We start from the raw sequence: 57,671 nt of genomic DNA, 5'->3' as shown, positions 1-57,671 counted from the left end.
TCCAGACGCATTTATCAACACAAATATATTTGGCACTTATAACTTGTTGAATACCGCTAAGTCTTTTTGGATGGATTCATCATTTTCATATAAAAAAGGTTGTGAGAACAATAGATTTCACCATATCTCAACCGATGAGGTTTATGGAACTCTAGGAAAAACAGGGTTGTTTACAGAACAGACACCTTATGCTCCAAATAGCCCATATAGTGCCTCTAAAGCATCATCAGATTTTATAGTTAGAAGCTACCATCACACTTACGGAATGAATGTGGTAACCACAAACTGCAGTAATAATTATGGACCAAAGCAACATGATGAAAAATTAATACCAACAATTATAAAAAACGCTATAAATGGCGATAATATTCCTATATATGGCGATGGTAAAAACGTAAGGGACTGGTTATATGTTGAAGATCATTGTAGAGGGATTGATTTAGTTTTTCAAAATGGAAAATCAGGGGAAACTTACAATATTGGAGGCAAAAACGAAAGGAACAATCTATATATTGCTAATAAAATATGTGAAATATTAGATGAAATTAGGCCAAAGAAAAAAAACTACTCGGAACAAATAACTTTTGTTAAGGATAGACCTGGACATGATTTTAGATATGCGATAGATGCTTCAAAGGTTGAAGATGAATTAGGTTGGAGAGCTAAAGAAAATTTTGAAACAGGGATCCTAAAAACAGTAGAATGGTATCTGAATAAATACGAGAAAGCATGAAAGGAATTGTTTTAGCTGGAGGCTCTGGCACAAGATTACATCCAATAACCCTAGCTGTAAGTAAACAGTTAATGCCAATCTATGACAAACCTATGATTTATTATCCTATATCAACCCTCATGTGGGCCGGTATAAACGAGATTTTAATCATTTCTACTCCACAAGACCTACCGTTGTTTAAAAGGCTTCTAGGTGATGGTAAACAATACGGTTGTAACTTTCAATATGCTATACAAGAATCACCGAATGGATTGGCTGAGGCCTTTCTAATAGGCGAAGATTTTATAAGAGATGACAAGGTTGCCTTAATTCTTGGGGATAATATTTTTTATGGTACGGGTCTTGCAGATTTACTACAACAGAATAATGACCCTGATGGTGGAATTATTTATGCATATCATGTTCACGACCCTGAACGTTATGGTGTGGTTGAGTTTGATAAAAACGGGATAGCGGTTTCAATCGAAGAAAAACCGCTAAAGCCAAAATCTAATTATGCAGTACCTGGAATTTACTTTTACGACAATTCAGTTATAGAAATTGCTAAAAGTATAAAGCCAAGTAAAAGAGGTGAGTTAGAAATTACAGATGTTAATAAAATATATTTAAGCCAAGGTAAACTGAATGTAAGTGTATTAGATAAAGGTACAGCTTGGTTAGATACAGGTACGTTTAAATCGCTGATGCAAGCCTCGCAATTTGTTCAGGTCATAGAAGAACGCCAAGGATTGAAAATAGGAGCAATAGAAGAAGCCGCCTATAAAATGGGCTATATCAACAAGGAACAATTTAAAAAAACCATAAAATCATTAACAAAAAGTGGTTATGGTAAACATCTTTTAAGTCTATTGATTGAGTAAGAAAAATGATAATAAAAGAAACAAAATTAAAAGGGTGTTATATAATTAAACCAGAGGTTTTTAAAGATAAGAGAGGTTATTTTATAGAGAGTTTTAACAAATACAAATTTTATAAAAACACAGGATTAGACATCAATTTTGTACAAGACAATGAGTCACAATCTTCTAAGGGAGTGTTAAGAGGGTTGCATTATCAGACAGGGAAATTTGCACAGGCCAAATTAGTTAGAGTTATAAAGGGACGTGTTTTAGATGTTGTAGTTGACCTCAGACCAGACTCTAAAACTTTCGGTAAACATATATCTACAATTTTATCTGAAACCAATAAAACCCAAATCTTTATCCCTAAGGGTTTTGCACACGGTTTTTTTACTTTAGAAGACATGACAATATTTAGTTACAAATGTGATAATTACTACAATAAAAAAGCTGAGGCAGGTGTCATATACAGTGACAAGAAGTTAAACGTAGATTGGGGCTTTACAGATGTTAACGAACTAATAATTTCTGAGAAAGATTTATTACTTCCAACCTTTGAAAATGCCAAATTATGAAATATATTGCTGTTTTAGGCTCCGAGGGTCAGTTGGGTAAGACATTACAGTATTTGGTCAATCAAGAATCCTGTAAATATAAGTTCTATTCAAAGCAAGATGTAGATATAACCAATAGGCAAAGTATTGAAAGTGCTTTTGCTCAACATAGTTTTAATTTTTGTGTTAACTGTGCGGCATATACTGACGTAGAAGCTGCAGAAAAAGACAATAAAGAAGCGTTTTTAATCAATGTTGAAGGTGCAAAGAATGTCGCAGATACCTGTAGAGAAAAAAACATAAAACTTATACACATCTCTACTGACTATGTGTTTGATGGAAAAAAGAGAACACCATACACAATTAGTGATAAGACTAATCCAATCAATGAATACGGAAAGTCAAAACTAAAAGGAGAATATTGTATTAAGGAAGCTTTAAAAGAGCATTATATTATTAGAGCGTCGTGGTTGTATTCTGTCTATGGTAGAAATTTTTTTAAGACAATAGTTAAGCGTATCGGAGAGAATAATAGTTTAAAAGTAACCACTGAGGAAATAGGTACACCTACGAGTTGTATAGATCTATCTCATTTTATTTTTCATATTGTAAATGAAGATAATTTGCCATTTGGTATTTATAATTTTTCAGCTCAAGGAAGCACAACTTGGTATGGTTTTGCTAAAGAAATAGTGAAAAATCTATATCCAGACAGGCAAACAAATATTTCACCAACTGATAATTTTAAAACAATAGCAAAAAGGCCTAAATATAGTGTGTTAGATAACATTGAAACTCAAAGGGTTTACAAGAAGTTTAAAAAATGGGAGGAAAGCCTTAAGGAAGTAATAAATAAACTAATAGATTAGCATCAGTTTATAAAATACGAGACGCAAAAGTTTATTAAAAGTTTACCTTTGCAAGCTATAAGCTATATTAAATAAGATTACATATAATGAAAAAAATAGCACTTATTACAGGAGTAACAGGACAAGACGGCGCTTATTTAAGCGAATTTCTTCTAAAAAAAGGATATATAGTACATGGAGTTAAAAGAAGATCGTCGCTTTTTAATACAGATAGAATAGACCACCTATATCAAGATCCTCATGAAGAAAACCAAAACTTCTTTTTGCATTACGGTGATTTAACAGACAGTACAAATCTCATAAGAATCATTCAGGATGTAAGACCAGACGAAATCTATAACCTAGCCGCAATGAGCCATGTACACGTGTCTTTTGAAACACCAGAATACACTGCTAATGCAGATGGTATAGGAACCTTAAGAATACTAGAGGCGGTTAGAATGTTAGGATTAGAAAAAACAACCCGAATATATCAAGCCTCAACATCAGAACTTTATGGAAAAGTTCAAGAAGTACCACAAACAGAAACCACTCCATTTTACCCGAGAAGTCCTTACGCAGTAGCTAAAATGTATGCTTATTGGATAACAGTCAATTACCGAGAGGCCTATGGCATGTATGCGTGTAACGGCATATTATTCAATCACGAATCTCCTATTAGAGGAGAAACCTTTGTTACAAGAAAAATAACCAGAGCCACTTCAAGAATTGCTTTGGGAATGCAAGACAAGATTTACTTAGGAAACCTTGATGCCCAAAGAGATTGGGGACACGCTAAGGATTATATAAGAATGATGTGGATGATTCTTCAGGCCGACGAGCCAGAAGATTGGGTAATAGCAACCGGTAAAACCACTACAGTGAGAGATTTTATAAAAATGTGTTTCGCCCATGTTGGAATTGAACTAGAGTTCAAAGGAAAAGGCTCTGATGAAAAAGGCTATATAAAGTCATGCAACGGCAATTACCAAATTGAAACTGGAAAAGAAGTTGTGGCAGTTGATGAAAAATATTTTAGACCAACAGAAGTAGATCTACTAATAGGCGACGCTACAAAAGCAAAAGAAAAATTAGGATGGATACCCGAATATGATTTACCAGCACTGGTGGAAGATATGATGTCTAGTGATCTTAAATTAATGCAGAAACAGCAATACCTTCAGGACGGTGGTTATAGAATCAAAAATTATTTTGAGTAAAAATGCATAAGGATTCTAAAATATATGTTGCGGGTCACAGAGGCTTAGTAGGCAGTGCTATATTAGACAACCTCCACACAAAAGGTTACAATAACACTATTGTTAGAACCCATAAAGAACTCGATTTAACAGATTCGGAGCAAACAAGACGCTTTTTTGAAACCGAAAAGCCAGACTACGTATTTTTAGCAGCAGCTAAAGTTGGAGGTATCATTGCAAATAATGTTTATAGAGCGGATTTTATATATGAAAACTTGATGATACAGAATAACGTGATTCATCAAAGTTATAAAAACAATGTAAAGAAACTTTTGTTTTTGGGCAGTACTTGTATTTACCCAAAAAATTGTCCTCAGCCTATGAAAGAGGATTATTTATTAACAGATACTTTAGAATACACAAATGAGCCATATGCCATAGCTAAGATTGCAGGAATAAAAATGTGTGAAAGCTATAATTTACAATATGGCACCAATTTTATATCTGTAATGCCTACTAATTTATATGGGCCTAATGATAATTTTGACCTAGAAAAATCACACGTACTACCTGCTTTGGTTAGAAAAATTCATTTAGCAAAACTTTTAAGTGAAGATCGTTTTGAAGATGTTTTATCAGACACGAAACATAAAACCATAGAAGAGGCAAAAGTGTATCTATCAACATTTGGTGTATCGGCTGAAAGTGTAGAAATTTGGGGAACAGGTAAACCTAAACGCGAATTTTTATGGTCTGAGGATATGGCAGACGCTTGTGTATTTATTATGGAGAATAGAAATTTTTCAGACACCTATAATAAAAATGAAAAGGAAATTAGAAATACACATATTAATATAGGAACAGGGAAAGATGTTTCTATAGCCCAACTTGCGGAAACTGTTAAGGAAATAATTGGTTTTAATGGAAAATTAATCTTTAACTCTGATAAACCAGACGGGACTATGCGTAAACTTACAGATGTATCTAAGTTAAATGACCTCGGATGGCAACATAAAATAGAGCTTGAAGAAGGTATAAAAAAGGCTTTTAATTGGTATTTGAACAAACGACTTTAAATTATACTAATTTTGATTTATTATCAGCAAAGAAGAAATATTTATTTAAAGATGGTGTTAAAATTTAAAAACTAAAAATAATGAATAGAATAATTTTAATTCTCTTATTGGCATTATTTTCTTGCAAGAATAAAAGCAAAAAGATACCAGACAATGATGGAAATAAGTTAGACACACCTATTGAGGTGGTTACTAAAATTGAATTTGCTCCATTTCCGGCATGGGGAACTGTCGGTACAGAGATTAAAGAAACATCTGAAACATATCTTGGAGAATCAGTTTATTTAATATCAAGGAACAAGGAATTAACAGAATCATCTTATGCGCACACAAGAAGTATTTTCGTGGAATATGAAATGACCTATAGAGCGAGTGTAATTGTAAAGAAGGCAGAAAATGGTAGTTTGTTTGGGTTAAGAATTATGGGAGTTTATCCAGATAGAGTAGATGCTGTTTTTAATTTAGAAGACGGTACTGTAAAAGGCGTGCAAAAAACAAGAGATTTTGAATCAGAAAACGCAACGATAGAAGAATTAGGTGATGGATGGTATAAATGTATAGTTAGTGCGGTTGTCGTTGCTGATGATGCTAAAATATTCTTAGGGCCTACAAAAGGGAACGAAAACGTAAATGGCTGGACAATTAGAACACCTGATAATTGTGATATTTATGTATTGCCATCTAGTTTAACTTTAGAGAAAGTATCAATAGAATAATCAGGCTTAGAAAGCTACCTTTATTATATTAAACACTCACTATTTAAAAAATTATTATGCGATTAAATATACTTTTATTATTTATTTTAGTGATATTTTGTAATAGCTGCAGTGAAAAGACAGATTATTATAACTTACCCTCACTATCTTCAGATAAAAATGTTAATGCTGTGATTGAGATTCCGGCTGGTACGAATAAAAAAATTGAATACAACAAAAAAATAAGAACCTTTGAAATAGACAAGAAAAACAACAAAGATAGAGTGATAGAATTTTTACCATATTTAGGTAATTATGGATTTATTCCCTCAACATATTCAGATCCTAAAAAGGGAGGAGATGGAGATGCCTTAGATGTTTTGGTGCTCTCAGAAAATGTTGAAATAGGCACTGTAATGGAAATCACACCTATTGGGATGTTAAAATTAATAGACAAAGGCGAAATAGATTATAAAATTATCGCTGTACCTAGCGATAAAGAAAAAAAAATAATTGATATTGAGAGTTTTAATGGTTTAACAAAAGATTTTCCTGAGGTTAAAAACATGATTGAAATATGGTTTTTAAATTATAACAAAGAAGATGAAGCCATTATTAATGGATGGGAAAATGAAAAAGTAGCTTTTGAAGAAATCTATAAAAACAAACTACAATGAAGTCCTTATTAGTATTAATAATTTTAATTGTAACCTTAAGCTGTTCTGCTCCTAAAAAAGTTGATTACTCTTTCTTTGCAGCAGGCCATACGTATGGTAATCCTATGGATGAATCTCACCCATATGGTCTTTTTAAGCCTTTTAAGGAAAAAATCACATTTATTAATGAAGATAAGACGCTAAAGATGGGGTTTTTACTTGGAGATGTGGTGTGGAAACCCAGCTATTGGGATGCTGCCATAAAAGATATATCGCTATTCCAAGATTCAATTCATATTGTTAGAGGAAATCATGACGGTTCGTTAAAATCGTTTCAAAAGAGATTTAGAGAATCCTACTATTGCTTTAGTGAAGATAAAGACCTATTTATTGTTCTTGATGGAAATATAGATAGCTGGAGCATTTCTGGTGACCAATTAATTTTTTTAAAGAATACAATAAGGAATAAAGGAAAAAAAGCTAGAAACATATTTGTTTTTGTCCACCAAATAATTTGGTGGACACCAAGTGAATACTCAAAACCCTTCCCTAATTCTACATACGGAAGGGGCGAAGAAGTAAATTATTGGTCAGAAATAGAGCCTCTTCTTACAAAATCAGGAAAACCCATTTTTCTTTTCGGTGGGGATTTAGGTGCCTTTTCAAGCGAGCAAAGAAAAAAGCGTTATCCAACAGAGTATTTATATTTTAAAAAAGATAATATTACATATATTGGTACTGGTATGGGAGGAGGAATAAGAGATAATTTTGTGATTGTCGATGTTTTAAATAGTGGAGAAGTTAATTTTAGATTAATTCATTTAAATGGAGAAGATATAAATGGATTAGGGAAGTTAGAAGACTATAGTACAAATGATTCTTTTTAATTTTAATAAAATGACTAATAACAAAAATAAAACACCCTTAAAACTGTTACTGGGAATTCCAGTATTGTTATTAATATTATCGTTGTTTTTAACTAAGAATAAAGACAGTTTATTTACGTCTATTAATAGCATAAATCCATATTTTCCCAATATGCCTAATGCATATGCTCAATTACTAAGCAAGGTTGAAAAAAATGATTCTACATTTTATTGCTCTGTGTTTGAGGACCTTGCTATAAGAGAGCTTGTTATTTTTAAAACATTCCCCAGCATTGTTGATGTGAAACAAGATTTTACTGTAGAGCTCTACCCATTAGAAACTAGACACCGAAAAGAGTTTACAGATTATTTAACATTAAATTTAACAAAAGATGCAGTAGTATTTAATAGTGACAACAAAGCTTATGGTGTGTTTAAAATGGAGTTACCAATAATAGACATTAAAAAAATCGTAATTAAACAAAACGGAAATAACTCAAAAAATGAACCATGGTACACTACTATTGAAAAACCATTTAGAGATTTAGATAAGAAAGCTCTAACAGGTATTCTACAAGATGCAAACGATAAAAGCCAGCCTTATCAGCCAAACCCTTACATTTCACTATTTATAAAAACATTAAAAAACCATAATATAGATGTTTTGTCAAGTTTTTATTCAGAGAGAAATGACAGCCTTTTCAAGACAAACGAAGATATTAACGACTATTGCAATTCCAGTGGTAAGACAATTGGAAAAATCACCCAACACGAAACCTTTTGGAATGGAATTAATAATAGAGAGCAAGGATTATTAAAGCAAATTAAATTTGTAGGAGTTCATAGCGATCAGGCAAAACAATTATTAATGGGTTTTATTAACGAATCTTCAGCTTTTGAGGAGGTGTTTAATGTTGAAAAACTTGCTCTATTCAATGCGCTAAAGAATGTGTTTGTTGACAATTGTAATGAAGAAATTTATTTAGCCTATAATACCGAAGAAAACATATTAGAACCATTTTATGTAGACTCGAATTGTTCATGGACTGTACAGAAGTTTGTTAGAAAACCGAATATTAAAAACCATAATTATTTGGTATCCTTAGTTAAGGCTTTAGACCAAGTCTCTAATATGGATTTTTATAGCACATTAATTAAGGATAATGTTTCTTTTAAATATGAGCTGGCATTAATTAACAATTATAATACTAATATAGTATTTAACAAAGATGTAATAAAGGCAAACCAAAATGCAATAAAAAAGAGTTTAAATCCTTCCTCTGCCTTAAAAGTTGAATTGATTTCTGTTAACCCTAAAAAAATGATTGTTAGTGCTTTTAATCTTTCCAACTATCCTATTGAAGTGCTTGGGTTGAATCATCTAGACAAAAAGGAAATAACAAGTTTAAACCCTGTAAGAGAAATTTCAAGTGGTCAAAGAGATACAATAACTATTAATCTGCCTCGAAGTTTCGAAAATTTATTTGTTAGTAAAAAGAAAAAAGTGACAGGTTTTGTTTTGCCAAAGCACATATATGATTTAAATATTCAATATCATATTGTTGGAGTCAATAAAAACTACGCCACATCAATTATACCATATCAAAAAAGCAATAATGTTAAGGATGATTTATTTAGAACATCTACCTATACAAATAATCATCAAGATATTGTTATTGAAGAAGAAAAAAAGGAAATTTCTTTTTCTAAAGATTCTGTAATGATATCAACTCCACTAGTAATTAAAAAAGGATATACCTTTAAGCTAAACCCAGGAACAATTGTAAACATTATGGAGGGCGGAAAAATAGTTTCTCACTCTCCATTAAGTTTTATAGGTTCTGAGACAAGACCTATTAAAGTTTATTCATCTGATAAGAGAGGACAAGGCATTTTAGTATTAAGTAAGCAAAAGAAATCGACATTAAAGTATGTTGTTTTTGATCAATTAAGGAATCCTACGCACGGAAGTTGGGGTGTTACGGGTGCTGTTACATTTTATGAATCTCCAGTAGAGCTTGAGCACGTTTCTGTTAAAAACAATAAATGTGAAGATGCTTTGAATATTGTAAGGACAAACTTCACGATGAATCAAGTGAGTATTTCAAACACACAGTCTGATGCTTTTGATGGTGATTTTGTAAAAGGGAGCATATTGAATTGTCAGTTTGATAATTTAGGAAATGATGCTATTGATGTTTCGGGATCTGATTTAGTAATTAAGAATGTAATTATTACTGGAGCGGGAGATAAAGGACTCAGTGCAGGTGAGGATAGCATAATGACTGTAGATGGTGCTGATATACACAAGAGCGCAATTGCCATTGCGGGAAAAGATTTATCAATAATAAACGCTAAAAATTTAAAAATTTCAGAAACTAAACTTGGTTTTACTGCATTTCAGAAGAAACCAGAATTTGGACCGTCACAAATTACTGTCAACGGGGTTTCAATGAAGGGTATAGAAACAAAGTACTTAATAGAGAGTTCTTCATCACTTTTTGTTGATAATAAAAAAATTGAAACCACACAAAATGTAAAAGACAGAATGTACGGTGTTGAGTTTGGAAGAAGTAGTGATGAAACCAGAAATACACCACAATAATGATAGTAGATGATTTTCTAGAACAGGTTAAAAATTTCACTAAAAGTGAGAGTTTTCACTTACTTGATATAACGCACAATTATAGATACGAACGTAAATTTACAGTTCCTAATGAGTTTTCATTAAATTCTATCGAGCAAATTATTAAGAGAAATAAAGCATTATTTAGAGAAGTGTTTCACATGCGCCAAGTAAATAATATTTACTTTGACACAGTAGCCCACAATGATTATTTTGATAATGTTCTTGGTGTTTCAAATAGAAAAAAAATAAGAATCCGCTGGTATGGAGATACTTTAGGTGAGATAAAGAACCCTGTATTAGAAATAAAGATTAAAAAAGGCTTGGTTGGAGATAAGTGGTCTTACAAACTAACTCCTTTTGTTTTAAACAATAATTTTGATAACGAGGCTATCCAAAAGGTTTTTAAATCATCTAATTTACCATTACCAATATTAGAATCCATTAAAATGGTTTCACCAACCTTATTAAATTCATATCTAAGAAAATATTTTTTATCAGCAGACAATAAATTTAGGCTAACGTTAGACCATAAATTACTTTATTATAAGATTGACAAACGATTTAATAATTTTAACTTTGCACCAAATTCTGACCCAAATAAAATTATAGAATTGAAATATGGTTTATCGGATGATAAAATGGCAAATGCGATTTCAACTCAATTTCCTTTTAGATTAAATAAAAACTCAAAATACGTTAATGGCGTAAATACAATTAAACAATTTCCACAATAAAGTAACAAATACAAAACAGAATGCAAGGAGAAAATTTTTTAACTGACATAGCAAATCAATTCGGTTCAGGTGAATCATCAATAGTTGATTTTTTAATTAATATATTTATGACAATTATACTATCCTATATTATGGGATTAGTATATTCTAAGTATGGCAATTCATTATCAAATAGAAAAAAATTAATGCAAACCTTTGTATTAATATCTGTTACTGTTATGCTTGTTATTTCAATTGTAAAGTCATCACTAGCGCTCTCATTAGGGCTAGTGGGCGCCTTGTCTATCGTTAGATTTAGAACCGCGATAAAAGAACCCGAAGAGCTCGTTTATTTCTTTGTAGCAATTGCATTAGGATTAGGTATGGGTGCAAATCAAAGATTGGTAACTTTAGCTGGTGCAATAGTAATTATTTTATACATTGTTATTCAAAACATGAATACTGTTAAAAATGTAGTTCAACAAAATTTAATCGTAACCATATCTAATACATCCGATAAATCTTTAGATGAAAATAAAATAGTAGAGCTACTTAATAAATACTCTAAAAAAATAGATTTAAAAAGATTAGATGCGGTTAATAATTCTTCAGAGATATCTCTTAATATAGAATTTAATGATTTTGAAAGTATTATTAAGGCTAAAAACGACTTAAAAACTATTGGAGACATTCAGTTTAGCTTTATTGAAAATTATTAATTAGATGCAACTAAAATCCTCAAAAAAGTTTCCTTTATGGTTTGTTTTAATTTTAGTTTTTCTAGTAGTGCTTTTACTTTCGCTAAGTAGCAATAGAAAAGTTGAAAAGTACCCTAAAACGCCTGATTTTGAACAAAAAACTAGCTTTGATTTAATTCAAATAACATTTAATGAAAAGTCGTTTAAGAAAATTGAAAAAAAACGACTTGAAGCTTTAGCGACTGGCATTCTAGAGACAAGAGATAGTGATTATGTACCGGCTACTATTTCTTTTAATGGTGAAGATTTTAGGGCTGAAGTAAGACTAAAAGGGGATTGGACAGATCACCTCAAGGGTGAAAAATGGTCATTTAGAGTTAAGCTAAAAAATGATAAGACTATTTTGGGAATGCGAAAATTCTCAATTCACCACCCTCAAACTAGAGGACATCATTACCTTGCGGAATGGCTGTATTTAAAAGCGGTAAAGCGAGAAAAATTATTAGGTTTACGCTATAATTTTTTAGAAGGTGCAATACATATAAAAAGTAATAATTCATCAAAATATGTAAGTAGAGATGTAGGTTTATATGCAATGGAAGAAACCTTTGATAAGAGAACCTTAGAGAGTAACGCAGCTAAAGAAAGTGTAATACTAAAATTTTCAGAAGATGTTTGGTGGAATGAAGTTAAAAAAAGCATCAAGGCCGGATCATCGCTAGGGTACTCTTGGGAAGACTTCATGAATCATAGTATAGTAGAAAGAGCAAAGTTCCCAATATTACCATTTTCTGAAGAGAAGACTATTTTGGATAGCACCATGAATGGCTATTTTAAACTAAGCAAAGGATTACTTGAAAGTGTTTATATAGGAAATACAACGATTGACGAAGTTTTTGATGTTAAAAAACTTGCAATGCAAAATGCTATTTTAAATCTTTTTGGAGCTGTACACGGCACCTATATTATAAATTTAAGATTTTATTACAACCCTATTACTTCTTTACTAGAACCTATCGCATTTGATGGTAACTCAGGAAATAAACTTGTAAAATACACGCACTTTATGTTTGTAAATAAAGAAAAGGATTCGGTTTATTTAAAAGAATTAGCATACGCACTAGAAAAAGTATCAAATCCCGAATACCTAAGGGGTTTAATTTCCGAGTATAAAGAAGAGTCAGAGAAATTGGAAAAAACATTGATAAAAGAATTTTATAGTAAGGGTCTTTCAATTGAGAATCTAGAATTTAATCAAGAAATAATGAGAACTGAGCTAATGAGCCTTAAAAACAGATTTGGTATTGAAAATATTACATTAGAAACTAATTCAATAGCTAAAGGTATTATAGTTCAAAGCGCAGTAGTAGAACGTATAGAAGTACCAGATGCGGCTAACTGGATAAATAACAATACAATATTGTCTAAAACAAAAATAACTAGTGATAATAGAGATATTTATAATCTATCTAGAGACGATGCTTCTACAAATTCTTATACTGTTACTCCTAATATTAAAGTAAATCCAGGGAGGGTATATAAAACTAGCATACTTGTAAAAAAAGGAAGACGAGACGCCTATTTTGGGCTTAGAATTCAAGGAGATTATCCAAATAGAGTTGACGCTGTTTTCGACTTAGAAAATGGACAGGTAAAAAAGAAAAGCTTGGGAGGGAATTTTGAAAACGTAAATGCAACAATAAAATCAATAAGTAAAGATTGGTTTTTGTGTTCGCTTGAGGGTAAAATAATGACAAGTAATGTGAAGATTATTTTGGGGCCAACTACAGAACAAAAAAATAGTGAAGACTGGGAGGGGGTGACTAATAAAAATTGTGATGTGTATATTTTACCATCATCATTATTAGTAGAAGAGATTTCTAAATAAAAAGTCACCAAGAATAATGGCTTGATGTTATATTTAGAAAATTTAAGCTTAATAAAGAAAAAATATTGCTCAATTTCAGTAAAGACAATTCAATTATTTTAAAAAACCTTTCGTTTTTAACAATCCTGAGAGGTTTCAATATTGGAATAAAATTCTTTCTAGTAGCTTATTTAGTAAGGGTCTTAGGTGAAATAAACTATGGTATATATACTTGGACAGATTCTGTAATACAATATTTCCTTGTGTTTATCAATTTTGGGTTTAATGTCTATGCAGCAAAATACATTGTAGACAATAAAGAATCTAAAAGCAAACTGAATAAAATAATTTCATCCATATTTATAATTAAAATGATGTTGTTTTTTGCAAGTTTCTTTATACTTTTTTTATTATCACATCTCAATGTTTTTCTTCCTTTTAGGGAATATTTGTTTTTGCTATTGCTAATAGGAATAGGAGATGTGTTTTTTCCAATCTGGTATTTTCAGGGTATTGAGAAACTAAATATAGCAACTTATATCACGGTATTCTCAAGACTTTTACTGGTTTTAGGCACTTTTTTTTTAGTAACATCTACAAATGATTTAAACGTTTATATTTTAGTAATGGTATCCTCGAATGTTATAATGGGATTACTAGGTTATGCCACTTTAGTTAGACATTACAATTTCTCCTTTATTTGGGTTGGATTTAATATGATAAAACGATTCTTTAGAGAGGCTCATATGTTTTTTCTAGGTGGTTTTTTGTCTCTTACATTTAATTTCCTATCCATTTTTTTAATAGGTATATATTATACAATGGATTATGTCACAGGTTTTGATGTTGCATTAAAAATCGTATTAGTTTGTATAGTGCCTTTTGATATGTTGCAACAGGCCGTTTTTCCAACAATATCTAGAAATAAAAATAAAAAAGTATTAAAGAAGTTAATAATAATAAGCATTTTCGTTGGCCTAATATTTACAATTGTATTGAATGTTTTTTCACACGAATTATTGACACTGTTCGGTGGTGACGGGATGGACTCATATAACGATGTTTTAAAAACCCTATCGCCTATACCTCCTATAGTTGCTCTTTCATTTATGCTAGGCACCTGTACCCTAGTGGCATTTAACTACAATAGAGAATTTAACCAATCATTAATTATTGCTTCTCTTATATATATATTGATAATAATTATATTGCTTATAATTGATAAAATGACATTTTGGAATCTCGTATATTTAAGAGTTTTTTCGGATATTGTGTTGGTTTGTATTAGACTATATTTCACTTTAAAAAATAAAATATTAACTACCAATTAGTTTTTTTAACTTCAAATAACTATGAAACTTAAATCGGTTCTTACTTTTTTATACTTAGTTGTAAGCATACCGTTATTTCTTTTTTTTAAGGCAGAGATTGTCGTTTGGGTTTCCTTTTTTATTAATATTCTTTTAATCACTGCTATTACCTATTATCATCTAAATATGGAAAAGGTCTTTTCTCCATTTTTAACCTCTTTTTTAGTTTTTGTTTATTTGTTTTTTATTGTTGCACCAATAATACAAATATCTTCTTTTACAATAGACAACTCTACCTTTCCAAATAACTATCCTTTTGAAATTGCGGATATTATCTTCACAAACGTTTTAATATTTGTCTTTGTCTTTATTTTTTTTATTGGCTATGTTTTTTTAAAAAAGAAACAAAGAATAAACAAGAATAATAATATCAATAATTATAATAAATCGCCCATAACACCACTAACAATACTAATATTATTCGTTCTGTGTGTCATTATTTTTTGGTTAAACTACGATTATATAATTGAAGATATTACACAATCTATTTATACAGCACAAGAGGAACCTGTATCTAGTTTATTAATAAAAAGGAAGGTATTATTTTTAATTCCCTTAGGAGGTATAGCAATCACATTTATTTATTTAAAACAGAAAAAAAAGTTAACCACAAATGCGCTTGTAGCATTCTTCGTTCTTATTGTACTTATTGGAATATTATTTTTTTTTAAAAATCCTTTGGCCGAGAAGAGGAATGCACTAGGGCCAATCTACATAACATTAATTTATATTTTTAAACCAAAGCTCATTAACAGTAATTCGAAGTTTTTTCTTTTTATGTTTTTGTCAATGGTGGTAATATTTCCCATTATGTCTACATTCACTCATATTGATGCTAGTCTTAAAGAAATGATTACAAGACCAAAGTTAATTATTGACTCATTTATTAGATTTGGCGGTATATCTACTGCATTTAGTTCATTACACTATGACGCCTACGCAAATATTATGGCAACGGTAGATTATGTTAGTGCCAATGGTTTTTCTTACGGATATCAATTACTCAGTACGTTGCTTTTTTTTGTACCACGAAGTTTATGGGGCGCTAAACCAACCTCGTCAGGTGAATTAATTGGTAACTATTTAATTGATGAATATAATTTTGGTTATAGTAACTTGTCAAACCCATTAGTGTCAGAGGGTTATGTAGATTTTGGTTTTTTTGGATTAATTTTTATGGCATTAGTTTTGGCATACTTCATTATCAGATTATTATTGTGGTTACAGAGCACAGACCCGCTTAAAAAACACATTGCTTTCTATTTTGCTATTCACCTTATGTTTTTACTTCGAGGTGACCTTACAAATGGCTTTTCATATTATGTAGGTACATTTTTAGGGGTTTATACTGTCCCGAAGCTAGTCAATTATTTTGCAAAATTTTTAATAAAATCTAGTGTAAGGAAGTGAAGACTATCAGCAACATAAATTTTTATAATCAACTATTGTTGTTTTTAATTTATATGAATAGCGCAACTATTTTAGTACCTGATAAGTTTAAAGCATGGCCTATTGCCTTGTTAGTGCTAACAGTTATTATTAGGTATTTAAAGATGGATACCAAACCTGTTTTAGATATTAAAAAATTTATAATATGCATAGGTTTCTTTATAATTTTAATATTAAGCATTGCATATTCAAGTGACATTTCTTACGCGCTCAAAAAATTGGAAACGGGCTTGTCTCTACTAGTATTTCCGTTAGTTTTCTATTTAATAGCTGGAGATAAGGCTCTATTTAATAAGAAAACAATTCATACAGTTAAGCTTACTTTTATTATTTCACTTGTATTTTTCCTTATTTCAACTTTTACATATTTTTTTTTTACCGAACCCTTTTTTACTTTTAAAGACACGTTAGAGCATTACACTAACCTAGTGGATATTAGGATTAGTGAATACAGTATTCATTCAATTTATTTGTCAATATACATTGGGGTAGCCATTATTTTCTCTTTTTCTCTTTTTAAGGGTAAAAACGAGTCTGATAATATGAATATAATTATATATTTTATACTGCTCATTCTTATTGTATTTATGGCAATATTAAATAAAAAAGGACCTATTATTTCTTTAGGTATATTGGGTGTATTCCTAGTAATTAAAAATAAATTTAGCTACCAGAGATTTATATTTATATCGCTAACAGTAATGGCTTTAGTGGGTTTAATAGTTGTCTTGCCAAGATTTAATGATGAAAATAAATTCAGAGAATTATTAGAAATAGGGGAAAATAGGGGGTCGTCAACGGGCTTAAGATTACAAATTTATGAATGTGCACTCCAACAAATAGTGAAGTCACCTATTGTTGGGCATGGCTGGGGTGATATAAAAAATGTATTAAATGATTGTTATTTAAATGATAACCGTAAGCTATTGTTAGAAAGCAATTACAACTCTCATAATCAGTATTTAAGTATTTTATTATCAATTGGTGTTTTGGGTTTTTCCGCCTTTTTATATTACCTTTTTTATATCTTTAAAATATCAAAAAAGGAAGATTCACAAATTTTGTTTTTTTTAATATTATATTTCTGCTTAAATATGTTAACCGAAAATATTTTAGAGAGAGAAGATGGTGTAATCCTATTTGCTTTCTTTGTTAATCTTTTTACATTTGAAAATTCAAAAACACAAATTCGCTGATGGTTATACAAACACTGGTTTAACTATAATTAAATTTAGTATTTGTTGTAATACGCGTTAACTAGAAAAACAAGGTGTATATTTTAATCACTTTAGCTGTTTTTTGCTAGACTAGTTTATCTTTTAATAAATTTGCTAAAAACTTGATGAGTAAAAAATATCAATGGTATAATTTTATTTTTTATAATTAAGCCCTTGTAAGCTGATTTTGTTTAAAAGATGTGACTTCATCAGCAAGGGGATTGTAGTCAAAAAACTATATTAGCAAAAAATTATATTTAAAAAAGTAATATCAAAATAAATGAAGGCAGTAATTTTAGCAGGAGGATTAGGAACTCGTTTAAGCGAAGAAACCGTTTCAAAACCAAAACCAATGGTTGAAATAGGCGGTAAACCTATTTTGTGGCATATAATGAAAACCTATTCACATTATGATATTAATGATTTTATCATCTGCTGTGGTTACAAAGGGTATGTAATAAAAGAATATTTTGCTAATTATTTTAAACATCAATCAGATATTACGTTTAAAATGAGGGACAATAAAATGATTGTGCATAAAAAAAGAGCAGAACCTTGGTCTGTAACTTTAGTAGATACAGGAGATAAATCAATGACAGGAGGTCGACTAAAAAGAGTTGAACCCTATCTAAAGGATGACGATTTATTTTGTTTTACATATGGTGATGGTGTTGCAGATATTAATATTAGAGCCCTAATAAATTATCATAAATCTCATGGAAAAGATGCTACTCTAACAGCAACATTTCCACCAGGCAGGTTTGGTGCGCTTGATATTGAAAACGGAAAGGTAAAACAGTTTCAAGAAAAACCAAGAGGAGATGGAGCATTAATTAATGGAGGTTTTTTTGTACTATCTCCAAAAGTAATTGATAGAGTCTCTGGTGATGACAGTGTTTGGGAGCAAGAGCCTTTAAAAACATTAGCAAGCGATGGTCAATTAATGGCATATAAGCATGAGGGGTTTTGGCAACCAATGGATACCTTACGAGACAAAAATTATTTAGAAAACCTTTGGAATTCTAATAATGCACCTTGGAAATTATGGAAAGATTAACCGATAGGACTAATACTACATTTTGGCAAAACAAACGCGTTTTTTTAACAGGGCACACAGGGTTTAAAGGTAGTTGGCTATCATTGTGGTTACAATCTATGGGAGCAATAGTTAAAGGGTATTCTCTCGAGCCCCCAACAAGTCCTTCATTGTTTATAGAGGCCAAAGTTGGAGAAGCCATGGAATCTGTTATAGGAGATATAAGAAATCTTGACTTTTTAAAAAAACACATGGTTTCTTTTAGTCCAGATATTCTTATCCATATGGCAGCACAACCTTTAGTTAGATTATCTTATTTAGAGCCAATTGAAACATATACAACTAACGTTATAGGCACGGTAAATGTTTTAGAGGCCGCTAAATTATGTGAAAATTTAAAAGCAATTGTCTCCGTAACAACGGATAAATGTTATGAAAACAGAGAGTGGCATTGGGGTTATAGAGAAAATGAGCCTATGGGTGGCCACGACCCCTATAGCAGTAGTAAAGGGTGTGCAGAACTTGTAACCTCTGCTTATAGGCGTTCTTATTTTTACACATCAGACACAGCTTCGGTTGCATCAGCAAGAGCAGGAAACGTTATTGGAGGAGGTGATTGGGCAAGTGACAGATTGATTCCAGACACACTAAGAGCCTTTGAAAAGCAAAAACCAGTTATTATAAGAAACCCTTTATCAACTAGACCTTGGCAACACGTATTGGAGCCTTTATCAGGCTATTTATTACTTGCTGAAAAGCTTTATACTGATGGCGATAAATTTGCAGAAGCCTGGAATTTTGGACCAAAAGAAGAATCTGTTAAGCCCGTAAGCTATATACTTGATAAAATGGTGGATAATTGGGGTAAAGGCGCTAGCTGGGAATTGGATAAAGAAAATAACCCACATGAAGCAGGGTTTTTAAAATTGGATTGCTCAAAAGCCGCTGCAGAACTTAAATGGAAACCTAAATGGGAATTAGACCATACTTTAAACTTAATAACAAATTGGCATCAGAAATGGTTAAAAAACCATTCAGTTAAAGAACAATGCTTATTAGAAATTGAAAGCTTTAATAATTAAAGCGAGATAACTTACAACGACTATAATTTCTAAAATGCCATTAGAAAAAAGGAAAATATTTATAATTGGTAGCAGAGGTAGGCTTGCAAAAGCAATAGTAAATTACTATTCAGAAAATAAATGTTATTGTCTGGAAAGAGAAATTTATGAAGATTGGTCTGATGAGAGCAAATTGCCTGAAATAAGAGATTTTTTTGAATCTACAATCGTTGATGAATCTGTTATTTTTATTACCTCTGGTGTTTTAAACTCTAAGGCCGATAAAGCACTTCTAAATAAAGTGAATTATCATTTACCTTGGAACATTATAAAGTCTCTTGAAGGATTAAAAATAAAGATTGTTACATTTGGGACTATTCATGAAAAACTAGCTGACAGCACAAATCCCTATGTAAAAAGTAAAATTAGACTATCTAGCAAGATTGACTCATTTAGCTCAAAATCAACTAAGGTTTTTCATTTTCAAATTCACACCCTTTACGGTTATGGTTACCCAAGTGACTTTATGTTTTTAGGACAACTTTATAATGCAATTAAAAAACAAGAAAAGTTCAATATGTCTTCTGGACATCAAATTAGAGAATATCACCATTTAGATGATGTTGTTAAATCTGTAGATATTATTTTATCTAAAAATACACAAGGAGTTATTGAGTTAACAAACGGAAGTGGAATTAAGTTGAGAGATTTAGCAATGGGAGTGTTCAAAGAGTTTAATCTAATGCACCTTTTAAATATTGGAAATTTAGATATTCAACATAAGGACAAGTTTATAAATGACTATACAAAAAATAAAGATATAGAATTAGTTGATTTTAGAAATCCAATTAATGGAGTTTGTGATTATCTTAGATCTATATTATAATATATAAAAAATGAGTAACCCTTTAATTACAATAGCTATACCAACTTGGAATAGAGCAACTATTCTTGACAAAGCACTAAATGCTTTATTACCACAAATAGAAAATAATAAAGATAAAATAGAGATTGTAATTTCTGATAATGGTTCGGATGATAATACAAGTGAAATTATTGAAAAACATATTTCGCTACATAACACACTAAATATTGTCCATTTTACGCAAAGGAAAAATACTGGCTATTATGGTAATTTTAAAAAATGTAGAGAATTATCAAATGGAGATTATTTTTGGCTTTTGTCAGATAATGATTATGTTGCAAATGGACTAATAAACTATTTGTTAGATATTTTAATAAATAATCAACCATCGTTTGTGTTTTTAAGAGATTGGAAACATGATGCTAAAGTTGGCGCATACTCAAGTTTTAAAAGTAGTGTTTATACTGTTAAAGAAGGTATTGAAAAATTCAATTACAAAACCACACTCATAAGCGCTGTTGTTTTTAATAATGATAAGTCAAATGATACTGTTTTGTTTGAGAAATTTAACGAGAATACCTTTCTAGGATTTGCTTACTTTCTTCAATCACTTAAAAATAAGGACAAAGCGTTTGAAATAATAGGAACGAGCCTTTTTATTAATGACGCTAAAGTGAGTTTTAATGCTTTTAAGTCTTTTGGTGTGGATTTAATGGCATGTTTTAAGTTTGCTATTGAAGAAAATATACTCTCAAAAGAAACTGTTGCAGTCTTTATCAATAAAGTAATCACAGGGTTAACAGTAAAACATTATATTTTGTATAGAATTACAGGTTCATTACATGGAAAAAAGCATAAAAAAGAAGATGTTGATAAACTGATTACTGAAGGCTTTTCTGATTACAAAGCGTATCATGAAGAACTCAAGCCGCTTCAAGAGTCTTCAGGGCTTAAATTTTATATATTAGTGTTTAAAAAGCATCTATTTAAAATAATTAAAGAACAATTATTGAAAAAGTAGCTTTAAAAACTAAAGAAAAGTACTTAGTTTAAACCTTTATTGAAAATGCAGTTAGTATATTTAAAAAATGAATCAATCAATTCAAGATTTAAGTTTATATAAAACACCAAAAGGTTTTAGAGGGAAATCTAAGTATGTCGTACAGCTTTGGTGGATAACTTATGCTTTGTTTTTTAAACCCTCTCCACAAATTTTATACGGTTGGAGGCGTTTCTTACTTAGATCTTTTGGCGCAAAAATTGGAAAAGGAGTAATTATAAGACCCTCTGCACAAATCACATATCCATGGAAGGTTTCTATTGGTGATCATAGCTGGATAGGTGATGAGGTAGTACTCTATTCCTTGGGAGAAATAGAAATAGGATCTAATACTGTAATATCTCAAAGAAGCTATATATGTACAGGGTCTCATGATTACAAGTCAGAAAGCTTCGATATTTATTCTCAAAAAATAACAATAGGTAAAAAATGTTGGTTAGCAACAGACGTTTATGTTGCCCCATCAGTGACTATAGGAGATTTCACAGTTGTAGGTGCTCGAAGCAGTGTTTTTTCAGACCTACCTCATAATAAAGTTTGCATAGGTAGTCCAGCCAAACCAATCAAAGACCGAATATTAATAAGTGAGTATTAAAAACATAACCTTCATAAGCCTCAATTACGCACCAGAAGATACCGCAATTGGTTTATATTCTACCCAATGGGTAGAATTTTTAAAAGAAGCTGGCTTCAATGTTACAGTTGTAACAGCTTTCCCTTACTACCCTAAATGGGAAATTTCTGCAGCTTATAAAAACAAAAAAAAGTTTTTAAAAGAGCAAACAGATGGCACTACAGTTTTAAGGTATAAGCAATATGTGCCAAAATCACCAACATTCCTAAAGCGAATAATTCATCTTTCAGATTTCACTTTAGGCTCGTTTATCAATCTATTTAAAATAAAAAAATGTGATTTAGTAATATCTGTTGTGCCGTTTACAACATCAGTATTCCTTGGGTATATTCAAAAGAAGAGGTTTAAGGCTAAGTTTTGGATGCACATTCAAGATTTTGAATTTGATGCAGCATTGCAAACAGGTGTTGGAAAAAAGAAAAACATAATTTTTTCGCTACTTTTTAAATTAGAAAAATGGCTATTTTCAAAGCCAGATCTTAGCAGCACCATTAGCAATAGTATGTTAAAAAGACTATCCGAGAAGAGTAAATCTGAGCAATTTTTCTTACCAAATTGGATAGATGACAAAAAAATTGATCCCGAGAAATCCAAGACACATCCATATTTATTATCTGACAAAATAAAGATTTTATACTCTGGTAATATTGGAGATAAACAAGATTGGGAGATTTTTATTCAATTCTGTAATGACATAGAAGAGAGTAAATATGAAGTAGTTATTGTTGGTGACGGATCTAAGAAGGACTGGTTAGTCAATAAAATTGAAGATTTTGATAATGTAAGTTATTACCAACCTGTGCCATTTGAAGAACTCTCAGACCTTTTATGTAGTGCAGATTTGCATATTTTGTTTCAAAAGCCGGAAGTCATAGATACTGTAATGCCCTCGAAAGTATTAGGGATGATGGCAAGTGCTAAACCATCTATTATTATCGGAAACGAAAACTCTGAAGTAAAATCTATTTTTGATGCTTCTGATGCAGGTTTTTATTTTTCCGAATATTCTCATGAGGTTATTGATTGCTTGGACAGGATAAGTCGCGACCGTATCCTTTTAACAGAAAAAGGAAAACTTTGTAGATCTTTTGTCATTGACAATTTTTCTAAAACTAAAATTCTTTCTAAAATGCTTGAAAGACTAAAAGAATTATAGAATGTAAAAATTAGTAGGTCCCACTATTTCAATTTTGAGAAACATATTCTCTTTAGCCAAACAGTTAATGTTCTAAAGTTTCAAATACACTTGCTTATATTGGGTTTTTATTCTAAATTTAAAGTAGTAAAATTCATTCACAATTAAAACCAATAAACTCAGGAAAAAAATTACTTTTGTTAACTATTTTTACGGGATTTGAGTTTATTTAAACACGGAAGATATTCAGGATATTTAAGGCCTATTTCATACTTGATAGATTTAAGTGTAATTAATGGGATAGCTATTCTTTACTTGTTAAACGGTAGGGATCCATTAATTTTTTCAATCTTTATGTCTGTGGGTTGGATACTGTTATCTATTTATTCAAGATTTTATGAAGTGTATAGATATACTAGGCCAGTAAATATATTATCACTGGTTGTAAAGCAATTAATTTTGTTTTTGTTACTTATTTTTGCTTTCTCAGGTTTATATTATGAGTTAAATATTTACCCTAAGCCAATAGTAAAGTATACCCTTCTCTGTTTTTTATTTATTACAATTTTTAAGTTTACAGTTTATTACCTTTTACAGAAGTATAGACTATCTTTTGGAGGTAATTTTAGGTCTACTGTAATTTTTGGGTTGAACAAAAAAACAATTGCATTAGAAAACTTTTTCAATAAAAACCCTGAGTACGGTTATCTGCACAAAAAAACGTACAATTTCAAAAACAAAAACCAAACACTAGAAGAATGTTTTAATTATGTGCTTAATGAGGGAATAGATGAGATATATTGCTCTATTTCAGAACTTACAAATTCACAAATAGCAGATATTGTTGATTTTGCGGACAATAATCTTAAAATCTTAAAATTTATACCAGATAGTAAAGAGATTTATTCTAAAAAATTGAGGTATGAGTATTATGATTATATACCTGTTCTAACCTTAAGGACCATTCCGCTTGAAGATTCTGCAAATATGGTTATAAAACGAGGTTTCGATATCTTGTTTTCAAGTATTGTAATAGTCTTTATTTTGTCATGGTTGACACCTTTAATTGCTTTACTTATAAAATTAGAATCCAAAGGGCCTGTATTTTTCAAGCAATCAAGAAACGGATTTAACTACAAAGAGTTTGATTGTTACAAATTCCGCTCTATGACTCCAAACAAAGATGCTAATTTGTATCAGGCTACACGAGATGATCACCGTGTAACAAAAGTGGGTAAGTTTATAAGGAAGACAAGTATAGATGAGTTACCTCAATTTTTCAATGTACTTTTTGGTGATATGTCTGTAGTTGGACCTAGACCACACATGGTAAGCCATACTAATATGTATGCCAAAAAAATCGATAAGTTTATGGTAAGACACTTTGTTAAACCTGGTATTACAGGATTAGCCCAAGTAAGTGGTTTTAGAGGTGAAGTAGAAACCGATAAGGATATAATAGGTAGAGTAAAATTCGATATTTTCTATATAGAAAACTGGTCTTTATTGTTAGACCTTAAGATAATTTCTCAAACCTTTATTAATGCAGTAAAGGGTGAGGATAAGGCCTACTAAAGTATCTCTATTAAACTAGCTAATTGTTTGTCAAAATTAAAATTTTCAAAAGCTTTATCTTGAATTTCTCTCTTTCGCTCAATACCATTAGACGATAAATCCATTAATCTAATGGTAGAATTTAGATGATTATAGTTGCCAACTTCTGCTATCCAGCCTAAATCGTATTCCTTTATTATAGTTTCACCTTCTCCGCCACCAAAATATAACATGGGCAGTCCTAATTTGGCATATTCAAAAATTTTAGAAGGTACAGAGCCGTATATTCTATTTAAAAGTGGAATTATAGCAACATCGTATTTCAGCAGTGCTTTGTGCAATTCTTTTCTATCAATTCTGCCATAAAAGAATATTGACAGGTTGCTATTGGCCTTAACAAAGGCTTTTATTTCATTTTCTTCTGCGCCAGATCCGTATATGTGTAGTTCAATAGTATCATAATTTAAGTTTTGGCATAGCTTCAAAATACCTTGAGCAACTCCCAAAAGACCAGCATACACAATTTTCAGTTTATTGTTTTCAGAAGAATTTTCAATTATTACAGGACGTTCAATATTAGGATAGTTGCGATAAAGAAATAAATCTGGTTTCTTGGTAATTTTCTCAATATGAGAAAGTATTTCGTTACTCTGCCCAAGGATGAGATCTGCATTTTTGTAATTGAAAACTTCTAGTTGTTTTAAAATCTTATAACTAAGATTTTTTTTCAGGGCACCTAATTCATAGCCAGCACTTGGCCAAAGGTCACTCACATTTAAAATCAATTTTCGTTTTTTAGACCTTAAAAAAAACATACAAGTGAAAGCCACAAGCAAAGGAGGTGATTGCACAATAACCTTATTCGGTATTTTATTCCAAATAAAAAACCAAATTAAACTGAAGCTGTAAGATAACATGGCAAACAGCCGTATAAACTTGTTTTTAGACTTACTTGCATATATCCAAATTCTATTAACTTCAATATTTTCTTCAATAGCTTTAGATGAAAAATTCCCTTTGTATTCCGAAAAAATCTTCCCTGTGGGATAATTTGGAAGAGGTGTTACAACACGAACATTGTAATGCGATGTCAATCCATTTGCCAAATGATATATTCTGTTAGATGCCGCACCAATCTCTGGAGGGAAATAACTGGTTATTATCATTAGTTCTTGCATAGATGGTTATTGGTTTAGATGAGATGTAAATTGCTTTAGCTTGCCAGATTTAGAGCGATTTAATTGTTCTACACGTTCAAAATCAATAGAAATTCCGGGCTCAAGATAACGCTCCATTTCTTGGGTAATTATGCTTTTTTTATCAGATGAAAGCATCTCTCTACTTACAAACTTAATTATAAAACGGTCTAATGCTACTTGCTCAATTATAAACTCAGAAACATTACCGTCATTCTCAATGACACTTTTAGTAATATAGTAAAAAGTAAGTCCAGCTGCTTTTTTTCCACTTGGCAAAATGGCAATATCATTCGTTCTTCCAATAAGTTGTTCTAAGAGAGGCTTCCTCAGTGTACTATGTTTAGATAGGATTCCAATATCGCCGATATCATATCTAATAAACGGATGAGCCTGGTTGTATAAGGATGTTATTACAATTCTTCCTTCTTTTCCATAGGGTAAGACATTGCTATTTTCATCTAAAATTTCCACAAAAAGCGTTTCACTATTTACCTGCCATTCGCCATTAGTGTTTTGATAAGCAATTAAATCAAGTTCCGAAGCACCATATTCATTTACCACTGGCACGCCAAATTGTTTTTCTAATAATTGTTTATCATCATCAAATAACATTTCAGAGGTAACAACACAGACTTTAAGACTTGGGCAAACCGTATTTAAAACTACGTTATTTCGTTGTAAGTATTTAGCAAATTGAACAATTGGGCTAGTATAGCCATTTATGTAATCAAATTTTGAAGTTTTAAATTTCTCGAGTGCTTTATCGAAAGCAGCATCACTCAAGTCAAAAACCGAAAACCGAAAACGATTACTAAACCAGTCTTTTAATCGTTCTTTATAATACCCTTTTTTATTTAAGGGAATACCATAAAAACGCGCTTGCTTTGAAGTGTTAAAGTCAATACCAAACCACGAGAAACGATTCATAATTTCTGCCCATGTCATAGCATGACACCATTTGTCTTTGGCAAAAATAAAAGGGTCGCCAGAACTCCCAGAAGTTTTATTTATATAAACATTAGTTATTTTAAAACCATCACTCAACCGTTGCTCTAGTGGTTGTTGCAAATGACGTTTGGTCATTATAGGTATAGAATCCCAATTATTAATATCTATCGATTTTCCAAAGGATTTGTAAAACGGATTGTTTTCTAAATGGTATAAAGTGATTTCTTTTTTCTTGTGCTCTACGTAACTATTAAATTCAGAATCGCTTAATGCTTCAATATTAGCCAAAGCCAATTTAGCCTTGTTTATGTCAAAGCCGTTAATTCTTAGAGAAAAATCGAATAGTCGCAAGATGTTTAAAGCGAAAAGGTTTCCGTAAATTAATTGTTTTTTCATCTCAAAACCAATTATTTTTGCGCAAACAAATTATAAACATGAATATTTTAGTACTTGGCTCTGGAGGAAGAGAACACACATTTGCATGGAAAATTGCTGAAAGCGACCGTTGTGATAAGCTTTTTGTTGCACCAGGAAACTCAGGAACTGGAGCTATTGCCACAAACCTAGCGATTGGCGTAACGGATTTTGAAGCTATAAAAAAAGCTGTTATTCAAAACAATATCGATTTGGTTGTTGTAGGTCCAGAAGATCCTTTGGTACAAGGAGTTCATGATTTCTTTTTAAAGGATGAAGCTATAAAGCACGTGGCCGTTATTGGTCCTCAACAAGTAGCTGCAGCATTAGAAGGCAGTAAAGAGTTTGCGAAAGAATTTATGATGCGTCACAATATACCTACTGCTGCTTACGAGAGCTTTACTAAAGATAATGTTGAAGATGGTTATAAGTTTTTAGAAACGCTGAATCCACCTTATGTATTAAAAGCTGATGGACTTGCGGCTGGTAAGGGTGTTTTAATTTTAGAAGATTTAAACGAAGCAAAAACTGAGCTAAAAAATATGTTGGTCGATGCCAAATTTGGCGAGGCTAGTACAAAAGTGGTAATTGAAGAGTTTTTAGATGGTATAGAGCTAAGTTGTTTTGTTTTAACAGATGGTAAAGACTACAAAATTTTGCCAACTGCAAAAGATTACAAACGTATTGGCGAAGGCGATACAGGATTAAATACAGGTGGAATGGGAGCTGTATCTCCAGTACCTTTTGCAACAAAAGATTTTTTAAATAAAATAGAAACTCAAATCGTTAAGCCTACGGTTGATGGTTTAAAGAAAGATAACCTTCCTTATGTAGGTTTTATTTTTATCGGCCTAATAAAGGTGGGTGACGATCCTAAAGTGATTGAGTACAACGTAAGAATGGGTGATCCTGAAACAGAAGTTGTATTACCAAGACTTAAAACAGATTTGGTAGAAATCTTCCAAGCTATGGCAAATAAAACCTTAGCTAATATTGATATAGAAATTGACGAACGTGCTGCAACAACTGTGATGTTGGTGTCTGGAGGTTATCCTGAAGCTTACGAAAAAGGGAAAGAAATTAAAGGAATAGAAAAGGTTACAGATTCAATAGTATTTCACGCAGGTGCAAAAACCGAAAATGGAACAACCATTACTTCTGGTGGACGCGTTATGGCAATTACATCTTTTGGCAATACTTATAAAGAAGCCATAAAAAAATCTTACCAAAGTATAGAAAATCTACATTTTGATAAGATGTATTATCGTAAGGATATTGGTTTTGACTTATAGATAAGAGTGTGCAGATACACTTTTATCTTCTTCGTTATTGTTATTGTATTTTGCCAATTGCATCATCCAATAAGTAAATGCTACCAAACCTATAATCATAAAGATCCATGACATAAAGTTGGCTCCAAACCAGCTTTCTAGCTCTAAAGCTCTAAGTGCATCAAATGGAGCAAATAGCACATCAACAAATAAATCTTGTATTCCGTAAAAGAAATCCTTCATAACTTTATAAATTTACAGAGCAAAAATACAAAAAGAGTTAATGATTACAAGCATTTTTAGTAAATCTAAACCGATAAACTTCATTGTTGTTGCGATTTTTATCGTTTTAATTTTTGTAATCTCTAATTTTAGCAACCTATTTAATGATTGGAATGAAACCATAAAGTCAGTAGTTAAATTGGTTTTAGCACTGTTTTTAGTTTTCTTATTTGACTTTATAATTTCAAAAAATAGTCTCACCCAAAAGAATAGTTATGCTATTATGACCTTTGGTTTATTGTTCGGGATGTTTCCTCAAGCACTAAAGCATATGGACTTATTATTGTCTAATTTGTTTGTGCTTTTTGCATTGCGAAGGTTAATAAGTCTGCATTCTAACATCAACATAAAGAAAAAATTATTTGATGCTGCCTTCTGGATAATGTTTGCCACGCTCTTTTATTTTTGGGCTGTGTTGTTTTTTGCACTTGTTATTGTAGCACTGATATACCATTCTCAAAATGACATAAAAAACGTCATTATTCCCTTTGTGGGAGTTGCAACTTTTTTTGCGCTGCTATTGGTGTATAACATCATTTTATATGATACTTATTTAAAACCATCTGATTTTGAACGCTATGCCAGTCTAGATTACACGGCATATAACAGCAAAGAAAACATTTTAAGGTTTACAGTGTTATTCACATCATTTGTATGGATACTTGTTTACTTTTTTAGGGCATTACCAGATAAAAATAAAAAACTAAGACCGTCATATTTTTTAATTGCTTGGTCATCGATTATTGCAATTTTAGCAGCTATCATAGCGCCATTAAAAAATGGAAGCGAATTTATATTTCTATTTGCACCATTTTCTATAATTATGGCAAATTATATCGAAGTTATTTCAGAACGTTGGTTTAAAGAAGTGTTTGTAGTACTACTTATAATTACTCCAATTATTGGCTTACTGCTGTAGTTTAATGCCAAAAGCCAAGTCACCAGCATCTCCTAAACCAGGAATTATATAACCCTTATCATTTAATGTGTCATCTATTGCGGCAATCCATAAATGTGTTTCTGCATTAAAAGCCTTAGCAACATAATCCACACCTTTTTGTGCACCAATAACACTAACTAAATGAATCTCCTTTGGAGTTCCAAATGGTTTCAGAGCTTCAAAAGTTGCAACCATAGATTGACCAGTCGCCAACATAGGATCAGCTAAAATTAATGTTTTTCCCTCTATACTTGGGCAAGCTAAATACTCTACAACAATTTCAAAACTTTCCGGATTATGTTTGTGCTGTCTGTAAGCCGAAATAAAAGCATTTTCCGCTGCATCAAAATAGTTTAATAATCCATTGTGAAGCGGTACACCAGCTCTTAGAATAGAACATAGAACAATATCATTTTTATGCATTGTAGTATTAGCAATGCCAAGAGGAGTAGAAACGTTGTGTGCTTCAAAGCTTAAAGATTTGCTCAATTCGTAACCCAAAATTTCACCAATACGCTCAATATTTCTTCTAAAACGCATACTGTCATTCTGTATAACCTTGTCTCTAATTTCAGAAATAAAAGTATTTAATATCGAAGGTGTTTCTGAAAGATTGTGAATCTGCATATAATGACTTTTGGTTGAGGTGCTAAGTTAATAATTCAAACTATATTTGCATATTCTTAAAAATTAATTGATTTATTTATGTTTTCAGAAAAAGCCAATTCAATATTCCAAGATGTTATTAAAACGTACAAAGTTTTAAATACTGTTGAGCAACCTTTCACTAATAAGTATGATAAGAATGACGACTTAATAGCACATTTATTATACAGAAAGTGTTGGATAGATACGGTTCAATGGGCTTATGAAGATATAATTAGAGACCCAAATATTGATCCAGTTGCAGCATTGAAGCTAAAGCGAATGATTGATGCTTCGAACCAAGACAGAACAGACACTGTAGAGTATATTGATAGTTATTTCTTAGATAAATACAATGATGTTGAGGTAAAGCCAAATGCTAAAATTAACTCAGAAAGTCCGGCTTGGGCGATAGACAGACTATCGATTTTAGCTTTAAAAATTTATCATATGCATCTTGAAACTGTAAGAGAAGATGCTTCTGAAACACATAAAGCAGCTTGCCAAAAAAAGTTAGATGTTTTGTTAGAGCAGCGTAAAGATTTAAGCACAGCAATAGACGATTTACTAAATGATATTGCTAACGGAGACAAGTACATGAAAGTTTATAAACAAATGAAAATGTACAATGACGACGAACTTAATCCTGTTTTAAGAGGACAAAAGTAATTTGTCATCCTGAACTTGTTTCAGGATCTCATTTACTGTAACAAATGCCAAAACCAACTCACATACTTGTCATTAGGTTTTCTGCCATGGGTGACGTGGCAATGACTGTACCCGTTTTAAGAGCACTTACAGAACAACATCCCGAATTAAAAATCACTGTAGTCACAAGAGCTTTTTTTAAGCCTTTTTTTCAAGATTTAAAAAATGTTGAAGTCTATTCTGCCGATTTAAAAGAAGAACATAAAGGTGTTTTAGGGCTCTATAAACTTTCTAAAGAATTAAAAGCCTTAAAGTTTGATGCCGTTGCGGATTTGCACAATGTCCTACGTAGTAAAATCTTAAAATTCTTCTTTACAGGAAAGAATGTTGTACAAATAGACAAGGGTAGAGCGGAAAAAAAGGCATTAACTTCTGGGAGACAGTTTCAGCAATTAAAAACCACACATCAACGTTATGCAGATGTCTTTGATAAACTTGGTTTTTCAGTTGAATTGTCTAATCCAAATTTTTCTATTCCTAAACCACTTACTGAAAATCTAAATTCATTTATTTCAAATAAAGATTTTAAAACCATAGGAATTGCACCTTTTGCAGCTCATAAAAGTAAAATGTATCCATTGGAGCAAATGGAACATGTAATTACAGAACTTTCTAAGAACTACAATATTATCTTATTTGGAGGTGGCAAAAGAGAGATTGAGGTTTTAAATGAGGTAGAATCTAAAAACAACAATGTGTCTTCTGTTGCAGGGAAACTGAATTTAAATGAAGAATTGATTTTGATTTCTAATTTAGACCTAATGTTATCCATGGATTCTGGAAATGCGCATTTTGCAGCAATGTTAGGTGTTAAAACCATAACAATTTGGGGTGTTACGCATCCCTATGCTGGTTTTGCTCCATTCAACCAACCAGAAGATTATGCTTTACTAGCAGATAGAAAACAATTTCCTTTGATACCGACTTCGGTTTATGGCAATAAATTTCCTGAGGGTTATGAGATTGCCGCTGGTAGTATTTCGTTTGAAAGTATTGTTGCTAAAGTGAACGAGATCTTTCAGGTTTTCAAAACCTGAAAGGTCTGAGATGAGTCTTATTTTCAAAAGCAGCTAATTCCCTTCCAACTAGGAAGGGTTAGGATGTGCTTATTTTTTATACATCATCATAATCCACAACCAGACTATCTGAAGTAGGATGTGCTTGGCAAGTTAATATCAAGCCTTCGGCAACTTCGCTATCTGTTAGGATATTATTCTGTCTCATTTTTGCTTGGCCTTCAGTTAATCTAGCAATACAACTACTGCAAATTCCACCTTGGCAAGAGTAAGGGGCATCAATGTCTTGTTTTAATGAAGCTTCAAGAATAGACTGTTCCTTAGACATTTCAAATTCAAATTCTTCATCGTCAACAAGCACTTTGATTTTTGAATTTCCAGTTAGAGTTTCAGTGTTAGACTCTGACTCATTTTCTACAGGAACTGTAAACAATTCAAATAAAATAGCTTGTTCTTTTACGCCATTTTCTGTGAGAACATCTTTAACGGTGTGAATCATTTGCTCTGGTCCACAGAGGTAAAACTTTTCAATAGTTACGTCTTTGTATTTATTTTTTACAATAAGATTGACTGTACTTTTTTCAATACGGCCAAATAAGGCATCTTCCTCACGAGTCTGACTGTAAATAAAGTGCACATGAAAACGGTTGCCATAAAAAGCTTGTAATTCTACAAGCTCTTTAAAAAACATGGTGTCTTCAGAAGATTTATTACCATAAACCAATATAAAATTACTATAAGGCTCGTCCTCTAAAAGCGTTTTTGCAATACTTAAAACAGGTGTTATACCACTACCAGCAGCAAAAGCAGCCACAGTTCTGGTCTTAGCCTCATTAGCTTCAAAAACAAAACGACCATTTGGAGCTGAAACCTCAATAGCATCACCAGCTTTTAATTGAGAATTTGCATAAACAGAAAATGTACCTCCTTCTACGGCTTTTACCGCAATAGTTACTTCTCCGCTATTTTTTGAAGAACAGATAGAATAGTCTCTTCTAATTTCTTCTCCGTTAATTTTAGTTTTAAGCGTTATGTATTGTCCAGCCTTAAAGCTGAATGTTGATTTTAAATTTTCAGGAATCTCAAATGAAATAGCTACGGATTGATTTGTAACTTTTTCTACTGATTTTATATTTAGTGTATGAAATTGCGACATTAAAAATAATTTTCTGCAAAAATAAGGAAGCCAACTTTTAAAGTTAAGTTTGTTTGTAACAAATTAACAATTAAGTTTACTTATATAAAAAACCAACCTAACTCTATGATAAAACAATTTATAAACCTAGAATGGAAAGCGTTTACACGCTCAGCTTCATTTAAAGTTAATTTGGCTCTTAAAATCTTAATGATTATCGGAGCATTTTTTATGATCCTATATGCTTTAGGTGCTGGTGTTTTTGCTTATTATGGTATTGAAAAATTTATAGATCCTAATCCTTTAAAAATCATTAACAGGTTTTTAATTTTCTATTTTATTTTCGATTTAGTTTTTAAATATTTTCTACAAAAAATGCCTATTGTAAATATTAAACCGTTGCTCTATTTACCATTAAAGAAGAATCAGGTGGTAAAATTTGGAATTAATAAAACCATGATTTCGTTTTTTAATATTTGGCATGCTTTCTTTTTTATTCCTTTTTCAATTGTATTGCTAATTGAAGGCCATGCTTTCCTAAATGTATTGGGATGGCATATCGCAATGCTTGCTCTAGTATATTGTAATAATTTCATAAATATATTCGTAAACAGCAAGGACAGTGTTTTTTACGCCGTAATAGGAACTATAGTTACGTTAGGAGCTTTACTTTATTTTGATATTTTCGACATTACACAGTTTACAGCGCCTATTTTTTCGGCACTTTATAATCAACCGTATCTGGCTATAATTCCCTTGGGTTTAGCTTTTGTATTGTACAAAATGGCATTTAAATATTTTAGAAATAATTTTTATTTAGATGCAGGTTTAGCCAAAAAAGTGGATATAGCAGAAACCGATAACATGATTTGGTTAGACCGTTTTGGAAGCGTGTCAACATTCTTAAAGAATGATATAAAACTTATTAAGCGCAATAAACGATCAAAGATGACCATCTTTATGAGCGTCCTATTTATTTTTTATGGCTTATTATTTTTTACAGGAAGCATTGAAGCCTATGACGGCCCGTTTTGGCGAATTTTTGCAGGTATTTTTGTTTCGGGTGGCTTTCTGTTTAGTTTCGGTCAATTTGTGCCAAGCTGGGACAGTGCCTATTATCCGTTGTTAATGAGCCAGAATATTAGATACAAAGAATATTTAGAATCTAAATGGTACCTAATGGTAATTGCAACTATTTTTACCACAATTCTCGCTTCGTTTTATCTCTATTTTGGTTGGCAAGCGTACGCAGCGGTTGTTGTAGGTGCAATTTATAATATTGGGGTAAATTCTCATATGGTGCTTTGGGGTGGAGCCTATATAAAAACTCCAATAGATTTAACTTCTGCCAAGAAGGCGTTTGGTGATAAAAAATCGTTTAACGTTAAAACATTACTATTAACCATTCCAAAACTTTTATTGCCAATGGTGATCTATGCTGTAGGGCATTTTGCTTATAGCGAAGTTTTAGGCTTTGCTTTAGTTGCAATAACAGGATTAGCAGGATTATTATTTAAAAACAAGGTATTTGGTATTATTGAAAAGATTTACAAATCTGAAAAATATAAAACACTAGTAGCTTACAAACAAACCAATTAAAATTATGATTATTACATCTAACTTATCAAAAACATATAACGGCAACACGGTTTTAAAAATCGATAGTTTAGACATTCCAAAGGGACAAAGCTTTGGACTTGTAGGCAACAATGGTGCAGGTAAAACCACTTATTTTAGTTTGCTATTGGATTTAATTCAACCAACCACAGGACACATAAAAAACAATAATGTTTTAGTGAACGAAAGTGAAGATTGGAAACCATTTACATCAGCCTTTATAGATGAAACTTTCTTAATTGGTTACTTAACACCAGAGGAATACTTTTATTTCATAGGTGAGCTTAGAGGACAAAACAAAGCAGATGTTGATGCTTTGCTGGCACAGTTTCAAGATTTTTTCCATGGAGAAATACTTCAACAGAAAAAATACCTCAGAGATTTAAGTAAAGGAAACCAGAAAAAAGCAGGTATTGTTGCTGCATTAATTGGTAACCCTGAAGTTATTATTCTTGATGAACCTTTTGCAAATTTGGATCCAACAACCCAAATTCGCTTAAAGCAAATTATTAAAGATTTAGCCGAAAAGAAAGGAGTTACTGTGTTGGTATCTAGCCATGATTTAATGCATGTTACAGACGTTTGCGAACGCATAGTTGTTTTAGAAAAAGGAAACATAATTAAAGACTTAGAAACCAACCCAACTACGCTAAAAGAACTCGAGGCACATTTTGCTGGTGGAGCAATAGCAACACAAGAGGAACAATAACAACCAATCAATTATATTTAGAAAGCTCGTAATCATTTTTTATTACGAGCTTTTTTTGTGCTTTGAGATATTTCAAAACCTCGAAAATCCTTGAAATAACCTCAAAAATTCAAAAAGATGCTTATTTTTACCACGTTACACACTAAAAGCCTAACATTTTAGTTATCTATTAACCAAATAGAACCAACGTTGAAGACCTATTATAAAATCATATTATCCTTATTTTGTGTGGCATTGATAGCCCAAAGTTGTTCACGCAAAAAAGATACATTCATCAATAGAAATTTTCATGCTCTAGGCACTAAGTACAACATTCTATATAATGGAGACATAGCGTTACAGAGAGGCATAGAAGGTGTAAATGATGCGTTTACCGAAAATTTTTGGGAACTACTTCCTGTAGAACGTATGGAGGTTAGTGAGGATATCTTTTTACCAGGTCAATCAAAAAATGCAGATTTTGAGCGTGCTGAAGAAAAGGCGATTAAAGCCATACAGAAGCACGGAATGAATATAGACGGTAAGGAAAAAAACTACCAAATAGACGAAGCGTATTTGCTATTGGGTAAAGCACGATATTTCGATCAGCGATTTGTGCCTGCGCTTGCAGCGTTTAACAATATTCTTAATAAATATCCAACAAGTGATAAGATCAATCAAGTAAAAATTTGGCGCGAAAAAACCAATATGCGACTAGACAATAATGAAGTTGCCATAAAGCGACTTAAGCGCTTACTTGATGAGGAGGAAATTGAGGGTCAGGATTTAGCTGATGCTTCAGCAGCTCTAGCTCAAGCATATATCAATATAAAATCTAAAGATAGTGCCCTGGCAGAGTTAGGTGTTGCGGCAGAAAACACCAAGGTTAAAAACCAAAAGGCGCGTTATCATTTTATAAGAGGTCAACTTTATAATGAATTTAAAGAAAAGGATAGTGCTAATGCAGAGTTTGATGCTATTATAGAAATGCACAGACAGATTCCAAGAGCATTTTACATTAATGCACACCTTGAAAAATCATATAATTTTGATGCTTCAAACGGAGATGAAATTGAATTTCAGGAATACCTTACAGAACTTGAGGAGAATCGTGAAAACAGGCCTTTTTTAGATAAAATTTATTATCGTATTGCAGAATATCACCGCAAAAATGCTTCAGATAGTTTAGCCGAAGCGTATTACAACAAGTCGCTTAGAAAAACTTCATCAGATAAATACCTAAGAGCGCTCAATTACGAGACACTTGGCAACATGTATTTTGATCGCAACATATATAAAACAGCAGGTGCGTATTATGATAGTACTATGACTGCGATGGTTCAAAACTCTAAAGAATTCAGAATTATTAAAAAGAAGCGTGAGAATTTAGACGATGTTATCTATTACGAAGGTATTGCAGTGACTAATGATAGCATTTTAAGAATTATAAGCCTTCCAAAAGAAGAACAATTAGCTCTTTATACAGCGCACACAGAAAAGCTAAAACAACAAGCTCTGGAAGAAGAAGAGCGCAAAGAACAAGAGCTGAAAAGGCAAGCAACGGCAAACAATAACATTGAAACTCAAAATGTAAGATCGGGAATTAATCCAAAAGGAATGCCTGGTGAATTTGCTTCAAAAAGTAAAAGCGTTGGGCCAGGTGGTATTGCTAGTAGTTTTTATTTCTATAACCCAACAACTGTGGCTTATGGTAAAAATGAATTCTTAAAACTTTGGGGTGACCGTAAACTACAAGACAATTGGAGGCTTTCTAACCAACGTGCTAGTATAGCCAACGAAACAAAAGGAGATGTTGCGACAACAACAACTGAGCAAGCGCGTTTTAACCCTGAAACTTACATAGCTTCGCTTCCTACAAGCCAAGTTGAAATCGATAGTATTGCCAAAGAAAGAAACTTTGCCTATTACCAATTAGGGATTATTTACAAGGAGAAATTTAAGGAGCTGGAATTGTCTAAATCCAGATTCGAAGATTTATTAAACAACAATCCGGAAGAGCGATTGGTTTTACCTTCAAAATATAATCTGTACAAAATATATATAGAATTAGGACTTAATAGAAAAGCGGAAGCAATGAAGGCTGATATAGTGGCAAACTATCCAGATTCACGATATGCTGAGATTTTATTAAATCCAGAATCTGAATTGGCTAAGGACGAAAATAGTCCAGAAGTAATTTATACAAACCTCTATAGACAGTTTGAAGAAGAAAATTACGCTCAGGTTATTGCCGAAGCAGAAACACAGATTAAAAGATTAGAAGGTGATGATTATGCGCCTAAGTTCGAGATTCTTAAAGCCTCGGCAAAAGGGCGTCTCTATGGGTTTGAAGCGTATAAAGAAAGCATAGACCATATTGCTTTAACCTATCCAAATACTGAAGAGGGTAAAAAAGCACAAGAGATATTGCAGAATGCAATTCCGGTATTAGCAAAAAAGGAATTTGTAGCAGATGACCAGGCTAAAAACTTCAATGTTATTTATCAATTTAATAACAATTCTGGTGAAGATATTGATGCCTTTATTAAAGTATTAAATGAGGAAGCTTCAAAAATCAAATACTTTGATTTAACGGTTTCAAAAGATTTGTATGACGAAAACACTACCTTTGTTGTAGTGCATGGCTTAAAGAGTATTCAAGGAGCAGGAGGATTTGCACAATTGCTTCAATCTGAAAATATTGATAAAAACGGCAAGCCCTTGAAACCAAAAATTACCAAAGACTATTTTGCAATTTCCTCACCAAACTATGCTATTATTCAACGACATAAAAATTTAAACAGTTATTTAAAACTAGAGTAACCTAAATCGAATCATCATGTTTTCCTCTGATAACAAAAAACCTAAACAAGTAACAACTATGGAAACAAGTACGCAACAGAATATTATAGCGCAAGGCACAAAGATTGTTGGTGATATAGCTAGCCAAGGTCCTTTTAGGATTGATGGAACTGTAGAAGGTAACGTAAAGACTTCGGGAAAAGTAGTAGTGGGTAAATCTGGCTTCATAAAAGGAACCTTACAAGGAGAAAATGCCGATTTTGAAGGTAAATTTTCAGGTAAACTTATTCTATCTGGTACATTGTCTTTAAAATCCACAGCACATATTGAAGGCGAGGTACACACAAGTAAATTGGCTGTAGAACCTGGTGCAACATTCAATGCAACCTGTAGTATGAAAGGAACAGTTAAAGCATTACCAAATGAGCCAGCAAAACCAACCCAACCACAATCACAAGCAGAAGCCATTAAAAAGCCAGAAAGACAAGCTTAATAGTTATGCGCGTTTTTCGGGTATTGTTATACAAATGGTGGCAATCATTTGTGTAGGGACATTTATTGGTGTAAAACTAGATGAGCGTTACCCAAATAAAAACAACCTCTATACACTTTTTTTTACATTAGGTTTTGTCATAGCATCGATTGTTTTTGTAATAAGACGTATTATTGCAGCTTCTAAAGATGATAACTAACCACAATGGAAGATTTTAAGAAAAGACAAATCACATTTTTACTACAATTAATAGGTGTTAGTGTTTTAATTTATGCTATACACAGTTATTTTTTACACTATTTTGCTAATGAAATAGTTTTCTTTTTCCCTGTTTGGCAGATTTACGCACTTCACTTTATCATTACTTTGGCGCTATACTCAATTATTAATTATAGATTTTCTTCAGGTAAAAAAGATATTTTTAATCTGTTTATGATCATGACATTCTTAAAGATGGTGTTGGCCATATTATTTCTGTTGCCATTATTACTTTCAGATTTTGAAAACAAACAGCCAGATGTTTTTAATTTTTTCATTCCTTATTTCTTGTTTTTGTTCTTCGAGGTTTTTGCCTTAACACGATTTCTTCAAAAGTCTTAAGAATTAGTTTTTAAATCACCTATAAATCAATGCTTTTTACCGATAAAAAGCCATTGGAAATTATAGCAAAATTATTGTTTGTCATTTCATTTAATGTACGTACATTTGCACCGAATTTAAAGCAAGGTATTTTTAAGCCCATTAGAATGAGAATAAGCACCTTTAAAAACATAATATTTTCAGCGTTATTTTTAACGGTATTTAATATTGGTTTTGCCTCTGAGACAAAAGAAGGAGGAGACGACGAAAAATTCGATCCCAAAGAGATGATCCTACATCACGTTAAGGATGCCTACGGAATGCATTTATTTGATTGGAATGGTCATGCGGTTTCAATTCCACTTCCATTAATTTTATGGACAGACAACGGTTTAACTACATTTTCGTCTTCAGAGTTTCATCACGATTATAATGGTGAGGTTATTGTTGAGAAGAACGGTCAGCGTTTTGTAAATGTACATGAGAAAGTATATGTATTAGATGAAGGAGCAACGGCTGTTACTTATGATGCTGAACATCACCCAACTAATGCGCACAGACCTAAATTAGATTTGTCTATTACCAGAAACGTGTTTATGATGTGGGTCTCTATAGCGGTATTGTTTCTAATATTCTTAAGCGCAGCACGTCGCTATAAAAAATCAGAAAACTATGTACCATCTGGTATTGCTAGTTTCGTGGAGCCTCTAATTGTATTTGTTAGAGATGAGATTGCTAAACCAATGATTGGTGAGCATAAGTATAAAAGATATATGCCTTACTTATTGACCATATTTTTCTTTATATGGATTAATAATATTTTTGGATTAATTCCAATTCTTAATGGTGCTAACTTAAGTGGTAACATTGCGTTTACATTTACATTAGCAGCTATTACATTTATCATCACAACATTTAGTGGTAACAAAAACTACTGGAAACATATCTTTTGGATGCCAGGTGTGCCAGTGCCAATGAAAATATTTTTAATGCCAATTGAGATTATAGGAATGTTTGTAAAACCTATCTCATTAATGATTCGTTTATTTGCTAACATTACAGCAGGTCACGTTATCATCTTAGCATTAATGTCATTAATATTTGTATTTAAATCGTACGCAATTGCACCTGTATCTGTAGCATTCTCATTGTTTATTACAGTTATTGAAGTTATTGTAACGGCAATACAAGCATATATATTTACAATATTGTCAGCTCTTTATTTTGGGATGGCAACAGAAGAAGAACATCATTAATTAATTTAAATTTTATATTATGACTATTACTGGAATTGCAGCTATTGGAGCTGGTTTAGCAGCTATTGGAGCTGGTGTTGGTATTGGTAAGATTGGTGGATCAGCTATGGAAGCTATGGCTCGTCAACCAGAAATGCACGGAAAGATTCAATCTTCTGCATTAATCTTAGCAGCCTTCGTAGAAGCGGTAGCACTATTTGGTGTTGTTGTTGCTTTCTTACAAGGGTAAGACATTAAGATACAGAAGTAACGGTTGGTTGCTTCTGTATTTTTAAAATTTAAGTTATTTAAAACAAAACAGAATGGATTTAATTACACCGGAATTTGGACTAGTCTTTTGGACGTTAATTACATTTTTGATTTTACTTTTTATTCTAAGAAAATTTGCTTGGAAACCTATTTTAGGTGCTGTAAGCGATAGAGAAGAAGGTATTAAAAATGCTTTGGCTTCTGCTGAAAAGGCGCGTAAAGAGATGGAAAATCTTCATGCAGATAACGAGCGTATCTTACAAGAAGCACGTGCTGAGCGCGAAGCTATGTTAAAAGATGCACGCGATATGAAGAACAAAATTGTTTCAGACGCTAAAGACGAAGCGCAAGCACAAGCAAGTAAAATGATTGAGCAAGCGCAAGCGGCAATTGAAAGTGAAAAGAAAGCAGCAATGGCAGAATTAAAAAGTCATGTTGCAGGTTTATCATTGGATATCGCTGAAAAAGTAGTACGTGAAGAACTATCTAACAAAGACAAGCAACTAAAATTGGTTGAAGATATGTTAGGTGAAGCAACTTTAAACTAATAATAAATGTCAGGATCTAGAGCAGCAATACGATATGCAAAAGCAGTTTTAAGCTTGGCTACAGATAATAAATCTGCTGAAGCGGTAAATAATGATATGAAATCTATCAGCAATGCAATCGCTCAGAGTGAAGATTTATATCAGATGCTTCAAAGTCCTGTAGTAAGATCTTCAGATAAAAAAGCGGTATTAACATCAGTATTTAAAAATGCTAATGTTGCTACAACGAATCTTATAGATACTTTAATTTCTAATAAGAGACTAGCACTTTTAAATGATGTAGCTGCTAGTTATACGCAGTTATACGATCACATGAGAGGAACGCAAGTAGCTACTGTTACTACAGCAGTGCCTCTAACAGCTGATTTAAAAACTAAAGTATTAGCTAAAGTAAAAGAACTTACAGGTAAGGAAGCAGAAGTAGAAAATATTATAGATGAAAGCATTTTAGGTGGTTTCATTTTACGAGTTGGAGATATACAGTATAACGCTAGTATCTCAAACAAACTCGATAAATTAAAAAGAGTATTTACATTAAATTAATATAGTTTTAGATTGGCTATTTTCTAAATAGCTAATGGCTAAAAGCTAAAGACTAAATAAAATGGCAGAAGTAAAACCAGCTGAAATATCAGCAATCTTAAAACAACAACTTTCAGGTTTTGAAGCAGGAGCTTCATTAGACGAAGTAGGAACAGTATTAACTGTAGGTGATGGTATTGTACGTGCTTACGGATTGGCTAACGCACAATATGGTGAATTAGTAGAATTCGATGGTGGTGCAGAAGGAATTGTACTTAACCTTGAAGAAGATAACGTAGGTATTGTACTTTTAGGTACTTCAGTAGGAGTAAAAGAAGGTTCTACAGTAAAACGTACTGAGCGTATCGCATCTGTAAAAGTAGGTGAAGGTATTGTAGGTCGTGTTGTAGATACTTTAGGAAACCCAATTGATGGTAAAGGACCTATCTCTGGTGAAACTTATGAAATGCCATTAGAGCGTAAAGCGCCAGGTGTTATCTATAGAGAGCCAGTAACAGAGCCATTACAAACAGGTATCAAGGCGATTGACGCTATGATTCCAGTTGGTAGAGGACAACGTGAGTTGGTTATTGGTGACCGTCAGACTGGTAAAACAACAGTTTGTATTGATACCATCTTAAATCAAAAAGAATTTTACGATGCAGGTAATCCTGTATATTGTATATATGTAGCAGTTGGACAAAAAGCTTCAACAGTTGCAAACATTGCAAAAACATTAGAAGAAAGAGGAGCTTTAGCTTATACTACAATTGTAGCGGCTAACGCATCAGATCCTGCAGCGATGCAAGTATATGCACCAATGACAGGAGCTTCAATTGGAGAATATTTTAGAGATACTGGTCGTCCAGCATTAATCATTTACGATGATTTATCTAAGCAAGCGGTAGCTTACCGTGAGGTATCGTTATTATTACGTCGTCCTCCAGGACGTGAGGCGTATCCAGGTGACGTTTTCTACTTACACTCTAGATTATTAGAGCGTTCTGCAAAAGTTATTAATGATGATAATATTGCAAAAGAGATGAACGATTTACCAGAGTCTCTTAAACCAATGGTAAAAGGTGGTGGTTCTTTAACGGCTTTACCTATCATTGAAACTCAAGCAGGTGACGTATCAGCATATATCCCAACAAACGTAATTTCTATTACTGATGGTCAGATATTCTTAGATGGTGATTTATTTAACTCTGGTGTACGTCCAGCAATTAACGTAGGTATTTCTGTATCTCGTGTTGGTGGTAACGCACAGATTAAATCTATGAAGAAAGTATCTGGTACATTAAAATTAGATCAAGCTCAGTTCCGTGAATTAGAAGCTTTTGCTAAGTTTGGTTCAGACTTAGATGCATCTACTTTAAATGTAATTAATAAAGGTAAGCGTAATGTTGAGATTTTAAAGCAAGCACAAAATGATCCTTTTACTGTAGAAGATCAGATTGCAATTATCTATGCTGGTTCTAAGAACTTATTAAAAGACGTTCCTGTAGAGAAAGTAAAAGAATTTGAAAGAGATTATATTGAATTCTTAAACGCTAAGCACAGAGGTGTTTTAGATACGCTTAAAGCTGGTAAATTAACTGATGAGGTTATTGATACATTAACTAGTGTAGCAAAAGACCTTTCGGGAAAGTTTAGAAACTAAATAAGTACAAAAGTAATAAGTGTAAAGTAGTAAGTTTTACTAGTTAGAGCTAAGTACTTTGCACTAAACACTTAATACTAAAATAAATGGCAAACTTAAAAGAAATACGTAACAGAATATCATCAGTTTCATCAACGATGCAGATTACCAGTGCCATGAAAATGGTATCTGCTGCAAAATTGAAGAAAGCTCAAGATGCTATTACTGCTATGCGTCCTTACTCTAATAAGTTAACTGAATTACTTCAAAGTTTAAGCGCAACATTAGACGCAGATTCTGGAAGTAAATACTCGGTTCAAAGAGAGGTTAAAAATGTTTTGATTGTTGCTATTACTTCTAATAGAGGTCTTGCAGGTGCTTTTAACTCTAACATTATTAAGGAGGTTAGTAAGTTAGCTAATGAAACCTATGCAAACCAAGAAGTGTCTTATTTAGCAATAGGAAAAAAAGCAAATGATGCTTTCAAGAAAACAAATAAAGTTATTGCTAATAAGAGTGAACTTTATGATGATTTAACCTTTGATAATGTAGCTGCAATTGCAGAATTATTGATGGATAAATTCATTGAAGGTGAATATGATAAAATCGAGATTGTTTATAATCACTTTAAGAATGCTGCAACTCAAATAGTAATGACTGAACAGTTCTTGCCTATTGTACCAGTAGAAAGTGATGCTAATGTAAACTTAGATTACATCTTTGAACCATCAAAACAAGAAATAGTTGAAGCTTTAATACCAAAAGCATTAAAAACACAACTATACAAAGGAATCAGAGATTCTTTTGCTTCAGAGCATGGTGCACGTATGACAGCAATGCATAAAGCAACGGATAACGCTACTGAGTTAAGAGATCAATTAAAGTTAACTTATAACAAAGCAAGACAAGCGGCAATTACTAACGAAATCCTTGAAATTGTTGGTGGTGCTGAGGCATTGAATAACTAATTTATGAGGTCACTTAGAGCGTAAGCTAAGACTACTTATATAAAACAAAACCCAACTCATTGAGTTGGGTTTTTTGTTGATTAAACTTACAGTAAAACTGCATTTCATCGATAAAATGCATAAATCACCGATTAAATAATTTAATTTTATATATTGTGCCTCCAAATATTAACCTACTTAACAATGATTAAACTTAAAAAGGCGATTTATGCCATTGTTTTTGCCACTGTATTTTCATTAAATTTTCAATGTGCAAGCTCTAAAGTGGCTGAACCAACTTTTGAAGCACAAGCTCCGTTTTTAGTCAAACCCGCTTCTTTTCAAGAATGGTATGCTGGCATCAAAGTTGGTGGTACAGGAATTAATATTTTCTTACCTATTTATAAAGTGACAGAAAATATTGAGTTCAAAAATGTTTACTTTAGAAATCTTAAAGGAGAACTTACATGGAAGGAAGGGAAGTATGTAGCAATTCTTAAAAATCCATCTAAGAGTTACACTTTTAGAGTGGCAGAAAAACCTGCGGATTATCCTTTTGACTTAATGGACAATGAATGTGCTATTAGCTATATAGAAAACGGACAAACTAAGTATTATAAGATTTCAGCACTAAAGGAAGTCGCTGGTACTTATTATGAAAATGGACCACCATCAATCTATGCAAGAAATAGTTCAGAACGAATGGCTTCGCTAGACGAAGAAGAAGATGACAATTAGATTATAACAAGTATAAATTTGAGCCTTACGTTTTGTGAGGCTTTTTTTATTTCAACAAACTTATATTTAATACATTTGAGTTTATTAATTACAGACTATATTGAGCGGATTCAAATCACTTTTTAAACAAACATTTATTTACGGTTTAGCTACCGTACTACCTAGAATGTTAAGTTTTTTGCTAGTACCGCTTTATACGAGCGAAGCCGTATTAGCAAATCCTGCGGAATACGGTAAGGTCTCAGTAATATTTTCATACTTCGTGTTATTCAATGTTATTTTGGCCTATGGTATGGAAACTGCTTTTTTTCGTTTTTTCAACAAAGAAGATGATAAAGACAAAGTTGTAAGTACATCTACTGTTTCATTAATCGTGTCTTCATTAGGATTTTTTATTCTGGCTTTGGTTTTTCAAAATCAAATATCAAGCTTTATAGATATTGAAGTGAAGTATATCAATTTAGTGATATGGATTTTATTGCTAGATGCTTTGGTTATTATTCCTTTTGCTTGGTTAAGAGCGAACGAAAAACCAATGCGTTATGCTATTATTAAAATACTTAATGTTGGTATTAATATTGGCTTAAACCTGTTCTTCCTTTTAGCCTTAAAGGATTTAGCACATAATGGAAATCTATTTGACAGTATTTATAAACCCAATTTTGAAATCAGTTATATTTTCATTGCTAATTTAGTTGCTAGTGCAGCTACGTTAGTACTAATGCTTTCATTTTATAATAAGCTAAGCTATACTTTTGATAAAGCGCTTTGGAAACAAATGATGAAATATGCTATTCCCGTTTTGTTAGCCGGAATTGCGTTTTCAATCAATGAGACGTTTGATAGAATTTTACTGAAAGAGTTATTACCAGTTGATGTTGCCGAAAATGACATAGGAATGTACTCAGCATGTTATAAATTAGCCTTATTTATGACATTATTTGCCACAGCTTACCGCTTAGGTATAGAACCCTATTTTTTTAGCCATGCAAAAACAAAAAATCCTCAAAAAAACTATGCTAATATTTTAGAGTTTTTTGTGGCATTTGGTTCAATAATTCTGTTAGCTGTTGTTGTATTTGCAGATGTATTAAAACCAATTATAATCAGAAGCGAAGCTTATTGGGAAGCGATGTGGATTGTTCCTATCATACTCTTAGCAAACTTTTGTTTGGGCATTTACCACAACCTTTCGGTTTGGTATAAAATAACTGACAGAACCAAGTTTGGTGCCTATATTTCTGTAATCGGTGCTTTAATAACACTACTTATTAATTTTATATTTATTGAGGCATATAGCTATAAGGCATCAGCCGTTGCAACTTTAGTAGCTTATGCTGCAATGATGCTATTATCGTACTACTTTGGAAGAAAATACTACCCAATACCATACAATCTTAAAAAAATTGGATTATACCTTTTCATTTCAATAGGCTTATCTGCATTGTCTTTCTATCAATATCGAGGTGAATATATTATAGGAATTGCAATGTTAATTGTATTTTTGGGATTAGTTATTATGTTGGAAAAGAACCGACTAAAACAGCTCTTAAAACAATAATGAATTTAGGATTCAGAGTTTTAGCGTAGAATCTCGAAAAATAAAGTATAATTAAAAAGTTTCTTTCCTTTTTGGAAAGACGGAAGGTAGGAATGAAAATTAAAATCATAAACAAATCTAGACACGACTTACCAAATTACGAAACCATAGCTTCGGCAGGTATGGATTTACGTGCAAGCTTAACGGAATCTAGAATACTTAAACCATTAGAAAGAACAATAGTTGGCACAGGTTTATTCATAGAATTACCAATTGGTACTGAAGCACAAGTAAGACCAAGAAGTGGCTTAGCGGCTAAAAAAGGAATTACAGTGCTTAATGCTCCTGGTACTATAGATGCAGATTATAGAGGTGAAATAGGTGTGATTTTGGTAAATCTTTCAAACGAAGATTTTACAATTAATAACGGCGAGCGTATAGCACAATTGGTTATAGCAAAGCATGAACGTGCTGAGTGGGAAGAAACGGAAGAATTATCTTCAACTGATAGAGGTGAAGGTGGCTTTGGAAGTACAGGAACCAAATAAACGAATCAACAAATACACAAATCAACTTTTAAAAGAATGAAAATAATAGTACCCATGGCAGGTAGAGGCTCTCGCCTTAGACCACATAGTTTAACAGTACCAAAACCATTAATTCCAGTCGCAGGTCAACCCATAGTGCATCGTTTAGTAAAGGATATTGCTAAAGTTTTAAAACAACCTATTGAGGAAATTGCATTCGTTCTTGGTGATCCAGCATTTTTTGGAGATGAAGTTGTTGCTAGCTTAACTGAGCTTGCTGAAGATTTAGGAGCCAAAGCATCAATCTATAGACAAGACCAACCTTTAGGAACTGGTCATGCCATTATGAGTGCAAAACCATCTTTATCTGGCCCAGCAGTAATTGCATATGCAGATACTTTGATAAGAGCAGAGTTTGATTTAGACCCAACAGCAGATAGTGTTATTTGGACAAAACGTGTGCAAAACCCAGAAGCTTACGGAGTTGTAAAATTAAACAGCGATGAAAATATCGTTGAGCTAGTAGAAAAGCCAGAAACTTTTGTAAGCGATCAAGCCGTAATTGGCATCTATTATTTTAAAGATGTAGCAGTTTTGAAAGCTAAATTGCAAGAAGTTTTAGACGAAAACGTAATGAATGGCGGAGAATACCAAATCAATGATGGCATTAAACGCATGATGGCAGATGGTAAAGTTTTTAAAACAGGTACTGTTGACGAATGGATGGATTGCGGAAACAAAGCTGTGACTTTAGAAACCAATGCTAAAATGTTAGGCTTTTTAGCATCAGACGGAGAAGAACAATTGGTTAATGATTCCGTGGTATTAGAAAACTCTAAAATTATTGAGCCATGTTTTATTGATAAAGGTACTATTTTACGCAATACAACAGTAGGACCATACGTTTCTATCGGTAAGAACTGCGTCATAGAAAATACAACCGTTAAAAATAGCTTAATTCAAAACCAAACGACTATCAAAAACGCTAATTTAGATGAGGCTATGATTGGTAATCATGTAAAGTATAATGGTGAGTTTACTAAAATTAGTATTGGTGATTATACGCAAATGGAATAACATTCCTTTAAATACAGGAATCTCTTTCTAGTTTGGAACAACTTTTGAAACTATAATGTCATTCAGAGCGATAGCGAAGAATCTCTTATGAAATTGAATAAGAAAATAACAAGAGTTTTTATGGTACTTTTAATAGTACCTATGTTCGCTGTGGCTCAAGTTGATTTCAACAAAAGACCAGATGACGATTTAGGTAATGTAGAAGATGAATTTCAAGAGTATTTCTTTGAAGCTCTTAAACAAAAGGGCATTGAAAATTATGATAAAGCTATAGATGCGCTTCACAAATGTTTAAATCTCGATAGTAAAAAGCCAGTTATATACTTTGAGTTGGGTAAAAATTACAACAAGCTCAAAAACTTTGGTGCTGCAGAAGATAACCTTAAAAAGGCCATCAGTATGCAACCAGACAACGAATGGTTTTTAGACGAATTATATGATGTTTATTATCAACAAGACGATATTAATAATGCCATTAAAACCATAAAGCAGTTGGTAAAATATCATCCTGATTACAAAGAAGATCTAGCTGCATTATACTTTAGAGAAAAACGCTATAAGCAAGCCTTGGAACTTTTAGATGAACTGGATGAACAATTGGGTGTAAGTGAGGCCAGAGATGCTATGCGAAACGATATTTACAGCATTACTGGCAATGCAGATGACCGTATAGAAAACTTAGAGCAACGCATTGCTAATAATCCTAATAACGAAGACAATCATTTAAAACTAATATACAGATATAGCCAAACAGGAGATAAAGATAAGGCGTATAAAGCTGCTCAAAATCTTTTAAAGGTAAAACCAGATTCAAAATTTGTGCATTTGGCTTTATATAAATTCTATTTGCAAGATGATAAAGTAGAAGACGCTATAAATTCTGTAAAAACTGTTTTAACAAGTCCTGAAATTAATGCGGATGCTAAAACCAAAGTTCTAAAGGACTTCGTTGCTTTTGTTCAAAAAAATCCAGAATACGAAGGTGATTTAATGGATATCACGGCTTTGGTCGACAACAATAAGGACGCACAAACACATAGTGACTTAGGTAGGTACTATTTGCAAGCTGGAGACAAGGTAAAGGCGCTATCTAATTTTAAAGAAGCTTTAAAACAAAACCCTAGCGACTTTAAACTTATCAAGGATGTACTATTACTTCAATTAGATATAGAAGACTTTAAAGCAGTAGTAAAGGATGGTAATGAAGCTTTAGAATTGTATCCTGCTCAGCCCATTTTATATTTAGTCAACGGAGTTGCAAATAACAAGCTTGGCAATTACAAACTAGCTATTGAAAATCTTGAAATGGGATTAGATTTCTTGATTGATAACCCTAATATGGAAGGCGATTTTTACTCAGAATTAAGTATTGCCTACAAAGCACTAAATAATATTAGTAAATCTGAAGCGTTTGCTAAAAAGGCGCAAGCTCTAAAAGCTCAACAATAATTATATTCCTGCTAAGGCAGGAATCTCATAGAAGAGAATGAAAAAAGAACAAAAACATAAAAATATTCAATTTATAAAAGTCTTTTTCACGCTTTTATTGGCTGTTTTTTTAATCAATTGCAAATCAACTAAAAGCGTTATTGCATCTGGTGAAGCAAGTGACAAGCTATCTGCTAAGCAAGTAATTAAGCAACATCAAAAGAGTGATGCCTCTTTTAAAACGTTAAGTGGTAAAGTAAAAATAGAATTAATACAGGGAGATAAAGAGCAAGGGCACACGTTTAACATAAGAATAGAAAAGGATAAAGTCATTTGGTTAAGCGCATCTTTTGGTATGGCAAGAATGATGATAACTCCAGAGCGTGTTGGGTTTTATAATAAACTAGATAATGAATATTTTGATGGTGATTACAAACTCTTAAGTGATTTTGTAGGAGTAGATTTAGATTTTACTAAAGTTCAAAACATACTTCTAGGGCAAGCAATTTTTGATTTAAAAGCAGAACCACATACTGTTTCTGTTAATGAGAACTCTTATGCGTTACAGCCTAAAGACCAAAACGCACTGTTAGAACTGTTTTATTTAATTAATCCGTCACATTTTAAGATGGACAGTTTGCAATTATTTCAGCAATTAAAAAAACGCATTCTTCAAGTGGATTATAAATCGTACCAAGAAGTTGAAAAACAAGTGCTACCAAAAAACATTAGAATTATTGCTGTAGAAGATGCAGATGAAGTTGCTATAACTATGGAATTTAAATCTTTATCGCTAAATGAAGAAGTTCGCTTTCCATTTAATATTCCTTCTGGTTATAAAGAAATTGTAATAAAATAAAATTATATTTATTTGTCTCTTTTAAAAGGGACTTTAGTGGTGCTATAAACAATGAACAAACGGTTACATATCATAATTATTTTAGGATTTCTACTATCCTCTATCTCGCTTATAGCCCAAAGTGATAAACAAAAAAAACTTGAAGCACAGCGTCAGCAAGTTTTAAAGGAGATGAAGCAGATTAATGCACTCTTGTTTACCAAAAAGAAAGAACAAAAATCTGCCATTACGCTTATTGAAGATATTAACGCTAAAGTTAATGCCAGGCAAAACCTTATCAGAATTACAAACGAGCAAGCCAATTTACTGACACGCGAAATCAATGCCAATCAGAATGAAATTACGAGCCTTAGGGCACAACTACAAGAATTGAAAGATGATTACGCTGCTATGGTCGTAAAGTCATACAAAAGTAAGTCAGAACAGAGTAAAGTCATGTTTTTATTGTCTTCAGACAACTTTAAGCAAGCCTATAAAAGACTACAGTACATTAAGCAATATGCTAATTATCAAAAAGAGCAAGGTGAAGCTATAAAAGCTAAAACCAAGGAGCTTCAGGATTTAAATATTCGGCTATCAAAACAAAAAGAAGATAAGCAAAAACTTATTGAAGAAAATAGAATTGCCAAGCGCGAACTGGAAAAGGAATTAAAACAGCGCGAAGTGCTAATGGCTTCTATAAAGTCAGATATGAGCAAATACGCAGCTCAGATAAAAGAGAAGAAACAAGAAGCAGATCGATTAGATAAAGAAATTAATCGTTTGATTAAAGAAGCTATTGCAGCTTCAAATAAAGAAGCTGGAAATAAGACATCTACAGGGAAATTTGTCCTTACACCAGAAGCTAAAAAATTAGCAGCTAGTTTTGAAGCTAATAAAGGGAAATTAGGTTGGCCTGTAAAAACAGGTGTCATAAAAGGAAAATTTGGAAATAGACGTTCCCTAACTGATAATTCGATAACTCAAAATTACAAAAGTATATATATAGCCACTGAAGAAAATTCTGATGTAAGAGCAGTCTTTAATGGTGTTGTTTCAGAAATCCATGTTATGAAACGTGGCAACCCAACAATACTGGTTAGGCATGGTAATTATTTTAGTGTTTATATGAATTTAGCTTCTGTTAATGTAAAAAAAGGGGATAAGATTTCAACCGGACAGGTAATAGGTAAAGTATTTACAAATAAAATTAAAGGTGAAACACTTCTAGGCTTCAGAATTTATAAAAACGATCAGGTACTCAATCCAGAATACTGGTTGGCTAAGTATTAAAATCACTTTTTGTCATTCTAAACTTGTTTCAGAATCTCAATGTAAAATTCTTTTAAACTCTAACAACCACATAACCATTTCTTGTTTTTCTGTAGTGTTTTCTATTAAAATAGTAATAACGTTTTCCGTTTACTCTTACAATTTTGTAGTGTCTAGGTAATTTTTTTACTACGGTTACTGAAGCAGGTTGTTTTACCACAACACGACTCGCACAAGAACTAAAACTTAATGCTATAACGATAACGAAGGTGTAAACTAAATATCTCATCATTAATAAATTTGGTTCAATGATAAGACTGGTAATGTTGGGAAAGGTTTAATTTGTTTAGTGATTGATAACTGTATAACCCATCCCTAGCCCTTCCCAGGAAGGGAATTTTCCCAATAATGTTTCTCGTTTTGATTTCCCCTCTTGGGAGGGGATTAAGGGGTGGGTTCAGAGTGAGATTCCTGCCTTTCAACTACACCAAGGTTTCGTTGAGCATAGGCGCAGGAATATGTTACTCAAAAAGCGCTTTCAACTCAGTAGCATCCGAAGGTTTCATTTTGCCAGCCAATACCAAGCTTAATTGCTTACGACGCAAGGCAGCATCAAAACGCTCTTTTTCTAATTCAGTTTCAGGGACAAGCTCAGGAACTCTTACAGGTCGTCCAGTTTCATCTACTGCAACAAAGGTGTAAATGGCTTCATTAGCCTTAATACACTCACCAGATTCTCTATCCTCTATCCAAACATCCATATAGATTTCCATAGAAGATGTAAATGCTCGCGATACTTTTGCCTCAATAGTAACCACGCTTCCTAAAGGTACCGAACGGTTAAAAGCTACGTGATTAACCGAAGCTGTAACCACAATACGACGCGAGTGACGCCTTGCAGCTATACTAGCAGCACGATCCATACGCGCTAATAATTCACCACCAAACAAATTATTTATTGGGTTGGTTTCACTAGGTAAAACTAAATCGGTAACTACAGTTTTTGACTGAAATGCGGTTCTGGCTTGCATAAATATTTTAAAATTTGTGCAAAGATAGGTTGATTTTGGATTGTGGAAGCACGTAGCACGAAAAAATGTGTTGAGTGTAAGGTTTTGGTAGATTTTCAATTGCGCTTTGTGTCACTGCACCTTAGCGAGAAAAGAAAATACGAAAGAGAAGTCTATTGAATTAATCCAATTTTTTAATCAATAACCAAGCATCACGATTGTGCTCACGACGGATTTCATAAAGTGCCTGTTGCGCTTCTGCTCTGGTTTTATAACTAGCATACACTACTTCGTGCAAGCCATAGCGGTTTTTACCAATTTTTCGCGCTTTGTAACCTTTATCTCTTAGTTGGTTAACTTTTTTATCAGAGTTAGCTTCAACTCTAAAAGCACCAGCAACAATATGATAATTTCCTGTTTGCTTTTCTAAAGAAAGCGTAGCAGCAGGTAAAGGATTGCTAATTACAAAAGTTGCTTCCTGTACTTTAGCGTCTAATTGTGCATTAGCTTCTTCTTGAGCTAACTGATTGTGGTTTTCAATAGTGTTATTATAATACTTTGCAGCACCAAAGCCACCTAACCCTAAAACGATAACTGCCGCAGCAGCATATTTTAACCAATTGTTATTAGATCGTTTTTCTGGTGTAAATGCAATAGGTGCAGTTTCCTCAATAGCTTCAACCTCATCTTTATAAACTTCGCGCTTAATATCGGTAGATGTAAAGTGAGACAACCCAAAAGCATCAGTAAGATAATTGATATGGCTAGAAGGACTAAAAACAATATTTCCTTCAGAATTTAGGATAAGCTCACCAATATTGTCGAGCTTAATGGTTTCGCCTTCAATTAAGTATGATTTTATAGCTTTGACTTGTTTAGAGATTTTATCTATTGAAGTAGAGTAAGGTATTTTCTCAATCTCTGCAATATAGTTAGCTAGTAAACCATCGTTATTTTGCAATTGTTCATTAAAAGACAACACCTTTTTTGGAGGATAAAAGGTATGGGTAGATTCATGAACCTTGGCTGAAACACGATTGGTCAAAAATGCTCCAAAACCAGGCACAGTAACACAATCGTAACGGTATAAAAGGTCGCTAATGTAAGTCTCTAACTGCATAGTAGAGCAAAGTTAAAAATTTTTAATTCTGAATAAAGTTTAGTGTGATTTAGTTATTAACATCAGAAAAATTTAGTTTCTTGTAAGTTTGAAATCAATACTTTAAAATGACAGATCAGCAACTTATTTATGCTTTAGCCTTACAACATGTGCCGAAAATTGGGTCAACTACAGCTAAAAAATTGATAAATCATTGTGGTTCAGCTGAAGCGGTTTTAAAAGAAAAAAAATCAAAGCTTTTAAAAATAGATGGTATTGGGACAATTACTATTGAAGGTTTGTTTGATAAAATCCATATTGAAGAAGCCGAACAAGAACTAAAATTCATTAAAGATAATGACATCGTATCTCATTATTTTACAGAAGACACTTATCCTGAAAAGCTTAAACATTGTATCGATGGGCCAATTTTGTTATTTCAGTCTGGAAATATCAATTTAAAGCAACAGCCTATAATTAGTATTGTTGGCGCTCGAAAAATAACAACTAACGGTATTGCATTTTGTGAAAAACTGGTGGAAATGTTGTCTCCATATAACCCAATAATCGTTTCGGGTTTTGCCTATGGAACGGATATTACAGCTCAAAAAGCAGCAATAAAGCATAATCTTCAAACTATTGGTTGTCTTGCACATGGTCTAAATCAAATTTACCCCAAAGTGCACAAAAAATATGTAGTAGATGTTGAAAGGCATGGTGGGTTTTATACGGATTTTTGGAGTACAGCTGTATTTGATAGAAATAATTTTCTAAAACGAAACAGAATCATTGCAGGATTAAGCGAAGCTACTATTGTCATAGAATCTGCTGAAAAAGGTGGTAGTTTAGTTACTGCAGACATTGCCAATTCTTATGATAGAGAGGTGTTTGCTGTGCCAGGAAGAACCACAGATAGCCAAAGTGTTGGGTGCAATAACCTGATAAAGTTTCAGAAAGCACATTTATTATCCAATCCATTAGATGTGCCTTATCTTTTGAATTGGCAATTAGAAAATGAAGAAAAACCAGTAGTACAAAAACAATTGTTTGTAGAACTAGAGCCAGATGAAAAAGTCGTTTATAATTTTCTAAAAGAGAATAATAAAGAGATGCTAGACGTCATTGCCCTAAAATGCGAAATGCCAACCTACAAGCTCGCAGGTATTTTGCTCAATATGGAATTAAAAGGAGTGGTTAGACCATTGCCAGGTAAGTTGTTTGAGGTCATATAGTTTTAATTCTGTTCTTGAAGTCTTTTAAAAAACCAACCACATAATCTAAAACTAAAATATGTCAAAAGGACACTTAGTATTACTATAAAATAAGCAATGTGCTCTATTTCAAAATGATTTTTAAGGTTTGTTTTTGCAAATAGACTTACCAGAAAATAACCATACAGGTAAACACTTAATATAAAAACAAGTGAAACAATGAATAAGGACAGAAGTCCTTTTAGATAACGTAACATAGTACCTATTAGTCTAAAAACAACAGGGTTTGTTACGTTTAAGCAATGTTATTCAAGATATCCTTTGACTATTCTAAAAACAGCAATTAATATCAATATAATTGCAGCATATCCTACCCAGCCTATCGACTTGTCATCCAATAATTGAGAAATTACCACTAAAATCATTGAGGCAGCTACGAGGAAATTACTAGTGATTTCTTTTTTCATATTTTAATATCCAACTTTTTCTCTTACTCGTTTCAACACATCATCCGCAACAACTTTAGCCTTAGCAGCACCTTTTGCCAAAGCAGCATCAATTTCTTCGAGATTATTCATATAATAACTGTAGCGTTCTCTTGGCTTTGAAAAACGCTCTAAAATTAGTTCAAACAAAGCTTGTTTTGCGTGACCATAACCATAGTTGCCACTTTCGTAGTTAGCCTTCATTTTAGCAATTTGATCTTCTGAAGCTAAAAGACTGTATATAGCGAAACAGTTACAAGTCTTCCAGTCTTTTGGTTCTTCAAGTGGAGTACTATCTGTCTCAATAGACATAATTTTTTTACGCAGTTGCTTTTCTGGCAAAAAGATATTGATAAAATTGTCTCTACTTTTACTCATTTTTTCACCATCTGTACCAGGAATAAGCATTGAGTTTTCTTGTACTTTCCCTTCAGGCAATACAAAAGTCTCTCCCATTTTAGCATGAAAACGAGATGCGACATCTCGAGTCATTTCGATATGTTGTAGCTGATCTTTTCCAACTGGAATAATTTCTGCATCATACAATAAAATATCAGCAGCCATTAGCATAGGATAGGTGAACAAACCAGAATTAACGTCTTCTAAACGATCTGCTTTATCCTTAAAACCATGTGCTAATGTTAAACGCTGGTAAGGAAAGAAACAACCTAAATACCATGAGAGTTCGGTTACTTGTGGAATATCACTTTGTCTGTAAAATACCGTTTTGTCAATATCTAAGCCAAAAGCTAACCAAGTCGCAGCAACAGAATACGTGTTGTGTCTTAGTTCTTCAGCGTCTTTTATTTGTGTTAATGTATGTAGGTTTGCAATAAATAAATACGATTCATTATCACTTTTCTCAGACAACTCAATTGCTGGTAAAATAGCACCTAATATATTGCCTAAATGTGGTGTTCCTGTACTTTGTATACCTGTTAAAATTCTTGCCATACTCACTTCCTGCGAAAGCAGAAATTTCTTTAAAATTAAACTTCAGTCTTAAATCGAAAACAAAGATAAATTTTTGAAAGAACTATTAGAAGCTATTTGAATTAAATACTTAGTTTTGACATTATGGCTATACTCAAATATCCTTTTTGGATTTTTTATCGCATTTGGTTCTACATTTTAGTGGCCATACCAATTATTGTAATGTTTCCTATTCTATTAATTTCTATTTCTAGAGAGAAATGGTATCCATTTTTCTTTAAACTAGCACGTTTATGGGCCAAATTTATATTAATTGGTATGGGCTTTAATTACAAAATTGCCAAAGAGGAAATACCAGACCCGAAAAAGAGCTATATGTTTGTTGCCAACCATACCTCTATGACTGATATTATGTTAATGTTGGCCACAGTAAAAAATCCTTTTGTGTTTGTAGGTAAAAAGGAATTGGCTAAAATTCCCCTTTTTGGCTTTTTTTATAAACGCACTTGCATTTTAGTAGACAGAAGTAGCGTAAAGAGCAGGCAAGGTGTTTTTTTAAGAGCTCAACGACGACTAAAACAAGGATTGAGTATTTGCATTTTTCCTGAAGGCGGTGTGCCAGAAGAGCATATTTTATTAGATACCTTTAAGGATGGAGCCTTTAGGTTGGCTATAAATCATCAAATACCAGTTGTACCTATTACATTCTATGACAATAAAAAGCGATTTTCATATACCTTCTTTAGTGGTAAACCTGGTAAGATGCGTGCTAAGGTTCATAAGTTTATAAAAACAGAAGGATTAACCATAGAGGACACAAAGCATCTTAACGAAAACACAAGAGCAGTAATTTTGAAT

At 32.3% G+C, this 57,671-nt stretch carries 58 protein-coding genes (2 of these 58 only partly in view); 48 read left to right on the top strand and 10 right to left on the bottom strand.

The window, feature by feature from the left end; all coding sequences use genetic code 11:
* From rfbB to ACFFGA_RS02460, 23 genes are all read left to right on the top strand, one after another.
* Positions 1-733: the 3' portion of a dTDP-glucose 4,6-dehydratase gene (gene rfbB, locus ACFFGA_RS02570; RefSeq protein ID WP_386059215.1), read on the top strand. Its footprint begins 290 nt before the window's first position; the window shows 733 of its 1,023 coding nt (coding positions 291-1,023); its start codon lies off the left edge, out of view; the stop codon is at positions 731-733.
* The gene (gene rfbA / locus ACFFGA_RS02565) at positions 730-1,593 is read left to right on the top strand and encodes a glucose-1-phosphate thymidylyltransferase RfbA (RefSeq protein WP_386059212.1); all 864 of its coding nucleotides are present in this window, start codon (positions 730-732) and stop codon (positions 1,591-1,593) included. The genes rfbB and rfbA overlap by 4 nt, the downstream gene beginning before the upstream one ends.
* A 5-nt stretch (positions 1,594-1,598) precedes the next feature.
* The gene (gene rfbC, locus ACFFGA_RS02560) at positions 1,599-2,147 is read left to right on the top strand and encodes a dTDP-4-dehydrorhamnose 3,5-epimerase (RefSeq protein WP_386059209.1); all 549 of its coding nucleotides are present in this window, start codon (positions 1,599-1,601) and stop codon (positions 2,145-2,147) included.
* A complete protein-coding gene (rfbD, locus tag ACFFGA_RS02555) occupies positions 2,144-2,995 on the top strand; it encodes a dTDP-4-dehydrorhamnose reductase (protein ID WP_386059207.1) in 852 nt (283 codons plus the stop codon). The genes rfbC and rfbD overlap by 4 nt, the downstream gene beginning before the upstream one ends.
* Before the next feature lie 86 nt (positions 2,996-3,081).
* Positions 3,082-4,194: a GDP-mannose 4,6-dehydratase gene (gmd, locus tag ACFFGA_RS02550; protein ID WP_386059204.1), complete on the top strand. Its 1,113-nt coding sequence runs from the start codon at positions 3,082-3,084 to the stop codon at positions 4,192-4,194.
* 2 nt (positions 4,195-4,196) lie between these two features.
* Positions 4,197-5,249, top strand: a complete 1,053-nt coding sequence (locus tag ACFFGA_RS02545; RefSeq protein WP_386059201.1) for a GDP-L-fucose synthase family protein — start codon at positions 4,197-4,199, stop codon at positions 5,247-5,249.
* An 80-nt stretch (positions 5,250-5,329) separates the two neighbouring features.
* The gene (locus ACFFGA_RS02540; RefSeq protein ID WP_386059199.1) at positions 5,330-5,965 is read left to right on the top strand and encodes a phage head spike fiber domain-containing protein; all 636 of its coding nucleotides are present in this window, start codon (positions 5,330-5,332) and stop codon (positions 5,963-5,965) included.
* 56 nt (positions 5,966-6,021) lie between these two features.
* Positions 6,022-6,621 (top strand): inorganic diphosphatase, encoded by a 600-nt coding sequence (locus ACFFGA_RS02535; protein WP_386059196.1) that lies wholly within the window; start codon positions 6,022-6,024, stop codon positions 6,619-6,621.
* Entirely contained in the window at positions 6,618-7,487 is an 870-nt protein-coding gene (locus ACFFGA_RS02530; protein ID WP_386059193.1) for a metallophosphoesterase family protein, read from the top strand. Before ACFFGA_RS02535 ends, ACFFGA_RS02530 begins: the two co-directional genes overlap by 4 nt.
* Positions 7,488-7,497: 10 nt before the next feature.
* Positions 7,498-10,071, top strand: coding sequence for a hypothetical protein (locus ACFFGA_RS02525; protein ID WP_386059190.1), 2,574 nt, complete (start codon positions 7,498-7,500; stop codon positions 10,069-10,071).
* Positions 10,071-10,829 (top strand): VTC domain-containing protein, encoded by a 759-nt coding sequence (locus ACFFGA_RS02520; RefSeq protein WP_386059187.1) that lies wholly within the window; start codon positions 10,071-10,073, stop codon positions 10,827-10,829. The genes ACFFGA_RS02525 and ACFFGA_RS02520 overlap by 1 nt, the downstream gene beginning before the upstream one ends.
* A gap of 20 nt (positions 10,830-10,849) precedes the next feature.
* Positions 10,850-11,527: a DUF4956 domain-containing protein gene (locus ACFFGA_RS02515; RefSeq protein WP_386059184.1), complete on the top strand. Its 678-nt coding sequence runs from the start codon at positions 10,850-10,852 to the stop codon at positions 11,525-11,527.
* 4 nt (positions 11,528-11,531) lie between these two features.
* Positions 11,532-13,394: a phage head spike fiber domain-containing protein gene (locus ACFFGA_RS02510; protein WP_386059180.1), complete on the top strand. Its 1,863-nt coding sequence runs from the start codon at positions 11,532-11,534 to the stop codon at positions 13,392-13,394.
* Positions 13,395-13,459: 65 nt separating this feature from the next.
* Positions 13,460-14,704, top strand: a complete 1,245-nt coding sequence (locus ACFFGA_RS02505) for an oligosaccharide flippase family protein (RefSeq protein ID WP_386059170.1) — start codon at positions 13,460-13,462, stop codon at positions 14,702-14,704.
* An 849-nt stretch (positions 14,705-15,553) separates the two neighbouring features.
* The gene (locus ACFFGA_RS02500) at positions 15,554-16,153 is read left to right on the top strand and encodes a hypothetical protein (RefSeq protein ID WP_386059167.1); all 600 of its coding nucleotides are present in this window, start codon (positions 15,554-15,556) and stop codon (positions 16,151-16,153) included.
* A 53-nt stretch (positions 16,154-16,206) separates the two neighbouring features.
* Positions 16,207-17,388 (top strand): O-antigen ligase family protein, encoded by a 1,182-nt coding sequence (locus ACFFGA_RS02495; RefSeq protein WP_386059164.1) that lies wholly within the window; start codon positions 16,207-16,209, stop codon positions 17,386-17,388.
* A 301-nt stretch (positions 17,389-17,689) separates the two neighbouring features.
* A complete protein-coding gene (gene rfbF, locus ACFFGA_RS02490) occupies positions 17,690-18,466 on the top strand; it encodes a glucose-1-phosphate cytidylyltransferase (RefSeq protein WP_386059162.1) in 777 nt (258 codons plus the stop codon).
* Positions 18,454-19,527: a CDP-glucose 4,6-dehydratase gene (gene rfbG, locus ACFFGA_RS02485; protein WP_386059160.1), complete on the top strand. Its 1,074-nt coding sequence runs from the start codon at positions 18,454-18,456 to the stop codon at positions 19,525-19,527. Before rfbF ends, rfbG begins: the two co-directional genes overlap by 13 nt.
* A gap of 34 nt (positions 19,528-19,561) precedes the next feature.
* On the top strand, positions 19,562-20,392 hold the full coding sequence (locus ACFFGA_RS02480) for an NAD-dependent epimerase/dehydratase family protein (RefSeq protein WP_386059158.1): 831 nt from the start codon (positions 19,562-19,564) through the stop codon (positions 20,390-20,392).
* A 10-nt stretch (positions 20,393-20,402) separates the two neighbouring features.
* Complete coding sequence (locus tag ACFFGA_RS02475) at positions 20,403-21,392, top strand: glycosyltransferase family 2 protein (protein WP_386059155.1); 990 nt, start codon at positions 20,403-20,405, stop codon at positions 21,390-21,392.
* Positions 21,393-21,459: 67 nt separating this feature from the next.
* Positions 21,460-22,026 (top strand): putative colanic acid biosynthesis acetyltransferase, encoded by a 567-nt coding sequence (locus ACFFGA_RS02470; RefSeq protein WP_386059152.1) that lies wholly within the window; start codon positions 21,460-21,462, stop codon positions 22,024-22,026.
* Entirely contained in the window at positions 22,016-23,221 is a 1,206-nt protein-coding gene (locus ACFFGA_RS02465; RefSeq protein WP_386059150.1) for a WcaI family glycosyltransferase, read from the top strand. Before ACFFGA_RS02470 ends, ACFFGA_RS02465 begins: the two co-directional genes overlap by 11 nt.
* A 255-nt stretch (positions 23,222-23,476) precedes the next feature.
* Positions 23,477-24,775: an exopolysaccharide biosynthesis polyprenyl glycosylphosphotransferase gene (locus ACFFGA_RS02460; RefSeq protein WP_386060607.1), complete on the top strand. Its 1,299-nt coding sequence runs from the start codon at positions 23,477-23,479 to the stop codon at positions 24,773-24,775.
* Here ACFFGA_RS02460 and ACFFGA_RS02455 read toward each other — a convergent pair.
* Positions 24,772-25,932, bottom strand: a complete 1,161-nt coding sequence (locus ACFFGA_RS02455) for a glycosyltransferase family 4 protein (protein WP_386059147.1) — start codon at positions 25,930-25,932, stop codon at positions 24,772-24,774. The two genes, ACFFGA_RS02460 and ACFFGA_RS02455, sit on opposite strands and share 4 nt — an antisense overlap.
* Before the next feature lie 6 nt (positions 25,933-25,938).
* Entirely contained in the window at positions 25,939-27,297 is a 1,359-nt protein-coding gene (locus ACFFGA_RS02450; RefSeq protein WP_386059145.1) for a phenylacetate--CoA ligase family protein, read from the bottom strand.
* A 38-nt stretch (positions 27,298-27,335) separates the two neighbouring features.
* On the opposite strand from ACFFGA_RS02450, the gene purD reads away from it, so the two are divergent.
* Entirely contained in the window at positions 27,336-28,607 is a 1,272-nt protein-coding gene (purD, locus tag ACFFGA_RS02445) for a phosphoribosylamine--glycine ligase (RefSeq protein WP_386059143.1), read from the top strand.
* Here purD and ACFFGA_RS02440 read toward each other — a convergent pair.
* Positions 28,602-28,829 carry a DUF6341 family protein gene (locus ACFFGA_RS02440; protein ID WP_386059140.1) on the bottom strand — a complete coding sequence of 76 codons (228 nt, stop codon included), beginning with the start codon at positions 28,827-28,829 and terminating at the stop codon, positions 28,602-28,604. The genes purD and ACFFGA_RS02440 overlap by 6 nt on opposite strands.
* Positions 28,830-28,869: 40 nt before the next feature.
* Here ACFFGA_RS02440 and ACFFGA_RS02435 point away from each other — a divergent pair, with 40 nt between their 5' ends.
* Positions 28,870-29,787 (top strand): DUF6427 family protein, encoded by a 918-nt coding sequence (locus tag ACFFGA_RS02435; RefSeq protein WP_386059137.1) that lies wholly within the window; start codon positions 28,870-28,872, stop codon positions 29,785-29,787.
* On the opposite strand, the gene upp is transcribed toward ACFFGA_RS02435, so the two are convergent.
* Positions 29,776-30,435: a uracil phosphoribosyltransferase gene (gene upp, locus ACFFGA_RS02430; protein ID WP_386059134.1), complete on the bottom strand. Its 660-nt coding sequence runs from the start codon at positions 30,433-30,435 to the stop codon at positions 29,776-29,778. The genes ACFFGA_RS02435 and upp overlap by 12 nt on opposite strands.
* Before the next feature lie 78 nt (positions 30,436-30,513).
* Between upp and ACFFGA_RS02425 the strand changes: the two genes are divergently transcribed.
* Positions 30,514-31,122 (top strand): DUF4254 domain-containing protein, encoded by a 609-nt coding sequence (locus ACFFGA_RS02425; protein WP_386059132.1) that lies wholly within the window; start codon positions 30,514-30,516, stop codon positions 31,120-31,122.
* A 44-nt stretch (positions 31,123-31,166) separates the two neighbouring features.
* A complete protein-coding gene (locus ACFFGA_RS02420) occupies positions 31,167-32,198 on the top strand; it encodes a glycosyltransferase family 9 protein (protein ID WP_386059129.1) in 1,032 nt (343 codons plus the stop codon).
* A 76-nt stretch (positions 32,199-32,274) separates the two neighbouring features.
* Here the strand turns inward: ACFFGA_RS02420 and ACFFGA_RS02415 are convergent, their stop codons facing one another.
* Entirely contained in the window at positions 32,275-33,333 is a 1,059-nt protein-coding gene (locus tag ACFFGA_RS02415; RefSeq protein ID WP_386059127.1) for an FAD-binding oxidoreductase, read from the bottom strand.
* Positions 33,334-33,438: 105 nt separating this feature from the next.
* Between ACFFGA_RS02415 and ACFFGA_RS02410 the strand changes: the two genes are divergently transcribed.
* From ACFFGA_RS02410 to ACFFGA_RS02320, 19 genes are all read left to right on the top strand, one after another.
* Positions 33,439-34,911 carry a DUF5687 family protein gene (locus ACFFGA_RS02410; protein WP_386059124.1) on the top strand — a complete coding sequence of 491 codons (1,473 nt, stop codon included), beginning with the start codon at positions 33,439-33,441 and terminating at the stop codon, positions 34,909-34,911.
* A 4-nt stretch (positions 34,912-34,915) separates the two neighbouring features.
* Positions 34,916-35,638: an ABC transporter ATP-binding protein gene (locus ACFFGA_RS02405; RefSeq protein WP_386059121.1), complete on the top strand. Its 723-nt coding sequence runs from the start codon at positions 34,916-34,918 to the stop codon at positions 35,636-35,638.
* A gap of 189 nt (positions 35,639-35,827) precedes the next feature.
* Positions 35,828-38,440, top strand: a complete 2,613-nt coding sequence (gene porW / locus ACFFGA_RS02400; RefSeq protein ID WP_386059118.1) for a type IX secretion system periplasmic lipoprotein PorW/SprE — start codon at positions 35,828-35,830, stop codon at positions 38,438-38,440.
* A 16-nt stretch (positions 38,441-38,456) separates the two neighbouring features.
* Complete coding sequence (locus ACFFGA_RS02395; RefSeq protein ID WP_386059115.1) at positions 38,457-38,912, top strand: bactofilin family protein; 456 nt, start codon at positions 38,457-38,459, stop codon at positions 38,910-38,912.
* Complete coding sequence (locus ACFFGA_RS02390; RefSeq protein ID WP_386059112.1) at positions 38,842-39,111, top strand: AtpZ/AtpI family protein; 270 nt, start codon at positions 38,842-38,844, stop codon at positions 39,109-39,111. Before ACFFGA_RS02395 ends, ACFFGA_RS02390 begins: the two co-directional genes overlap by 71 nt.
* A 5-nt stretch (positions 39,112-39,116) precedes the next feature.
* Complete coding sequence (locus tag ACFFGA_RS02385) at positions 39,117-39,512, top strand: hypothetical protein (protein ID WP_386059109.1); 396 nt, start codon at positions 39,117-39,119, stop codon at positions 39,510-39,512.
* A gap of 146 nt (positions 39,513-39,658) precedes the next feature.
* Entirely contained in the window at positions 39,659-40,747 is a 1,089-nt protein-coding gene (atpB, locus tag ACFFGA_RS02380; RefSeq protein ID WP_386060604.1) for a F0F1 ATP synthase subunit A, read from the top strand.
* 19 nt (positions 40,748-40,766) lie between these two features.
* A complete protein-coding gene (gene atpE, locus ACFFGA_RS02375) occupies positions 40,767-40,976 on the top strand; it encodes an ATP synthase F0 subunit C (protein ID WP_034042296.1) in 210 nt (69 codons plus the stop codon).
* Positions 40,977-41,049: 73 nt separating this feature from the next.
* On the top strand, positions 41,050-41,544 hold the full coding sequence (locus tag ACFFGA_RS02370) for a F0F1 ATP synthase subunit B (protein ID WP_386059106.1): 495 nt from the start codon (positions 41,050-41,052) through the stop codon (positions 41,542-41,544).
* Between the two features lie 6 nt (positions 41,545-41,550).
* Positions 41,551-42,087 carry an ATP synthase F1 subunit delta gene (gene atpH, locus ACFFGA_RS02365; RefSeq protein ID WP_386059103.1) on the top strand — a complete coding sequence of 179 codons (537 nt, stop codon included), beginning with the start codon at positions 41,551-41,553 and terminating at the stop codon, positions 42,085-42,087.
* A gap of 61 nt (positions 42,088-42,148) precedes the next feature.
* Positions 42,149-43,729 (top strand): F0F1 ATP synthase subunit alpha, encoded by a 1,581-nt coding sequence (gene atpA, locus ACFFGA_RS02360; protein ID WP_386059100.1) that lies wholly within the window; start codon positions 42,149-42,151, stop codon positions 43,727-43,729.
* Between the two features lie 86 nt (positions 43,730-43,815).
* Positions 43,816-44,676 (top strand): ATP synthase F1 subunit gamma, encoded by an 861-nt coding sequence (gene atpG, locus ACFFGA_RS02355; RefSeq protein WP_386059097.1) that lies wholly within the window; start codon positions 43,816-43,818, stop codon positions 44,674-44,676.
* Positions 44,677-44,859: 183 nt separating this feature from the next.
* Positions 44,860-45,393 carry a hypothetical protein gene (locus ACFFGA_RS02350; protein ID WP_386059094.1) on the top strand — a complete coding sequence of 178 codons (534 nt, stop codon included), beginning with the start codon at positions 44,860-44,862 and terminating at the stop codon, positions 45,391-45,393.
* A gap of 100 nt (positions 45,394-45,493) precedes the next feature.
* The gene (locus ACFFGA_RS02345; protein ID WP_386059091.1) at positions 45,494-46,954 is read left to right on the top strand and encodes an oligosaccharide flippase family protein; all 1,461 of its coding nucleotides are present in this window, start codon (positions 45,494-45,496) and stop codon (positions 46,952-46,954) included.
* A 92-nt stretch (positions 46,955-47,046) separates the two neighbouring features.
* The gene (gene dut, locus ACFFGA_RS02340) at positions 47,047-47,481 is read left to right on the top strand and encodes a dUTP diphosphatase (RefSeq protein ID WP_386059088.1); all 435 of its coding nucleotides are present in this window, start codon (positions 47,047-47,049) and stop codon (positions 47,479-47,481) included.
* Positions 47,482-47,517: 36 nt separating this feature from the next.
* On the top strand, positions 47,518-48,537 hold the full coding sequence (locus ACFFGA_RS02335; RefSeq protein WP_386059085.1) for a sugar phosphate nucleotidyltransferase: 1,020 nt from the start codon (positions 47,518-47,520) through the stop codon (positions 48,535-48,537).
* 87 nt (positions 48,538-48,624) lie between these two features.
* Positions 48,625-49,986 (top strand): tetratricopeptide repeat protein, encoded by a 1,362-nt coding sequence (locus ACFFGA_RS02330; protein ID WP_386059082.1) that lies wholly within the window; start codon positions 48,625-48,627, stop codon positions 49,984-49,986.
* Positions 49,987-50,023: 37 nt separating this feature from the next.
* On the top strand, positions 50,024-50,824 hold the full coding sequence (gene lolB1, locus ACFFGA_RS02325) for a lipoprotein insertase outer membrane protein LolB1 (protein ID WP_386059079.1): 801 nt from the start codon (positions 50,024-50,026) through the stop codon (positions 50,822-50,824).
* Positions 50,825-50,875: 51 nt separating this feature from the next.
* Positions 50,876-52,096, top strand: coding sequence for a murein hydrolase activator EnvC family protein (locus tag ACFFGA_RS02320; protein ID WP_386059076.1), 1,221 nt, complete (start codon positions 50,876-50,878; stop codon positions 52,094-52,096).
* A 52-nt stretch (positions 52,097-52,148) separates the two neighbouring features.
* On the opposite strand, the gene ACFFGA_RS02315 is transcribed toward ACFFGA_RS02320, so the two are convergent.
* The 3 genes from ACFFGA_RS02315 to ACFFGA_RS02305 all read right to left on the bottom strand — a co-directional run bounded on the left by ACFFGA_RS02315 (position 52,149) and on the right by ACFFGA_RS02305 (position 54,205).
* Complete coding sequence (locus ACFFGA_RS02315; RefSeq protein WP_386059073.1) at positions 52,149-52,367, bottom strand: DUF6515 family protein; 219 nt, start codon at positions 52,365-52,367, stop codon at positions 52,149-52,151.
* Positions 52,368-52,596: 229 nt separating this feature from the next.
* A complete protein-coding gene (locus ACFFGA_RS02310; protein WP_386059071.1) occupies positions 52,597-53,106 on the bottom strand; it encodes an acyl-CoA thioesterase in 510 nt (169 codons plus the stop codon).
* A 160-nt stretch (positions 53,107-53,266) separates the two neighbouring features.
* Positions 53,267-54,205, bottom strand: a complete 939-nt coding sequence (locus ACFFGA_RS02305; RefSeq protein ID WP_386059068.1) for an HU domain-containing protein — start codon at positions 54,203-54,205, stop codon at positions 53,267-53,269.
* Positions 54,206-54,312: 107 nt separating this feature from the next.
* On the opposite strand from ACFFGA_RS02305, the gene ACFFGA_RS02300 reads away from it, so the two are divergent.
* On the top strand, positions 54,313-55,416 hold the full coding sequence (locus tag ACFFGA_RS02300; RefSeq protein WP_386059065.1) for a DNA-processing protein DprA: 1,104 nt from the start codon (positions 54,313-54,315) through the stop codon (positions 55,414-55,416).
* Positions 55,417-55,700: 284 nt separating this feature from the next.
* Here the strand turns inward: ACFFGA_RS02300 and ACFFGA_RS02295 are convergent, their stop codons facing one another.
* Together ACFFGA_RS02295 and trpS are read right to left on the bottom strand one after the other, a co-directional pair.
* Positions 55,701-55,862, bottom strand: coding sequence for a hypothetical protein (locus ACFFGA_RS02295; RefSeq protein WP_386059063.1), 162 nt, complete (start codon positions 55,860-55,862; stop codon positions 55,701-55,703).
* A 3-nt stretch (positions 55,863-55,865) separates the two neighbouring features.
* Positions 55,866-56,834, bottom strand: a complete 969-nt coding sequence (gene trpS / locus ACFFGA_RS02290; RefSeq protein ID WP_386059060.1) for a tryptophan--tRNA ligase — start codon at positions 56,832-56,834, stop codon at positions 55,866-55,868.
* Positions 56,835-56,957: 123 nt separating this feature from the next.
* Between trpS and ACFFGA_RS02285 the strand changes: the two genes are divergently transcribed.
* Positions 56,958-57,671: the 5' portion of a lysophospholipid acyltransferase family protein gene (locus tag ACFFGA_RS02285; protein ID WP_386059058.1), read on the top strand. The gene runs 39 nt beyond the window's last position; the window shows 714 of its 753 coding nt (coding positions 1-714); its start codon is at positions 56,958-56,960; its stop codon lies off the right edge, out of view.

It is taken from the genome of Winogradskyella pulchriflava, from assembly GCF_042434315.1.
GTDB classification, from domain to species: domain Bacteria; phylum Bacteroidota; class Bacteroidia; order Flavobacteriales; family Flavobacteriaceae; genus Winogradskyella; species Winogradskyella pulchriflava.
The sequence above is the reverse complement of the archived record's forward strand: the minus strand, read 5'-3'. Positions and strand labels throughout refer to the sequence as shown.

Bases quoted from the DNA above. Each gene is read 5' to 3' on its own strand.
- dut (WP_386059088.1), top strand. From the start codon at position 47,047: ATGAAAATTAAAATCATAAACAAATCTAGACACGACTTACCAAATTAC.
- ACFFGA_RS02350 (WP_386059094.1), top strand. From the start codon at position 44,860: ATGATTAAACTTAAAAAGGCGATTTATGCCATTGTTTTTGCCACTGTA.
- gmd (WP_386059204.1), top strand. From the start codon at position 3,082: ATGAAAAAAATAGCACTTATTACAGGAGTAACAGGACAAGACGGCGCT.
- purD (WP_386059143.1), top strand. From the start codon at position 27,336: ATGAATATTTTAGTACTTGGCTCTGGAGGAAGAGAACACACATTTGCA.
- atpE (WP_034042296.1), top strand. From the start codon at position 40,767: ATGACTATTACTGGAATTGCAGCTATTGGAGCTGGTTTAGCAGCTATT.
- ACFFGA_RS02370 (WP_386059106.1), top strand. From the start codon at position 41,050: ATGGATTTAATTACACCGGAATTTGGACTAGTCTTTTGGACGTTAATT.
- ACFFGA_RS02475 (WP_386059155.1), top strand. From the start codon at position 20,403: ATGAGTAACCCTTTAATTACAATAGCTATACCAACTTGGAATAGAGCA.
- ACFFGA_RS02405 (WP_386059121.1), top strand. From the start codon at position 34,916: ATGATTATTACATCTAACTTATCAAAAACATATAACGGCAACACGGTT.
- ACFFGA_RS02440 (WP_386059140.1), bottom strand. From the start codon at position 28,829: ATGAAGGATTTCTTTTACGGAATACAAGATTTATTTGTTGATGTGCTA.
- rfbF (WP_386059162.1), top strand. From the start codon at position 17,690: ATGAAGGCAGTAATTTTAGCAGGAGGATTAGGAACTCGTTTAAGCGAA.
- upp (WP_386059134.1), bottom strand. From the start codon at position 30,435: ATGCAGATTCACAATCTTTCAGAAACACCTTCGATATTAAATACTTTT.
- ACFFGA_RS02500 (WP_386059167.1), top strand. From the start codon at position 15,554: ATGTCTACATTCACTCATATTGATGCTAGTCTTAAAGAAATGATTACA.
- lolB1 (WP_386059079.1), top strand. From the start codon at position 50,024: ATGAAAAAAGAACAAAAACATAAAAATATTCAATTTATAAAAGTCTTT.
- atpG (WP_386059097.1), top strand. From the start codon at position 43,816: ATGGCAAACTTAAAAGAAATACGTAACAGAATATCATCAGTTTCATCA.
- ACFFGA_RS02525 (WP_386059190.1), top strand. From the start codon at position 7,498: ATGACTAATAACAAAAATAAAACACCCTTAAAACTGTTACTGGGAATT.
- ACFFGA_RS02530 (WP_386059193.1), top strand. From the start codon at position 6,618: ATGAAGTCCTTATTAGTATTAATAATTTTAATTGTAACCTTAAGCTGT.
- ACFFGA_RS02470 (WP_386059152.1), top strand. From the start codon at position 21,460: ATGAATCAATCAATTCAAGATTTAAGTTTATATAAAACACCAAAAGGT.
- rfbA (WP_386059212.1), top strand. From the start codon at position 730: ATGAAAGGAATTGTTTTAGCTGGAGGCTCTGGCACAAGATTACATCCA.
- ACFFGA_RS02320 (WP_386059076.1), top strand. From the start codon at position 50,876: ATGAACAAACGGTTACATATCATAATTATTTTAGGATTTCTACTATCC.
- ACFFGA_RS02495 (WP_386059164.1), top strand. From the start codon at position 16,207: ATGAATAGCGCAACTATTTTAGTACCTGATAAGTTTAAAGCATGGCCT.
- ACFFGA_RS02305 (WP_386059068.1), bottom strand. From the start codon at position 54,205: ATGCAGTTAGAGACTTACATTAGCGACCTTTTATACCGTTACGATTGT.
- ACFFGA_RS02520 (WP_386059187.1), top strand. From the start codon at position 10,071: ATGATAGTAGATGATTTTCTAGAACAGGTTAAAAATTTCACTAAAAGT.
- atpB (WP_386060604.1), top strand. From the start codon at position 39,659: ATGAGAATAAGCACCTTTAAAAACATAATATTTTCAGCGTTATTTTTA.
- ACFFGA_RS02420 (WP_386059129.1), top strand. From the start codon at position 31,167: ATGCCAAAACCAACTCACATACTTGTCATTAGGTTTTCTGCCATGGGT.
- ACFFGA_RS02425 (WP_386059132.1), top strand. From the start codon at position 30,514: ATGTTTTCAGAAAAAGCCAATTCAATATTCCAAGATGTTATTAAAACG.
- ACFFGA_RS02330 (WP_386059082.1), top strand. From the start codon at position 48,625: ATGAAATTGAATAAGAAAATAACAAGAGTTTTTATGGTACTTTTAATA.
- atpA (WP_386059100.1), top strand. From the start codon at position 42,149: ATGGCAGAAGTAAAACCAGCTGAAATATCAGCAATCTTAAAACAACAA.
- ACFFGA_RS02545 (WP_386059201.1), top strand. From the start codon at position 4,197: ATGCATAAGGATTCTAAAATATATGTTGCGGGTCACAGAGGCTTAGTA.
- ACFFGA_RS02450 (WP_386059145.1), bottom strand. From the start codon at position 27,297: ATGAAAAAACAATTAATTTACGGAAACCTTTTCGCTTTAAACATCTTG.
- rfbD (WP_386059207.1), top strand. From the start codon at position 2,144: ATGAAATATATTGCTGTTTTAGGCTCCGAGGGTCAGTTGGGTAAGACA.
- rfbG (WP_386059160.1), top strand. From the start codon at position 18,454: ATGGAAAGATTAACCGATAGGACTAATACTACATTTTGGCAAAACAAA.
- ACFFGA_RS02390 (WP_386059112.1), top strand. From the start codon at position 38,842: ATGAGCCAGCAAAACCAACCCAACCACAATCACAAGCAGAAGCCATTA.
- ACFFGA_RS02315 (WP_386059073.1), bottom strand. From the start codon at position 52,367: ATGATGAGATATTTAGTTTACACCTTCGTTATCGTTATAGCATTAAGT.
- ACFFGA_RS02510 (WP_386059180.1), top strand. From the start codon at position 11,532: ATGCAACTAAAATCCTCAAAAAAGTTTCCTTTATGGTTTGTTTTAATT.
- rfbC (WP_386059209.1), top strand. From the start codon at position 1,599: ATGATAATAAAAGAAACAAAATTAAAAGGGTGTTATATAATTAAACCA.
- trpS (WP_386059060.1), bottom strand. From the start codon at position 56,834: ATGGCAAGAATTTTAACAGGTATACAAAGTACAGGAACACCACATTTA.
- ACFFGA_RS02415 (WP_386059127.1), bottom strand. From the start codon at position 33,333: ATGTCGCAATTTCATACACTAAATATAAAATCAGTAGAAAAAGTTACA.
- ACFFGA_RS02515 (WP_386059184.1), top strand. From the start codon at position 10,850: ATGCAAGGAGAAAATTTTTTAACTGACATAGCAAATCAATTCGGTTCA.
- ACFFGA_RS02535 (WP_386059196.1), top strand. From the start codon at position 6,022: ATGCGATTAAATATACTTTTATTATTTATTTTAGTGATATTTTGTAAT.
- ACFFGA_RS02310 (WP_386059071.1), bottom strand. From the start codon at position 53,106: ATGCAAGCCAGAACCGCATTTCAGTCAAAAACTGTAGTTACCGATTTA.
- ACFFGA_RS02385 (WP_386059109.1), top strand. From the start codon at position 39,117: ATGGAAGATTTTAAGAAAAGACAAATCACATTTTTACTACAATTAATA.
- ACFFGA_RS02480 (WP_386059158.1), top strand. From the start codon at position 19,562: ATGCCATTAGAAAAAAGGAAAATATTTATAATTGGTAGCAGAGGTAGG.
- ACFFGA_RS02295 (WP_386059063.1), bottom strand. From the start codon at position 55,862: ATGAAAAAAGAAATCACTAGTAATTTCCTCGTAGCTGCCTCAATGATT.
- ACFFGA_RS02435 (WP_386059137.1), top strand. From the start codon at position 28,870: ATGATTACAAGCATTTTTAGTAAATCTAAACCGATAAACTTCATTGTT.
- ACFFGA_RS02540 (WP_386059199.1), top strand. From the start codon at position 5,330: ATGAATAGAATAATTTTAATTCTCTTATTGGCATTATTTTCTTGCAAG.
- ACFFGA_RS02335 (WP_386059085.1), top strand. From the start codon at position 47,518: ATGAAAATAATAGTACCCATGGCAGGTAGAGGCTCTCGCCTTAGACCA.
- ACFFGA_RS02395 (WP_386059115.1), top strand. From the start codon at position 38,457: ATGTTTTCCTCTGATAACAAAAAACCTAAACAAGTAACAACTATGGAA.
- atpH (WP_386059103.1), top strand. From the start codon at position 41,551: ATGTCAGGATCTAGAGCAGCAATACGATATGCAAAAGCAGTTTTAAGC.
- ACFFGA_RS02300 (WP_386059065.1), top strand. From the start codon at position 54,313: ATGACAGATCAGCAACTTATTTATGCTTTAGCCTTACAACATGTGCCG.
- ACFFGA_RS02455 (WP_386059147.1), bottom strand. From the start codon at position 25,932: ATGCAAGAACTAATGATAATAACCAGTTATTTCCCTCCAGAGATTGGT.
- ACFFGA_RS02410 (WP_386059124.1), top strand. From the start codon at position 33,439: ATGATAAAACAATTTATAAACCTAGAATGGAAAGCGTTTACACGCTCA.